The organism is Marinimicrobium alkaliphilum (assembly GCF_003259155.1).
Lineage (GTDB): Bacteria > Pseudomonadota > Gammaproteobacteria > Pseudomonadales > Cellvibrionaceae > Marinimicrobium_A > Marinimicrobium_A alkaliphilum.
Map to the genome: position 1 here is coordinate 1 of NZ_QGMQ01000012.1, position 56,308 is coordinate 56,308.

The window sequence follows — 56,308 nt, forward strand, 5'->3', positions numbered from 1 at the left end:
GCAGCGGCCTAAGCCTCCCACTGAACCCCTCTCTTCCGTTGAGCGAGGCGCGCATTATACGCCCTAAAGTCCGTTTGTAAACCCCTTAATGTGCAGAAGTTTTTCACCGCCAGAACAACCGCTCTGACCGCCCTGCCGTTCCGTGGAGGAGGCGCGCATTATACGTCTGATTCTCCGCCGCGCAAGCCCCTGCCAGCGAAAAACTGCAAGTTTTTGCGCACTTCGTTAAAGAGCGCTCAAACGGCAACCTAAGTGTTCAAATATCAAGCATCCTCATCGGCCTCGGCGGCGTTTTTACGGGCGCGCCAGCGCTGCCAACCCGCCTGAATGCTCTCGCGCCGACGCCAGGTCCAGACCGCAGGCCCTGACAAGCCATAGAGCACAAACCCGGTCAGCAGCACCAGCGGGGGGTGCAATGTGACGATGACAAAGACAAAGACCACCGCCAACATCACGACAAAGGGAACCCGACCACGCAGGTCCAACCCCTTGAAACTGCTGTAACGAAAGTTTGAGACCATCAGCAAACCTACCAGCGGAGTGATAATCGCCGCCGCCATCGCGGTCAACAGGTCGCTCTCGGCACTGCTGCCAATCCAGACAACCCCGGCAATAATGGCCGCGGCCGACGGGCTCGCCAGGCCAATAAAGTAGCGCTTGTCCACGGAGCCAATCTGGGTATTGAAGCGGGCCAGGCGCAGCGCGGCACAGGCCGTATAGATAAAGGCCGCCGCCCAGCCAATCTTGCCCAGATCCCCCAGCGCCCAGGAAAACATCACCAGCGCCGGCGCCAGGCCGAAGGACACCATATCGGCGAGACTGTCGTACTGTTCGCCAAATGCGCTCGAAGTATTGGTTAAACGAGCGACTCGGCCATCCAGGCCATCGAGCACCATGGCGATAAAGATAGCAATCGCCGCAGCGGCGTAGCTACCATCCATCGCGGCAATAATGGCGTAGAAGCCACCAAAAAGCGCCCCGGTGGTAAACAGGTTAGGCAGCAAGTAGACACCTCGATGGCGCACTTTTTTGCCGTTCTCGGACACTTCTTCCACATGTTCACCAAAGGGCAGCAGGCTCTCGGTGTTTTCGCCCGCCCCGGCTTGCTCCCGCTCTTCGTCAGTCATAGTCATCTCGGTATTCCCCTCTGCGCACACAATATAGGCGCTTAAGCTATTTCACCACAGCTGGAGCGCCTTGGCCAATAGCGCCGACCCAACAAAAAACGCGGCCGAAGCCGCGTTTTCGATCAACAGTTGAGCAATCTTACTCAGTTCTTGCTCTTGTCGATGATTTTGCTGGAGCCGATCCAGGGCATCATGGCGCGCAAACGGCCGCCCACCTGCTCGATCGGGTGCTCCGCGTTCAGGCGGCGACGAGCCGTCATGGACGGGTAGTTCAGGGCGCCTTCGCTGATGAACATCTTGGCATACTCGCCGCTCTGGATACGTTTGAGTGCATTGCGCATGGCTTCGCGAGATTGATCGTTGATTACCTCGGGGCCGGTCACATACTCACCGTACTCGGCGTTGTTGGAGATGGAGTAGTTCATATCCGCGATGCCGCCTTCGTACATCAGGTCGACAATCAGCTTGAGCTCGTGCAGACACTCGAAGTAGGCCATCTCGGGGGCGTAGCCGGCTTCCACCAGGGTCTCAAAACCGGCTTTGACCAACTCTACAGCGCCGCCGCAGAGTACCGCCTGCTCACCGAACAGATCGGTTTCGGTTTCATCTTTGAAGGTGGTTTCGATAATACCGGTACGGCCGCCACCGATGGCGCTGGCGTAGGACAGAGCCACGTCTTTGGCTTTGCCAGAGGCGTCCTGGTAGATGGCGATCAGGTCAGGGATGCCGCCGCCCTTGACGAACTCGGAGCGCACAGTGTGACCCGGCGCCTTGGGGGCAACCATAATCACGTCCAGGTCGGCGCGGGGCACGATCTGGTTGTAGTGGATCGCAAAACCGTGGGCAAAGGCCAGGGTAGCGCCCTGTTTCAGGTTGGGTTCGATGGTGTCCGCGTAGAGCTGGGACTGAAACTCGTCCGGCGTCAGCATCATCACCACGTCGGCGCCAGCAACAGCGGCGGCAACGTCCTGAACCTTCAGACCGGCACCTTCGGCCTTGGCCGCAGAGCCAGAGCCGGCGCGCAGGCCGACCACAACATCAACACCGGATTCTTTCAGGTTGTTGGCGTGAGCATGGCCCTGGGAGCCGTAACCGATGATCGCAACCTTCTTGCCCTTGATGATCGACAGGTCACAATCTTTATCGTAATAGACGTGCATGGAGAAATCCCCTCAAATGTAATGAATGCGGCCGTTAGCAGCCACTCAATGCAATAACGGCGCGCAGTGTAGATAATTTTGACCGGCAGGTAAAACCCCGCCCCGCCGGCCGGCGGAAATTACAGGCTCAATACTTTCTCGCCCCGGGAGATCCCGGAGACGCCAGTGCGCACCACTTCGAGGATGGCGGCATCGCCCACGGCCTGAACGAAGGCATCCAGCTTATCGGCCGCGCCGGTAATCTGGATGGTGTACAAGGTGCTGGTGACATCCACAATCTGACCGCGGAAGATGTCAACACAGCGTTTGACCTCGGCTCGCTGGGCGCCACTGGCCTTGACCTTGATCAGCATCAGTTCGCGCTCGATGTGCGCGCCTTCGCTCAGGTCCACCAGCTTGACCACATCAATCAGCTTGTTCAGGTGCTTGGTGATCTGCTCGATTTTGTGGTCGTCCCCGATGGTGGTCAGGGTCAGACGCGACAGGGTCGGGTCCTCGGTGGGAGCCACCGTCAGGGTCTCGATGTTGTAGCCACGCTGGGAGAACAGCCCCACAACCCGCGACAGCGCACCCGGCGCGTTCTCAACCAATACGGAAATAATTCGTCTCATATCAGGTGCGCTCCGTTTTGCTCAGCCACATATCGCGCATGGAGCCGTTAGGGGCCACATGCATGGGATAGACATGCTCGGTAGAGTCGACCGAAATATCCATAAACACCACTCGGTCAGTGAGCGCGAAACACTCCTCCATCTTGGCTTTGAGCTCTTCTTTCTTGGTCACCTTCATACCCACATGACCGTAAGCTTCCGCCAGTTTGACGAAATCCGGCAGAGAGTCCTCGTACAGGCTCTCGGAGTAACGGCTGTCATACTGCATGTCCTGCCACTGCTTGACCATACCGAGGGCCTGGTTGTTCAGGCAGATGATCTTGACCGGCAAGTGGTACTGCGCACAGGTGGACAGCTCCTGAATACACATCTGGATGCTGCCTTCCCCGGTCACACAGGCCACAACCGCATCCTTGTCGGCAACCTGGCAGCCCATGGCCGCCGGCAAACCGAAGCCCATGGTGCCCAGACCGCCGGAGTTGATCCAGCGCCGGGGCTTGTCGAACAGGTAGTACTGGGCCGCGAACATCTGGTGCTGACCCACGTCGGAGGTGACGTAGGCGTCACCTTTGGTGACCTCATACAGCGTTTTGATCACGTCCTGAGGCATGATCTTGTCACCGTCGGTACGGTAGCGTGACTTGGTGTAGATCCCGTGGCGCTCGCGCCACTCGTCAATCTGCTTCCACCAGGCTGCAATCGCCTCACCGTCGGGTTTCTCGCCAGACTCCTTGACCAGCGCCAGCATGTCGGTCAGGACACTGTCGACGGCCCCCACGATGGGCACGTCGGCGGCCACGGTTTTCGAGATGGAGGCCGGGTCGACGTCGATATGAATGATTTTGGCCGAGGGGCAGAACTTGCTCACCGTATTGGTCACCCGGTCGTCGAAACGGGCGCCCACCGCCAGAATCACGTCACTGTGGTGCATAGCCGTGTTGGCTTCAAAGGTCCCGTGCATACCGAGCATGCCCAGGAACTGGCGATCGGAACCAGGATAGGCGCCCAGGCCCATCAAGGTATTGGTCACCGGATAATTGAGCATCCGCGCCAGCTCTGTCAGCAGGTCGCAGCCATTGCCCAGAATGACGCCGCCACCGGCATAGATGACCGGGCGTTTGGCTTCCATCAGCAGCTGCACGGCCTTTTTGATCTGGCCTGAGTGACCTCGGGTTGCCGGGGTATAAGAACGGATCTTGACCCGCTCCGGGTACTCGTAAGGGAAAGTTTCGTTGGGCGCGGTAATATCCTTGGGCACGTCGATAACCACCGGGCCGGGGCGGCCAGTGGAGGCTATGTAATAGGCTTTTTTCACCAGATCCGGAATTTCACTCGCGTGCTTGACCATAAAGCTGTGCTTTACGATCGGGCGCGACACGCCGACCATGTCGGTTTCCTGAAAGGCGTCCTCGCCGATGCGTTCGGACACAACCTGACCGGAGATCACCACCATCGGGATGGAGTCCATATAGGCGGTAGCAATGCCGGTAATGGCGTTGGTGGCACCGGGGCCGGAAGTCACCAGCACCGTGCCCACGCGACCCGTGGCCCGAGAATAGGCGTCTGCGGCGTGGGTGGCGGCCTGTTCATGGCGCACCAGAATGTGTTTTACGTCTTGCTGACGGAAGATGGCGTCGTAAATATGCAGAGCGGCACCGCCGGGGTAACCGAAGATGCACTCAACACCCTCGTCCCGCAGGGAGCGGATCAGCATATCTCCACCTGAGAGCATTTCCACCTTGTATCACCTCTATAGGTACTGTCGGTACTGACTGGTTTTGGGCACACAAACGCAACAGGCCCAATCCGGGCATTATAGCCCGCGATCAGGTCGTACGTGGTGCATGATCGTCGTGAGTTTTCCCGACCCTCGCGCGCTCTTTTGCGTTGCGCGAGACCCCGGGGCAGGCGGCGTCGGTGGACGCGCCAGCGCACTAGTGAATGGTTCGGCAGGTGGGTGACCTGCCTGACGTAGACGTGTGACCGAGATTATCGGCGTTGCTACAAGCCATCTAGCGAGCTGCCAATTGTCGCAAGATTGCCGCCAAAGTCAAGGGAAAAGCGGCCAAGGGCGGCTTTTAGTCACCATTCTGCGGCTTTTCCGCGCTGCCATTTTCTGACGCCGGTCACACTTTTACCGGCCGACCCCTGCACACAGCGATCAAAGCCGCTATAGTAAACCATTGCACGGTTCACTTTTATGACACGGGTACTGCACATGAACAAGGCGTTACTGATTGGCGCTGCCCTCGCTGCGCTGGCGATTCTGCCCGCCCAAGCCGGCGAGATCTACCGCTGGGTGGACGACAGCGGCGTGACTCACTTTACCTCCCAACCGCCCCCGGGCCGTGAATCCACCCGCATTCGCACCCGCACGGGGCAATCCGAACCGGTGCAGCGCCCAGCGCAATCGGATCCGCGCGAACGCAGCGAGCCGATCACCCCCAGAGTTGAGGCACAGGAACAGGAACGCGACCGGGAGCGTTGCCGCATCGCCCAGCAGAATCTGGAACGGCTGATGAGCGGTGCCCGCATTCAGCTGGAAGACGCCGACGGTCAGCGCCGCTTTATCGATGACGACGAGCGCCAGGAGCGCGCCACCCAAGCCCAGCAGGTGATCGAAGAGCACTGCTAGCAGGCCCGCCGATCACCCGCCCATTCAGTGGCGCTTGCCGTGGGTAAACGCCAGGCGTTCGCCATCGACGGTTCCCACAATCAGATCACCCGCCACAAATTCGCCCTTGAGAATCGCCTGCGCCAGCGGGTTCTCGACGGACTGCTGAATCGCACGCTTGAGCGGACGCGCCCCGTACACCGGATCAAAGCCGGCCTCGGCAAGCTTGTCCATCGCATCCGCGTCCAGCTCAAGAGCCAGCTCGCGCTCGGCCAGACGTTTGCGCAGCTGATCCAGTTGAATGTCGGCAATACCGCGGATCTGGGCCCGCCCGAGGGGATGAAATACCACCACCTCATCAATCCGGTTGATAAACTCCGGCCGGAAGTGTTTGCCCACCACCTCCATCACCGCCGACTTCATCGCGCTATAGCGGTTCTCGTTGTTGAGTGAGCTGTCCTCTTCCACCGCACTCTGATCAAAACTCAGGGTATCAAACGAGCGGTCTTCAGCCAGCTCCTGAATCCGGTCCGAACCCAGGTTCGAGGTCATCACAATCACAGTATTGCGGAAGTCCACAGTGCGCCCCTGGCCATCGGTCAGGCGGCCGTCCTCGAGAACCTGCAACAGAATATTGAACACATCCGGGTGGGCCTTTTCCACCTCATCGAGCAGCAGCACCGAGTAGGGCTTGCGGCGCACCGCTTCAGTAAGATAGCCGCCCTCTTCGTAACCCACATACCCGGGCGGTGCCCCGATCAGGCGAGCCACTGAATGCTTCTCCATAAACTCGGACATGTCGATGCGCACCATGGCGTCCTGGGTATCAAACAGAAACTCCGCCAGGGATTTACACAGTTCGGTTTTACCGACCCCGGTCGGCCCCAGGAACAGGAAAGAGCCGTTCGGACGATTGGCGTCCGAGAGGCCAGCCCGCGACCGGCGCACGGCGTTGGCCACGGCGACCACCGCCTCGTGCTGACCGATCACCCGGTTGTGCAGCGCATCTTCCATTTTGAGCAGTTTTTCTCGCTCACCTTCGAGCATTTTCGACACCGGGATACCAGTCCACTTGGACACCACCTCGGCGATCTCTTCGTCGGTGACCCGGTTACGCAGCAGGCGCATATCCAGCATGTCCACATGGCTGGCCATATCCAACTGTTTTTCCAGCTCGGGAATAATGCCGTATTGGAGCTCCGACATACGCGCCAGATCGCCGGCGCGACGCGCCGACTCCAGATCCAGGCGCGCCTGCTCCAGGTTGCTTTTGATTTCCTGTGAGCCTTGCAACGAGGCTTTCTCGGAGCGCCAGATTTCATCCAGGTGCGCATACTCGCGCTCAAGCGCATCAATGTCTTTTTCGATTTTCTGCAGGTGTTTGCGGCTGGCTTCGTCTTCGTCTTTCTTCACCGCTTCGCGCTCAATCTTGAGCTGAATCAGACGGCGCTCAAGCTTGTCCATCTCCTCGGGCTTGGAGTCAATTTCCATACGGATGCGACTGGCCGCCTCGTCGATCAAATCAATGGCTTTATCCGGCAGTTGACGATCAGCAATGTAACGCTGAGATAATTTGGCCGCGGCGATGATGGCAGAATCGGTGATATCGACCCCGTGATGCACTTCGTAGCGCTCCTTAAGCCCGCGCAGAATGGCAATGGTGTCTGATTCACTCGGCTCATCCACCTGCACCTTCTGAAAGCGTCGCTCCAGGGCCGCGTCTTTTTCAATATACTTGCGGTACTCATCCAGGGTGGTGGCGCCGACGCAGTGCAGCTCGCCGCGCGCCAGAGCGGGCTTGAGCATATTGCCGGCGTCCATCGCGCCTTCCGCCTTACCCGCGCCCACCATGGTGTGCAACTCGTCGACAAAAAGAATGACTTTGCCCTCTTCCTTCGACAGCTCTTTGAGCACGGATTTGAGTCGCTCTTCAAACTCCCCGCGAAATTTGGCGCCAGCCAACAGGCTGCCCAGGTCGAGCGACAATAGCCGCTTGTTTTTCAGGCCTTCGGGCACCTCGCCGTTGATAATCCGCTGAGCCAGGCCCTCGACAATCGCGGTTTTACCCACGCCCGGCTCGCCAATCAGTACCGGGTTATTCTTGGTGCGGCGCTGCAGCACCTGAATCGTACGGCGGATCTCGTCGTCCCGCCCAATGACCGGGTCAAGCTTCCCCGCTTCGGCTCGGGCGGTCAGATCAACGGTGTACTTTTCCAACGCCTGACGGTTCCCTTCGGCGTCGGCATTGTCGACTGTTTCGCCGCCGCGAATTTTTTCCACGGCCTGCTCCAGACGCTTGGCATCGCCAAATTCTTTTAGCAGTTTGCCAAACGCGCTCTCGCCTTCGAGCATCGCAGAGAGCAACACGGATTCGCTGGAAACAAATTTATCGCCCTCTTTCTGCGCACGTCGATCTGCCAGGTTGAGCACACGCCCCAATTCCTGTGACATATTGACGTCGCCGGTGGGACTTTGAATGTGCGGCAGCTGATCGAGCGCCTTGCTCAGGGCATTGCGCAGGCCAGTAACATCAAAGCCCGCCTGAGACAGCAGCGGGCGCACAGTGCCACCCTGCTGGTCGAGCATGGCCTGAAGCAAGTGAAAGGGTTCCAACTGTGCATGATCCCGGCCCACTGCCAGAGACTGAGCGTCCGACAATGCCATTTGCAGCGAGTTGGTTAAACGGTCGATTCGCATGAAGTCTGCCTCCCAAAGGGAATAACTGAGTTGATTCAGTTATGGGGGCAGAGGGGCAATAAATCAAGCAAGCCAGATCAGGCTGGCCTGTCGACCCGTGGTCTTGTCCCGGCGGTAGGAATAAAAGCGGTCGCGCTCGGCATAGGTGCAAAAATTGCCACCGTAAACCGCCGTGACCCCAAGGGCCGCCAGCTCGGCGCGCGCCAGGGTGTAAATATCAGCATGGAATTTCAGTGGCCGGTCGCTCGGGGTGAAGGCACCGGCGATGGCGTCCACCTGGGCATCGCTGCGGGCACCCTCGAAAAACGCTTCCAGGACCTCAACACCCACTTCAAAGGCCGGCTGGCTGATGGCTGGGCCAAGGTAGGCCATCAGCGACTCCGAGGGCTCCTGAAACCGCCCCACCGCGACGCCAACAATACCGCCCGCCAGACCGCGCCAACCTGCATGCACGGCGGCAACTCGTGTGCCCTGACGGTTACACAGCAACACCGGCAGACAGTCAGCGGTGAGCACAGTACATGCCAGGCCCGGCGTCTCGGTGTCACACCCATCGGCGGTGCGCACCCAGCCGTCGGCGCGCGCATCCACCACTTGGGTGCCGTGAACCTGCTCCAGCCACTGAGGCTCCTGGGACAGACTCAGTTGCGCCCTCAGCCGCGCGCGATTAGCGCTTACCTTCGCAGCAGCATCACCCACATGGGTCGCCAGATTGAAACTGGCATAGGAACCTTCACTCACCCCGCCCTCGCGGGTGGTGATGCAGGCTCTGACGGAGGCCGGTGCCGGCCATTCGGGCGTTATCCAGTGGCTCATAGAGGAAACCTTAACATCAGCCGCGCCCCAGGGCATCCAGCAGACGCCGAAAATCCTCCGGCAGCGGGCTGTCCCACTGGCAGTAATCGCCAGTGACCGGGTGCTCCAGGCCGAGACTGGCGGCGTGTAGCGCCTGACGCGGGAAATGGCGCAAGTACTCCACCAACGCCTCACTGGCGCCTTTGGGAATACGGAACCGCCGCCCATAGGTCTGATCGCCCACCAGGGGGTGCTGGATATGGGCCATATGCACCCGGATCTGGTGGGTGCGGCCGGTCTCAAGCTTCACCCTCACATGAGTGTGATGCTCGAAACGCGACAGCAGCCGGTAGTGAGTGACAGCGGACTTGCCGCCCTCGGGCACCACCGCCATCTGCTTGCGCTGCTGACTGTGGCGGCCAATGGGCGCATCCACGGTACCGCCACCGGTGAGGGTTCCCACCAGCACCGCCTCGTACTCGCGGCTGACACTGCGCTGGGCCAACTGGGCCACCAGGTTGGCGTGCGCCTCCAGAGTCTTCGCAACCACCATCAGGCCTGTGGTGTCCTTGTCCAGGCGATGCACAATACCGCCTCGGGGCAGATTGATCAGGCTGGGAGCGTGGTGCAACAGCGCATTCAACAGCGTCCCGGAGCGGTTGCCCGCCGCCGGGTGCACCACCAGGCCGGCGGGCTTGTCGATCACCAGCAGGGCGTCATCTTCGTAGAGGATATTGAGCGCGATGGGCTCTGCCTCCCACTCTCCCTGAGCCTCGAGCTCGGCATTGAGCGCCAGAGCCTCACCGCCAATCAGACGTTCCTTCGGCTTGCCCGCGCGGCCATCGACCCGCAGCTGGCCGGTCTTGATCCATTCCTGCAGCTTGGCCCGGGAAAACGACGGGAACAACTCCGCCGCGACCTGGTCGAAGCGCATGCCGTTCATGGTGAAAGGCACAGTGGCGGCCTGTTCGACAACTTCTTTCATGGTTCTGGTGTGACCTCCGGGCCGGTTCTGGCCCACGCATTGCCCAATAATCGTGGCCCGCCCCTTTGGTAACGGCAGGCACTGTGTTTAAATAGCCGGCTGCGCCCGGCGGTATTGCAGGCGCCTTTGTACCCTAACACGCTATAAGAGTCCAAGATTACATGTTTGTGAGCCGAGTTCTGCCCTACCTGTTGATCGCCAGTTTGGCCCTGGTCAGCGCCTGTTCCAGCAAGGATCGGGAGCCGGATACCGTCAGTGAAACGGAAGTGTACGAGCGCGCCCAGAACCAGCTCAACCGCAACCAGTGGGAGCAGGCGATCCGCAGCCTGCAGCTGCTGGAAGAGCACTTCCCCTTTGGCGTCTATGCCGAGCAGGCCCAGTTGGAGCTGATTTACGCTTACTACCGCTCCAATATGATGGATTCAGTACACTCGGCCGCCAATCGCTTCATTCGCCTGCACCCCCAGCACCGCAATGCTGACTATGCCTACTACATGATGGGTATGGCGTCGTTTACCGAGGGCCGAGGGATGTTTGAGCGAGTGCTGCCCACCGACCTGAGCCTGCGCGATCCGGGTGCGGCACGCGAGTCACTGGCGCACTTTTCCCAGTTACTGGCACGTTACCCCGACAGCGTCTACGCCGCCGATGCCAAACAGCGCATGCTCCACCTGCGCAACCTGCTGGCACGCTCGGAAATTCACGTGGCCAACTACTACTTCAAGCGCGGCGCCTACATGGCGGCGACCAACCGCGGCCGCCACGTGTTGGAGAATTACAGCCAATCCCCCGCTGTACCCGACGCCCTCGCCGTCATGGTGCAGGGCTATCGCCTGATGGGCATGGAAGACCTGTCACAGCAGAGCCTGCGAGTCCTGCGGGAGAACTTCCCGGATCACCCGGCCTTGAATGCTGCTGGCGAGTTCGACTTCCAGTACGCCGGCGCGGGGGAGCGCTCCTGGATCAGCCGCCTGACCTTTGGCCTGTTCGACAAGCGCGAACCCGAAGGCTTTGACAGTCGCGAGCTGTACGACCCCGAGTATATGCGCGACGACCTGCGCCCCCGGCCCCAAAGCTGAGGGGGCCGACCGGGGGCTCAGTCCCCCGGTTTCCAACCTGATGTAATCGGGTAGCGCCGATCCCGCCCAAAACCCCGCTGGGTAATCCTGACCCCAATTGGCGCCTGCCGACGCTTGTATTCATTGATATCCACCAAGCGCACCACCCGCTGCACATCCTCGCGCGCGAAACCATGCGCAATAATGGCCTCGGCGCTGCAGTCCTGTTCGACGTAGAGCGCCAATATCTGATCCAGCACCTCATAGGGCGGCAGACTGTCTTCGTCCTTCTGATCCGGCGCCAGCTCCGCCGAGGGCGGCCGGGTAATCACGGTTTCCGGAATCACCTCGCCCAGGGTATTGCGGTAGCGCGCCAATGCGAACACCAGGGTTTTAGGCACGTCTTTAAGCGCATCAAAACCTCCCGCCATATCGCCGTAGAGGGTGGAGTAGCCCACCGCCAGCTCGCTTTTGTTACCCGTGGTCAGCACCAGGTAGCCTTTCTTGTTGGAGATCGCCATAAGCACGACACCCCGACAGCGGGCCTGCAGATTCTCTTCCGTGGTGTCGCGCTCGGTCCCGGCAAATTCGTCCGCCAACGCCGCCATAAAGGCATCGTACATGGGCTCGATACTGATTGAGCTGTAGCGCACGCCCTGGCGCTGCGCCTGATCGGCGGCATCGGTTTTGCTCAAGTCCGAGGTATAGCGAAACGGCATCATCACCGCCTCCACCCGCTCCGCGCCAAGGGCATCGACCGCAATCGCCAGGGTCAGGGCCGAGTCGATCCCCCCCGACAGACCCAGCACCACGCCTCTAAAGCCGTTCTTGTTGATGTAGTCGCGCATTCCCAGCACCAGCGCCTGATAGACAGCTTCCAGTCCGGTCTGCTGGGGAGCCACAGTCTGGCGAGCCAGATGCACACGCTGGTCCTGCCAAGTGAGATTGACCGGGAACAGGCCTTCGTCGCCGTTCCCGGCGCGGACGCACAACTCCCCGCCCGCATCGACCACGAACGAGCCACCGTCGAACACCAACTCATCCTGCCCGCCTACCTGATTGACGTAGACGATGGGCATCTGGCCCTCCCGGGCCCGGGCTGCCACTACGCGCTCGCGCTCGCGTTGCTTATCCTGATGAAAAGGCGAAGCGTTGAGGTTGATCATCAAGCGCGCCCCAGCCGCCTGGGCCTGCGCCATGGGATTGGGCTGCCAGATGTCCTCACATACGGTCAGCGCGGTGGGGATACCCTTAAGATCAAAAACGCAGGCACTGTCGCCGGGGACGAAATAACGCACCTCATCAAACACCTGATAGTTGGGCAAGCACTGTTTGGCGTACTCGGCTACCAGCTCGCCATCGGTGATAACCCCCGCCATATTGAAAACACGCCCGGCGACGACCTTGGGATAACCCAGAACCAGGGTGGTGCGCAGGTTTGCCTGTTGCAGCTCCACCAGCGCACGTTCAATGCGCCGCGCCAGGCTTGGGCGTAGCAACAGGTCCTCGGGGGGGTAGCCGGTAAGGGTCAGCTCCGGAAAAATCACCGCATCAGCGCCGTTTTCGGCCAGCGCGCGCTCGGCCGCGGCAATCACCCGGGCGGTGTTACCGGGGATATCCCCCACCCATGTATTGATTTGCGCCATTACAAGCGTCAGGCTTGGCATATACTATGTGCCTCTTGTGCTCAAGGTGTGGGTCAACGAATAGGTAGCGCATTGTCCGCGATTGCGCCGCATTTGGCAAAAACTGCCGATCAAGTTAGCAGGTGATAATGAACAGCCTACAAAAAACCCAGCTCGGCCCCTACAGCAACTACGACCTGCTCAGGGTTTACACATTTTATCGCGCCGTGCTCGGCACCGTGTTGCTGGCCATGTTCCAGATCAACGTTGCCCCTTCCATACTGGGAGACGACAACCCGGCCCTGTTTTTCTATACGTCGCTGATCTACACCGGATTAAACATTTTTACCGTGGTACTGCTCTGGCGCGCGCGCTTTCAGCCAAGCCAGGAGCAGTTGTTTGCGGTTCTGCTGATCGACGTCATTGCCCTGACGCTGCTCATGCATGCCAGTGGGGGCGCGCTCAGCGGCATGGGCTATCTGTTACTGGCCGCCACCGCGGCGGGCGGCATCTTGCTGACTGGCCGACTGGCTGTAGCCCTGGCGGCCGTGGCCAGTATTGCGGTTATCGCCGAAAGCCTGTCGCGCCTGATGCTGGTAGGCGTGGACAACCAGACCCTGTTTGCCGCGGGCTCACTCGGGGCGCTGATTTTTATCACCGCCATCGCCTTCCAGTACCTGAACCGGCGGCTGCGCACCACCCACGCCGAAGCTCAAGCCCAAGCCCGCCAGGCGGCACATCTGCAGCGCCTGGCGCAACAGGTGGTCGAGGAAATGCGCACCGGGCTGATCGCCATCAACGAGCACGGCGAGATCGAACTGATCAATCGTGCCGCCTGTCAGCTGCTCGGACTTGAAGGGCATACCCCGCCCGCTGATATCGAAGCGCTACCAGCCGTAGCGGATGCGCTGAAGCAGTGGCAAGCGTCCCAGGAACCCACCGCCCTGCTCTACCTGGACGGCGCCCCCAGCGCCGAGATCAAGCTCAGCTTCACAGCTCTTGAAGCACGTGAAGCGACAGGGACTCTGGCATTTGTTGAAGACAACCGGGAAATCACTCAACAAGCTCAGCGCCTTAAACTCGCCTCACTCGGGCGCCTCACTGCCAGCATTGCCCACGAGATCCGCAACCCGCTGGGCGCCATTAGCCACGCCAGCCAACTCCTGGGCGAGTCCGATAGCCTGGACACAGCCGACCGGCGGCTACTGACAATCATCGATAACCACAGTACCCGGGTAAACCATATCATCGAGAACGTGATGCAACTCTCCCGTCGACGTACTGCTCAACCGGCTCAGATCGATCTGAGCCAGTGGCTGGTAAAGTTCAAGGAAGACTACCAGAATGCCTGTGCGGCGGAACCCCTGCGGATCGCGGTCAACACCCCCGGCGAGCCGCTGCTGGCAAAATTCGACCCCAGCCAGCTCTACCAAGTGATGAGCAACCTGTGTGACAACGCTCTGCGTTACGGTGCCGATGCCCAAGGCCGCGTGCACATCGCGCTCATGGGTCGCTTCGACGTTCAGCGCCAGCGCCCCTCGATTGACGTCCTCGACGCGGGCCCCGGCATCGAGGCGGAGAAAGCCCGGCATATTTTCGAACCCTTTTTCACCACCGGCAACACGGGGTCGGGACTGGGGCTGTATATCTGCAAGGAACTTTGCGAAGCCAATCGCGCTTCTATAGACTACCAACGCAACCCACGCGGCGGCAGCCGCTTTCGCATTCTGCTGGCAACAACGGAAAACCAAAGGCACAGGTAAAGCGGCATGAGCACAGCACGCGCACTGGTTATCGACGACGAACCGGATATTCTCGAACTGCTGGAGATCACCCTTGGACGCATGGGGATCGCCACAGACCAGGCAGGCGATGTGCAGCAAGCCAAAGCGCTGCTAGCGGAGAACAACTACCAACTGTGCCTTACCGACATGCGCTTACCCGACGGCAACGGTTTGGAGGTCGTGCACTACATTCAGCACCAGTGCCCGCAAACACCGGTGGCCGTAATCACTGCACACGGCTGTATTGACACCGCCATTGAGTCAATGAAAGCAGGCGCTTTTGATTTCATCTCAAAACCGGTGGATTTGGCGACCCTGCGCAAAATCGTTACCACCGCAATTGAATCCAGCCAACTCAGCGCAGAAGAAGCGAGCGACAACCCGCTGATTATCGGCAATGCACCGGCGATTGAATCCCTTAACCAAAGCATCCGTAAACTGGCGCGCTCCCAGGCACCGGTGTATATCAGCGGCGAATCCGGCTCGGGCAAAGAGCTGGTGGCACGCTCCATTCACCAGTTTGGCCCTCGAGCGCACAAACCTTTTGTGGCGGTCAACTGCGGTGCGATTCCGCGCGAGCTGATGGAAAGCGAATTTTTTGGCCACAAAAAAGGCAGCTTTACCGGCGCTCATCAGGACAAGGCCGGGTTGTTTCAGCAGGCTGAGGGCGGCACACTGTTTTTTGACGAAGTGGCCGACCTGCCGCTGGATATGCAGGTCAAACTACTGCGCGCTATACAGGAAAAAGCGATACGTCCGATTGGGGCCCAGGAAGAAATCCGGACCGATGTGCGAGTGCTGTGTGCGACCCACAAGGCCCTGGAGAAGGAAGTCGACGCGGGACGTTTCCGGCAGGACCTGTTTTACCGGCTCAACGTGATTCAGATCAACGTCCCGCCTCTGCGTGACCGTCAGGACGACATTCCAATGCTTGCGCGGCACTTGCTTGAGCGTCTGGCCTCGGGCATCAATGTGCCGAGCCCCACCCTGTCAACACGTGCACTTGAGGTGCTGGCTCAATACCATTTTCCGGGCAATGTGCGAGAGCTGGAAAACATTCTGGAGCGGGCTTTTACGCTGTGCGACAGTCAGGAAATTGATGAGGCAGATTTGCACATCAACACCCGCCAGATGACGCCGCTGCAACCCTCAGAGCCTGCGAGCCAGAGTGCCGAGCACTGGCGCAACTACGCCTCACTCGACGACTACCTGGCTGACATTGAGCGCGATATCCTGTGCAAAACGCTGGATCAGACCCAGTGGAACAAAACCATGGCAGCCAAAGAGCTGGGCATCAGCTTTCGTTCCCTGCGCTACCGATTGCAAAAGCTGGGGCTCGATCAGGAGTAGTGTTTACCAGCAATCATCCGGCGCCGTTCCCGTGGCGCCACGGGTGCCCCGATGATCGAGGGTCAACGTGGTGCAGGCACTGTCGTTGGCCTGCATGGTGCCCGCTACCGGCGTTGCCGTCAGGGTATACGTTGTCGCCGTAAGCGTGGTCGCCGCGATGCTGTACAGGCCTTCGCGCGAGGTCAGGGTATCCCCACCGGAAATGCTATCTGCCACACCACAACTCGCACTGTTATAGGCGCTGTGTGCCGTGAAGCAGCGCTGCAGGCGCTGCGCCACATCATTCAACTCCGCCTTGGCATCCGCCCGATTACTGCGCATGACCGAGTTCATATAAGAGGGATAGGCGATCCCGGCAATAATACCGACGATCACCACCACAATCATCACCTCAATCAGCGTAAAGCCGCCATGTTTTGTTTTTTTACGAATGAGCATTGTTACCTCGCTTCTATATATGGAGCCTGTTAGCGCAGTTGACGCCAGGATTGTCGGCCCACCGCACCGGCGGGCATGGAGCCTTCCTGCACCGTGATGTCGCCGCTAATATCACTCAGGGGCAGGTAGCCGGATTCGCCACCGCGGATCAACGGAGGAAGGCCCATGACGGCATAATCAAGCGCCAGACCGTCGGCACCGAGAATACTGTGGCCAACATAGCGATCCCCTACCGCAATCAACTCCATCAGCCAACCAGAGCCACCATAGGAGCAGGGGTCGTCGTTGGTGATCAATGTGGGGAATATCAGCCGGTCGTACATCAACAAGGGACGACTCACGACCCGCTCGCCGGTCGGGACGGTCGTATCCGGTCCAATAAGGTCGAGGAACCAGCCACTTTTATTCTCCCACCAAGTATCATCATCGTTTTTGTCCACTTGTCGGGTCAAACGATCCAGGTCACCGTCCATCGATGGCAAGGGGTCGCCCTCATAGATAATGGATTTCTCCATCAACTGCGTACGTGCGGTAATACGATTGCCTGTATCCGCCAGCGCATAGAAGCTATGTATAACGTTACCCGGGGCGTTATCCGCGTCGGTCAAGTAACTGCCGGTGCCAAAGTACACCATTACCGCGTTGTTTTTCTGCGCGTTGACACCCAAAGTAGGTGACGCGGTGATCGGCTGACGGCGATTATTGCGATCGATTGCCGTGAACATGGGTAGTGGGTTCTGGCCCTGACTGTAGGCCGCCCCCCAGTTGCCTGTATTGCTGTGGGTAAAGCTGAACTTCCACAGGTTGCCGTGATAATCGCCCGCATAAGCATGGGTTACCTCGCCAACCCCATTTACCATCAACGCAGGGCCCGCCATACCGTTGGGGTCTGCATCGCTGCCATTTGTGCTCGACCCGTAGGTGCGCACCGTCGCACCGCCATTATCCACCTTCACCATCATCAATTTAGCTTGATGGTCGACCGAATTGTAGCCATTGCCAAAAAAGATATACCAACCATCCGACGTCGGCGCAACCAATGACTGACCGATAACTTGGCCCACGTCAGCATGAGTGGTCGGCGTGATCTCAAAAAGCACATCGTTCGCACTGAAGTTCTCGGGGTCGGTGACATCCAGCACAAACAGCCCCCGGCCGCCCGCACCCAAAGCACCCACCAACAGCGTTCGCCACTGATCATCAATATAGGCATCGCCTACAAAGATTTGCCCATCGACACTGTATTGGTGCGGATTGGAGGGCGCACCGTAGTTCGGCAGACTCATATTGTACAACTGTTCATAGACCGTCGAAGGTACATAGGCAAATAGCTCTTCGCCCGTTTGAGCGTCAAAAGCATGCAGCATGCCGCCGTTGGAGTTGACGAACACTACCTCCGGTCGTCCCTGCTTGGTGTCAACAAAGTCCCGGTACTCGGGGCCACCCAGATCCTCATCAAGACCGTAGAAACGGAAGCTGTTGGTACCGGAAAAAGCCGGATCGGAATTGATGATATCCCCTAAAATACCGGAGCGTTCGCGCATCCCGGGCACGGCTTGGCCGCGTGCCCAATTCAGACGGGCCTCTGCAAGAATGAGGTTATCCTCGCCACCCGCCAACAGAGTGCGCTGCTGGTCATTCAGGTTCTGTACCTGAAACTCAACCCCGCTGTCGCCATCATGGGTAAAGATACGACGGACATTGTGATTGATCGGCTGAAAGGTGTCACGAGTGCTCCATTTCACATCCCCCAGAGAACCGTCTTCGCGCAGCTCGATCGCCTGCAGCTCACCGGTCCAGTCAGAACTGTCAAACAACGCTTGATAGATTACGGTGTCTGTGCCCAGGCGTGTAGAGTTGGTGGCTACTGCCGAGGCAGAGCCCACCTCGTCCGCAACCTGGCGCAGCGCGTCATCAAGGTCCCTTTGGAGCTGCCGGGGCTCGGTAGCAAAAAAGTAGGTTTCAGGTTCACTCTCTGCAATATCGCTTTCTTCCATCGCATCATCAGAGAAACCTCCCCATTTGGCGGCATAATACAACGGCGACTGCAATTGATTTGCCAGCGAATCGCCAACAATGTACGTATTTGTGGTCTCGGTGTTGCCAACCGTACAATTGTTACATCCATTAATTACAGCACCGACCGGCGCGGTCGCAGCCGGCCGCGTAAAATTATTGATCCCAGAGTGGACTTGAAAGCCATCTGAGGTGGTACCGCTTATGACGTATCCAAAGCCTAATGGACGGCCCGACGACTGCTGCATCACGTTAGTCGTGACTTCTACCCTACCAGGTACTACTTCATACTCCAGAACGCCCCACATGTCAGAATCGTGGTCGCCACCCTGCTCAGCGGCCTCCCAATTGATATAGACTTTCCCGGAATTGACCAAAGCGCCCCGATTTTCTTCAATAATTCTAAAATCGACAATTGCGCAGTTCCCCTCTCTAACGCCACCAGACGTCTGCAGGTTCTGACACGCAGGCAGAATACTGATCGTCCGGCCTGCAGAGCCTGGCACAGGCACTGTAAGCGTGGGAGTCGCGGAGGACAAAGCCACCCCGTAGGTCCTGACGGTTTGCTCACCCTGACGATCTGTCCGAATGCTGTTGGTCCTCGCATAGTACGCCAAGCCGGCAATATTGTAGGTCCCCTCAAGTCTCGGCGCGTCCGGGCATATACCATGCACATCTCCCAGGTTTGAAATTAGTTTGGGGGTACACAATTGATCGTCCTGTGTGCCTGAGGAGCCCACAAAAAATTGATTGCCGTGAATAGACTCAGCACTTCCGATCCGGTTCACCCAGCCGCGGACGTCGGTCAACCCCAGATCGCCTACGCCACTGACATCGTCATCGAACGAACTTTTTGATGCATTGAACTGAATAACACTCAAAGGGGCGCAAAAATTTGCCGTACTGATTGGATCATTCCAGTCGGCGGTCACCAAGCCGGGAATATAATCGCTATCGTCTGTAACAAAGCCGGAGTTAGGGGCCTTTCCCGCCAAATATCTTAACGACTCAAGATATATCTCTGACTGGGGGTTACCCCAGTTGCTACAATCCCCATCATCAAACCCCGTGAGCCCGAACGGGCAGTTGTCGGAGGCAGTTCCACCACTGTATTCACCTGAGTTGTAATTGTACCCAAAGATCCTTAACCGATTGAGCGTATCGACGATACCGCCGGATTCTGGCGAAGCTTTAAAGCGGCCATCGGTTTCAGAATAGATCTCATCTTGCAGGTCGCCGATATTTTTTCTTAAAACACCACCACTCTTATTTCGACCGTAGGACCCGGTCATAAGACCAAACAGAATTCGGCCTCGCTCGCCGTACTCTTGCAGAAGCCCGGAGGGCTTAGTATTTCCGCTGGGGTAGGAGCGACAGTCTTCCTCTTCCAATCCGGGCACGCAGGCCTTGACCCGCACAATATAATCACCCTCGCCCAAGCTATCTTCACTGCGCTGCGGGCTATCTGAATAGGCATAAATACCTGTAATATCAGGGTCATTATCATTTACACCTTGCCCAGCGCTAGTCATATCTTCGCGCCAACGGCATTGCCAGCGCTCATTGCTATTCCAGAGGGAGAAGTTTCCCTCTGCTACTCGGAGCAACGGAGGATTGGTCACATTCTGGGAGAAGCCACTCCCCTCTGTTGTATTACAGATAGTAATCCCCGTTTCCTTGGTTTCAGTCAGTCCTGACGTAACGCTGCCAAACGGCGTAAGACGACCGATATCTGTACCGTTGTAGTACTTCGAAAAAGAATGAGCGTCATGCGGAATAAATGCCCTTTCCAACACCGTCTCTGTTGCCGTGTCCACATGGCGCAATCCGCCATACAGTATCTTCCGCACAGCATCCATGCGAGTCATCGTTGCCCAATTAAGAAAATTACCACTCCACTCATTCGCCGCTGTCCCATGATTACAGTAGCCATCTTCATCGACCACGCGCGACGGCACAAAACGATTACTCGTATGGGTGTAACACTTCCCGGAATCAAAGTATCCATAGTAATCGTAATCGTGCACATAGGTCGTATCGGGGCGTCCATCACCCGTCAGATCCGAGTAATCATCGTAGGCCTTAAAATACAGTTGGTGATCATTGGACATGTTGAGCATCACCAGCGGGCGGACTGGTTGAGCCAGAAACAGCGGTGACTGGGACAGCTCCAGAGCCAATACCGGCATCGCCGCTGCGGCGTAGAGCCCCACCACCGTGAGCGCCTTTAGCGCATTACTGTATATCTTCGTTGAGATCATGGCTTTACACTCTCACGGGTTAACGTTTGAACATCGTTTGCAAAATGACTTCGGTACTGGGGTTGGCGCCTACACCGCGCGCGGTAATGCGATAGTGAACCGCTTCTTCATAGGTCAGCAGGCTCTCAAAATCCACCGCGCTGCCATCCGTACCCGCTACACGGGTAGCGGTAATCTCTTCAACCACGTAGCGCGGGGTCTGGCTAACACCGTCGATTTCCAGCGCCGAGGAAAGGGATTGATTACCCCAGGAAAATTGACTCCAGGCCGCTGCTCGATTAATCGGCTCGTCAGCGTCCAGAAATCCGGTTACCGAGCCATCAAAAGCCGGCATGGTGGCGCGCGCCGCCAGATCCCGCTCAGCCACACGCAGGGCGGCCTCCGCCGCCTGAAAGGCAAGGTTGCGATCGCGCATATTCCCAGCCATCATTTCCTGCATGCTGGACCCGCGAATGGCGGCCAGACCAATAGTGGTCATCAATAGCACCATAATCAGTCCGACTATCAGCACGGCACCACGTTGGGAAGATCTCTGTCCAGATTTCATAACTGCTGCACCTTTTGGTGATCGTTCTTGAAAAATCACTGCAAGCGGTTACGCACCGCGATAGTATTGATAAACACATGGCGCAACCGACGATCGGTTGGAGTCACATCGGCACCATCAAAAACATAGGGTTGCGGCTCTTCCAGCACGCCGTCAGTTTCACTGCGCACCAGTAGCTCAATGCGTACGGCTCCCACCCGGCTCCAGTCACTCACCACATTGTGGCGCCGATAAGTATCGGGCACGCCATTACCGCTGGTGTCCTCGCCATAGCGCAGGCGCATGGTTTCGACGCCTTCAACAAGTTCAAAACTGTCACCAAACTGGCGCTTCCACAGGCTGGTTTGCCCAGGATTTACTGTGCTCGGCGCGACGTAGTAGGTGCTGGTCACCATCTTGACGATCTCCGCGCCCGAACCAAACTCCATAGGCAGCTGCGGGCTCATATTGCGCGGGCCACTGGGGAAGTTCGCATTGGAGTGAACGACATTGATAGGATTATTCGAGGCAATATTGGCGATGCGGAAAATCGCAGCCTGTGAACAATCCGACAGCATCACCACATCACCCTCACAAATGTCCTGACCGGTGATACACTCGTTATTCGACGCACCAGGAACATCAAAATTGGCATTGTTAGGGACCTTATTGATAATACTGACGCTATCCTCACCGGAGGAGCGAATGACAAGAATATCTGACCCGGCGACAGGTGTAACGCCCGCACCCAACGGATGAGTTTCCGTCCCTCCCGCCGAGAAACCTTCAATTTCATTGCCGAAACCAAAATCGTAGTTGTAATCGGTCGACGCCTCAAGATTACTCACGGGCTCCACATTCTGGGAGCAGCCGCGATAACCCGCCATACGAATATCCTGAGCCATAAATTCAATGGCCATACGCCCAGTTTCCTGAACCCGGGAAACTGCCTGTTGCGTTTCGAAAGTCACCCGACTGCCGAGGAACAACTGGACCACACCGGTCATCAAAACCAGGCCCACGGCGATGGAGATCATCAGTTCGATCAGCGATAAACCTTTTTGCCGAAACATAACGCCTGCCTTAGAGTTGAGTGGTATAGGAGAAATCGGTGAGGTCATCATCACCGGCGCTGTCCTGTTCGCTCCAGCGAATACTGACGGTGCACAGACGGTTGGTACAGGTGATGGCGCCCTCCCCGCCCGGCAATGTCCGCTCGATCACGGCCAGCCACTCGCCCACGTCCGTGGCCGCCAGCGAGGTACCGGCAGGCTCATCGCCAAAATCAAGGCCGCTGTAGGCATTGAGGTTGCCCTGATTGATGCGCATCCGGTCGAGGATGTCATACGCCAGAATATTGGCCTGGGAGCGCAGATAGGCACTGTGGTTGTATTGCAGTGAACGGGTCTGCAGGGCCGCGATAGTCAGCAGCGATACCGCCAAAATCAGTACGGTGACCAGCACCTCGATCAAACCGACGCCGCCCTGGCGCTTACGTGAATGCTTCACAGGTGTTCCTCCTAACAATCAGCGCGCGAGCGGTTGACGGCTCCGCCCTGGCGAATATCAATACGGTGCGCGCGGTCGCTCGCACAATTGGCAATGCTGGTTTGCAGGCGGGCATTGCCCGTGCGCGCCAGGGTGCCCGTGCGGGTATAGCGAATAAAGCTTCGATCGGTACCCGCCGGCTGCTCCACGGTGATGGCGGCATTGAGCCCGGGCCCCTCCCAATGGCGCAACACCGCATCTATGTTGGCGACCACCGGCGCATTGGCGGTATCGGTGGTCGCGGTGTCAACCACAACAATCCACCCGTCAACCCAGTCGCCGGTACAGCTGGTACCGTTGTCACTGGCGCACAGACTCACCCGTTGACCCCGGCGCACCGCTTCACTGCGGGCGTAGTTCACCGCAGACAACAGATCCTCTGCCAGGGCCACCGAGCGGTTGCTCTGAATCAGGCTGTTAAACCCCGGAATCGCGAAGCCCGCAACGATGGCGAGCACGGCGAGGGTGACGATCAGCTCTATCAGGGTGAATCCCCGTTCTTTACGCATAAGCTTTGGCACCTTGTTCATTGTTATCGCAGCGTACCGTTACTGAGTTTTTTGTTTCGTGAGGCAGTTCACATCTTTATGCGCCAGAGCCAAACAGCGGGTCTGGACGGACACGCAGGCGCAATTTAGTATTTTTGACACTACCACAAGGACGTCCGTCAGGCAGGCCGGTGGCGACCATCGGCGCGCAAGACGGGATAAACGGTTATCAAGGAGGATAGCTATGCGCCAGCGCGGCATCACACTCTATGAACTTGTCATTTCTCTGGCCGTCCTGGCCATCCTGATGGGTGCCGGTTTACCGGCCATGACCCAACAACTGCACAATACCCAGTCCCGAGCAGCCGCCTTCGAACTTCGCCAGGCACTGCAGCAAGCCCGCACGCTGGCCGTGAGTCGGAACCAGCGGGTAACGCTGCGTGCGCAGGAGGACTGGCATCAGGGTTGGCTGTTGTTTGTCGATACAGCGAATTCGGGTAAACCCGACGATAGCGATGAATGGGTGAGCCGCACGGACGCGTTGAGCGGCGTGGTCATACGGGGCAACCACTGGGTCGAGGACTATGTGTCCTTTATCGGCACCGGCGAGGCGAGGCGCGCCCACGGCGGGGGCGGCGGCATGCTGCAAATGGGTACGTTCGAGATTTGCCCCAGCGCCGGCGGTGAGGGCTATCGCCTGGTGCTCGCCCGGGGTGGGCGCGTGCGCATGCAGCGCATCGGGGGTGAGGACTGCGCCCCGGCTTAGGAGCTACGCAAGGCTTTGGGCAGCGTAAAGCGGATATTTTCCGGAATACCGGGCAATTCGGCGGGCAAGTCAGCCCCCAGAGCCTGGAGATGCGCGACCACCTGTTCGACCAATATTTCCGGCGCAGACGCTCCCGCGGTGATACCGATAGAGGTTTTGCCGCGCAGCCAGTTGACGTCGATACACCCGGGGTTGTCGATCAGGTAGGCTTCGGTGCCACAGCGCTCAGCCAGCTCACACAGGCGATTGGAGTTGGAGCTGTTGTGGGATCCGACCACCAGCACCAGATCGCACTCCAGGGCCAGCTGACGCACAGCGTCCTGGCGGTTGGTGGTGGCGTAGCAGATATCGTCCTTGCGTGGCCCTTCGATACCCGGGAAACGCTGGCGCAATGCATCGATGACCTTGGCGGTGTCATCCATCGACAAGGTGGTCTGGGTAACGTAAGCCAACCGACCGGGGTCACGTACCGCGAGGCGGGCAACGTCAGCTTCGTCCTCGACCAGATAGATACTGCCCCCGTTGCGACTGTCGTACTGGCCCATGGTGCCCTCCACTTCCGGGTGACCCTCGTGACCGATCAGCACACACTCGCGCCCTTCGCGACTGTAACGAATGACCTCGATATGGACTTTGGTGACCAGTGGGCAGGTAGCATCGAACACTTGCAGCTGGCGACGCTCGGCCTCGTCGCGCACGGCCTGCGAAACACCGTGAGCACTGAAAATCACGATTACATCGTCAGGCACTTCGTCGAGCTCGTCGACAAAGACGGCGCCGCGCTCGCGCAAGGCATCCACCACGAATTTGTTATGCACCACCTCATGGCGCACATAGATGGGTGCGCCGAACACGTCCAGCGCCCGATTGACGATATCGATGGCGCGATCGACGCCGGCGCAAAAGCCGCGGGGATTGGCGAGTTTGATGTGCATAGTGGGTCACCCTATTGGGTCGTGCATTGGAAAATTTGAATCAATGTACCTGAGCGGGTTCAATCTTGAGAATCGCAACGTCAAACACTATATCGTGCCCGGCGAGAGGGTGGTTGAAATCCACCAGCACCACCTCGTCATCAAACTCTCTGATCACACCGGGCAGCTCGGTTTTTTGGGCATCGGCAAAGGACAGCATCAAGCCCTCACTCAATTCAATGTCCGGACCAAAATCATCCCGCGGGATTTCCTGAATATTACTCGGGTTGTGCTGACCAAAGCCATCTTCCGGCTTGATCAGCAGCTCCTTGCGGTCGCCCTCGCGTAAGCCAAAGAGCGCTTTCTCGAAACCCGGCAACAGATTGCCGTCGCCGACGGTAAAAGTCGCGGGCTCGGTCTCAAAATTGGAGTCCACCACCTCACCGTCTTTCAACTGAAGTGAAAAATGCAGGGTCACAGTCGTGCCCGGACCGACGATCAAATCACGCATGGCGCGCAGACTCCTTGGTCATCAACATATCGATAATCAACAGACCGGCGCCCACGGTGATCGCCGAATCGGCGATATTGAACGCAGGCCAGTAGTAATCCTGGTAGTGCACCACGATAAAGTCTACGACATAACCGTGCACCACGCGATCCCACAGGTTACCCACGGCGCCGCCGAGAATCAGGCTCAACCCCAGGGACTCACGCCAGCGCCACTGAGGCACCCGGGATATCCAGACCACCAGGACAATACTGACCACAAAGGCAATGACGGTGAAAAACCACCGCTGCCAGCCCCCGGCTTCACTCAAAAAACTGAACGCCGCGCCCGGATTGTGCAACAGGGTAAAATTAAAGAACGGGGTAAACACCACCGGCTCGCCATAATCAAGCGCCGCCGAGGCCCAGTACTTGGTCAGCAGGTCCACGGCGACGACAACGGCGGCAATCAGATACCAGTGCCACGCGGCTTTCACATCCGGAATTTTCATCATCGTCTGACTATTCCTATTAGGCAAACTGGCGAATTTCGCCAGCGCCATCAATATTGTCGACACAGCGCCCGCAGATTCCCTCGTGGCCCGCATGGGTGCCAACATCGGGACGCAAGTGCCAGCAGCGTTCGCATTTTTTGTGGGCAGACTTACGCACCACGAGCTTGAGCCCTTCAAGATCAGTGCTTTCCGCGTCACCGGCGTCAGCCATGGGCTCGACCTGCGCACTGGAGGTAATCAGTACAAAGCGCAGTTCGTCACCCAGCGTCTGCAGTTGGGCCTTCAGCGCCTCATCACAATAGAGCGTCACCTCAGCGGTGAGCGAGCCACCAATGTCACCGGTGTTGCGCTTATCTTCCAACACTTTGTTGACGGCATTTTTAACCTCAACCACCAGCCCCCAGAAGTCGGGGTCAACCGCGCAGGCATCCAGAGCTGGCAGTTGGTACCATTCGGCAATAAACACATTGGCCTCGCGCTTACCCGGAATCAGCGGCCACATTTCGTCAGCGGTAAAGCTCAAAATGGGCGCGATCCAGCGGGAGAACGCCTCGATCACATGGTAGAGCGCGGTCTGCGCTGAGCGCCGGGGCAGGCTGTCCGCTTTGGTGGTGTACTGGCGATCCTTGATAATATCCAGGTAGAAGCCGCCCAGTTCCAGGACACAGAAATTGTGTACTTTCTGGTAAATCGAATGGAACTGGTAGTTATCGTAAGCGCTGATAATTTCCTGCTGCAGGCGCGCGGCGCGCTGTACGATCCAGCGGTCAAGCTGAACCATCTGGTCAGTGCTGACCGCGTCGGTCTCCGGGTTGAATCCGTTCAGGTTGGAAAGCATAAAGCGCGCCGTGTTGCGGATGCGCCGATAGGAGTCGGCGGTACGCTTGAGAATTTCGTCGGAAACGCTCATCTCGCCGCTGAAGTCGGTAGCTGCCACCCACAGGCGCAGCACATCCGCACCCAGGTCATTCATCACTTTTTGCGGCGGGATCACATTGCCCAGGGACTTGGACATTTTGTGACCCTTGGCGTCGACCGTAAAGCCGTGGGTGAGCACGGTCTTGTAGGGCGGTTCGCCGCTGATGGCAACGGCGGTTTTCAGGGACGACTGGAACCAGCCCCGATGCTGGTCCGACCCCTCAAGGTACAGATCCGCCGGGTAGCGTAATCCCTGGCGCTGTTGCAGCACCGCATAGTGGGTCACGCCCGAGTCAAACCAGACGTCGAGGGTATCGGTGACTTTGTCGTAGTCTTTCGACTCCTCGCCCAGCAAGTCATCGGCGCTCAAGTCGAACCAGGCATCAATACCGGCTTTTTCGACCCGCTGGGCCACCTCTTCGATCAATTCGTCAGTGCGCGGGTGCAGTTCACCCGTCTCTTTGTGAACAAACAGGGTGATAGGCACGCCCCAGGTTCGTTGACGCGAAATACACCAGTCGGGCGAGCTTTCGAGCATGCTGTCGATGCGCGCACGGCCCCAGTCGGGCACCCACTGGACCTTGTCCACGGCCGCCGATACCTGACCGCGCAGGTCTTTTTTCTCCATGCTCACGAACCACTGGGGCGTGGCACGGAAGATCAGCGGCGTCTTGGTGCGCCAGCAGTGCGGAAAACTGTGGGTGATTTTACTCTGGGCCAGCAGCGCACCCTGCTCCTCGAGCAACGCCACCACTTTGTCATCCACCTTGTAAACGTGCTCGCCCGCAAACAACTCGACGTGATCGCGGTACACGCCGTTATCGTCGATATAGTTGAGGGTGCCGATGCCGTACTGCTGGCCCACCACAAAGTCATCCATACCGTGATCCGGTGCGGTGTGCACACAGCCGGTACCCGCCTCAGTGGTCACGTGATCGCCGAGAATCACCGGCACCTGGCGGTCGTAAAAGGGGTGCTGGACGTCAAGCTTTTCCAGGGCCGCGCCTTTGCAGCGCCCAACAACGGAAAAACTGTCGATACCGGCGCGCGCCATGACGTTTTCCGCCAGGGCTTCAGCCACCAGCAAACGCTGACCGTCGGCCTGCAACCAGACATAATCCAGCTCCGGATGAACACTTACAGCCTGGTTGGCTGGCAGGGTCCAGGGGGTGGTGGTCCAGATCACCAGAGCCAATGCACCCTCGCCCCCAGGATTACCGAGGGCCTTGGCGGCGGCAGCCTGATCGGCAAAGGCAAACTTTACATCAATGGAGTAGGACACCTTGTCCTGGTACTCCACTTCCGCTTCCGCCAGGGCCGAGCCGCCCACCACACTCCAGTACACCGGCTTAAAGCCTTTGTGCAGATGACCGTTGCGCGCGATTTCACCCAGGGCCCGAATGATATCGGCCTCAAAAGCGTAGTCCATGGTCAGGTAGGGATTGTCCCAGTCGCCCAGCACCCCCAAACGAATAAAATCCTTTGTCTGCCCTTCGACTTGACGCGCGGCATACTCACGGCACTTCTGCCTGAAGGCTTTAGCATCGAGCTTGGTGCCTGCCTTGCCGTGCTTCTTCTCGACGTTATGCTCAATGGGCAGACCGTGGCAGTCCCAGCCGGGCACGTAGGGCGCATCAAAACCACTCAAGGTTTTACTCTTGACAATGATGTCCTTGAGAATTTTGTTGACCGAGTGACCAATATGAATGTCGCCGTTGGCATAGGGTGGGCCGTCGTGCAGGATAAAACGCTCGCGCCCGGCACGGGCGGTGCGAATTTGTTCGTACAATTTGTTGGCGTACCACTGCTCGAGCATTTTGGGCTCGCGCTGAGCCAAATTGGCGCGCATCGCAAATTCGGTGTGAGGCAAATTCAGGGTGGCTTTGTAGTCGGTCATAGTCAACGGCTTCGCCTAGTGATCACGGTTTAAAGTCAGGTTGTTAGGTTCGCTTGTTCGAAATACCGGCGCGCCTCGGCAATATCCCGATGCAACTGCGCCTGCAAGTCCGCCACAGAGGCGAAACGCTGCTCGGCGCGCTGCTTGCGGTGAAATACCACGGTCATTCGCTGGCCGTATAAATGTTCATCAACATCCAGGAGGTGCACCTCCAACAGGGGCTTGGTTCCGCCCTGGACGGTCGGGCGCACGCCCACATTGGCCACGCCGGGCAGCGATCGCCCGTCCTCCAGCGTAGCGCTGACCGCATACACCCCGTGCAGTGGTGAGCGGTGGCGCCGCAGCTGGATGTTGGCGGTGGGTACACCCAACTGGCGCCCCAGACGCTGTCCATGGCCCACGCGGCCACTGATACTGTAGGGCCGTCCGAGGAGCTGCGCGGCCAGGTCAAAGTCGGCCGCCTCAAGCGCCTCGCGAATACGGGTGCTGCTAATGCGCTCACCCGCATAGGCCAGCGTAAAGGTGTCGGTCACGCTGAAACCGTGCTCGGCACCGGCCGCCTTGAGCAAAGCAAAATCCCCGCGCCGGTCGCAGCCGAAACGAAAATCATCGCCCACCACCAAGTGACGGACCCCCAGCCCCTCGACCAACACCTGATCGATAAAGGCCTGGGCCGATAGGCTGCGCAACTTGGCGTTGAACTGCAGGCAGAACACCCGGTCAACGCCCGCCGCAAACAGCGCCTGGATTTTTTCGCGCAGGCGCATCAGCCGCGCCGGCGCCTGCTCCCGACCGAAAAATTCGTGCGGCTGGGGCTCAAAAATCATCACCACCGAAGGCTGTTGGTGCTCCCGGGCCGCCTCAGTGAGCTGGCGCAGAATCGCCTGGTGCCCCAAGTGCACACCATCGAAAGACCCAATAGTGGCGACGCAGCCCCGGTGTGCGGGCCGCAAGTTGTGTAAACCACGAATAAACGCTGGTGCCGACAAATCCACAGAGCTGCGCGCAGGCCTCGACGGGTGAATGTGAACAAAGGCGCGAGTATACCGGTTAAAGCGGTGCTATCGCCAGCGCTGGGGCCGGTTAACGGGGGGATTAAGCGATCGATGGAACGGGCGCGAATCAGCCCTGCGGGACAATCTCATCGCCAGCGCGAATCAGGCAGCAGGGGCCGTGATCCCGGCGAAAACTGTGACTGCAACCACTGATGGTCACACTCACGTTGGTGTGCAGGCTGCGTTTGACTTCCACAGCCGGCGGTTTATCGGACTCAGCGGCCCAGGCACCGGTGACTTCCACCCGGGTGGCCACATCGGCGTTGCTGCCCAGGGTGTTGACGGCTATAGAGTGACCGGCACACGTGCGCCCGCCCAGGATGCTGCCCCGGCCTCCCTGCTGCCCCACCAAGACCCGCTCACCGGCATTCAGGTGGCTCTGCATCACGTATTCGCGAATCTCGATTGTGCCCCCGGCCACCAGCTCTGTCTGGTTAACGAACTTGGCACTGATATCACCCCCCGCTTCAATGCGCGTCCGTAACACCAGTTCTTTGTGCTTATCGTGGCCTTTGTCCTCGCCCATAATACCGCCAAGCACGCGAATACTGCCTCCGGCGCTCACCTGCGCCTTCTCAATGGCACCGCGCACAAGGATATCGCCAGTCGCCTTGACGCTGTAATCACTGGGGATATCGCCGGCGATTTCTACCGAGCCGTCAAAATCGATATTGCCGGTACTCAGGTCCACCTTGCGCACTCGGAGCACCGGATCGACACGCACCCCCTGCCCGACCTGCACCGGATGGCCCTTGATGGCGGCACACAACAGTTCCGGGTCCTTATCATCAAAGTAAGTACCCTCAAGGCCGCTGTCATAGTTGCGCGTATGCCCTGGCTCGGGCTCAATCAGTTTGCCCGTGACGGTATGCCCCGGGCTTCCGGACGTCGGCGGGTGGCGGCGCATCAACGCCGTCCCTTCGTCCACCACCACAAAATCCTGCAGCTCGTGCATATCGACCTTACCCAGGTCGTCCTCACGCGGGCGCAGGTCGCCGTCCAGGTCGACCAGCAGCTCAAACCGGCTGTCCTCACCCGGCTCGGGCATACGCGCACGGGCCACACGCAAGGTGACCGGCTCGGCCGCCTGGGCCGCTTTGCTCAGTGCTTTCATGGAAATACAATCGGGGACAATAGAGCGGGCTTCAAGCTCCTCGAGCCAGGTTTCTACGGACGGCACAGCACCGCCGCCCCGCGCTGGTTCCAGCTGCAGGTAGAGGGCCAGCTCGTCATCCGGCAGCCGCCATTGCCAACGGGCATCCTGCGCAGGCGTATCGGATGGCGACGGATTATCAAGGCTTTTATCGTCGCTCATGGCCTCAGCATAGCACATGTTGAAAAAAGCGCCAGATTACATCTGGTGGCGAAAATCCCTGAATCGCGCCCCTAACAGCCACAGGCTACCCAAATAGATCAGGGCACCCACCAAACATACGCCCCCAAGCACGAAACCGCGCTGGAGACCGCGCCAGGCGACCCAGTCATTCCACAGCACCAGACACACGATCAGGCTAAACACCATGGCGACATTCGCCAACAGGTAACGCAAAGCCAACTTGCGCCCCCCGGGCTGCCAATGGAAGCCGCGCCGACGCAAGCCGCGGTAGAGCAAGCCCGCGTTAATAAAGGCCGACGCTGAGGTTGCCAACGCCAAGCCCACATGACCGATATTGAAGTAATAGTACAAAGGCACCACAAATAACAGGTTGAGCACCATATTGGCGGCCATGGCGATAATGCCGATACGCACCGGGGTCTTCATATCCTGGCGGGCAAAATAACCCGGCGCTAACACCTTGATCAGCATAAAGGCCAGCAACCCCACCGCGTAGGCTTGCAGGCTCAGGGTCGACATCTGGATATCGCGCAGCCCGGTCTCCCCATAGTGGAATAATGTCAGCAAAATCGGTTGCGCCAACAGCAGTAGCGCCAGAGTAGCCGGAAGGGCTATCAGAAAAATCAGGCGCAGTGCCCAATCGAGGGTGCGGTTAAAAGCCTCTTCGCTCTGGGCCGTGTGCTGACGCGACAGACTGGGCATGATCACCGTAGCGATAGCGACCCCGAACACCCCCAGCGGCAACTCCACCAAACGATCCGAGTAGTAGAGCCAGGAGACACTGCCGGTAGGCAGGAAAGACGCCAGAACGGTGTCGAACATCAGGTTGATCTGGCTCACGGAGACGCCGAACAACGCCGGCGCCATCAGCCACAAAATGCGCTTGACCCCCGGATCGCGCCAATCCACCACCGGACGCGGCAAAAGATGAATCCGGCGCAAAAAGGGTAACTGAAACAGCAACTGGCAGACCCCGGCAACCAATACGCCCCAAGCCAGGGCCAGAGCCGGCGGATCAAACCAGGGCGCCGCCACCAACGCGGCGGTAATGAGCGCGACATTGAGCAATACCGGGGTAAAAGCCGGGATGGCGAAGCGGTCGTAACTGTTGAGAATGGCACCGGCAAAACCGCTGAGTGAGATCAACAGGAGGTAGGGAAAGGTTATCCGGATCATATCGCTGGTAAGCGCATAGCGATCCGGATCATCAAGCCAAAAGCCCGGCGCGAACAGCGCCGCCACCACCGGCGCCCCGGCGACCGCGAGCACGGTAAACAGAATCAGCACCGATCCCAGGCAACCCGCCACCCGGTCCACCAACGCCTGCACTGCCGCCAGCGAGCCGCGCTCGCGATATTCGGACAACACCGGCACAAAGGCCTGGGCAAAGGCACCCTCCGCAAACAGACGGCGGAAGAAATTGGGGATTTTGAAGGCCACAAAGAAGGCATCGGCGCCCGAACCCGCACCGATCACCCGCGCAAAGACCATATCCCGAAGCAGCCCCAGCACGCGCGAGAACATTGTCATCGCGCTGACGAGGGTGCCCGAACGCAGCAACCCGGGTGGCGCTGGCGGTTGGGGTGACGGTTGTTGCGGCGCGGGGCCGGGCTGATTGGACACAGGCTATCCTGTCACTGAATCACGGGTGCGGGCATTATCGCCAGTCTGCTGCCGGAATAACAGCCCCGGCAGGGGTTGACAGTGACGCCCCACAGGACTACTGTATAAAAAAACAGTATCGCAACCGATAATGAGGGTAGCACCATGGCAGTAATCGCCGTATGGCAATGTGACCGGGATGGCAGTATGTTCAACGACAAAAAACAGGCCGAAGAGCACGACAAGTATCTGGAGCTGGCCGCCAACATCACCGATTTGATTGAAACTCAGGTACCGGGGCTAAGCGAAGCCCAGAGCGAGGCCATCGGCCTGCTGCTGGCCGAGCGCCGGGAAGTGCTCGCCAAGGCCTGCAAAGGCAAGCCCGAGCTGTTGCTCGAGCCCTTTGAGTCGAGCGACCAACCGCAGCCTATGGGCAAACTGGCATCAGGCAGCCGTGACGACGCCAAGGACAGGGACTCTCAGGTAACGTCACTGGCCGCTCACCAGTAGCCGCGCCCGCGGCTACACCACCCAGACCCGGCAGCCCCTTGCCGGGCCCGACTTGCCGCCGCACTGGCACCTCAACGGGTGCGGCGGCCTTTTTTGTACCCGAGCCAACGGCCCAGTGCTTTACTTCCCCGCGCTTTTTCTCTAGCTTGAGCCTCCACAACCGCTGTGATTGGTAGAGGAACTCCATCCATGAACAAAATTCGCTGGGGCATCTTGAGCACCGCCAATATTGCCCAGAAACGTTTGATCCCGGCCATCCAGGCCTCCGTCGACGGCGAGGTCGTTGCCTTGGCCTCCCGCAACGCCGAACAGGCAGCCCTCGCGGCCAGCGCTCTGGGGATAGCCCGCTCCCACGGCAGTTACGAGGCACTGCTGGCGGACCCGGAGATCGACGCCATCTACAACCCGCTACCCAACCACCTCCATGTGGACTGGTCACTTAAAGCCCTCGCCGCTGGCAAACATGTCCTCTGTGAAAAGCCCCTGGGCCTGGACTGTGCGGATGCCGAGCGCCTGGCGCGCGCGGCCAAGGCCGAGCCCCGGCTCAAGGTGATGGAAGCTTTTATGTACCGCTTTCACCCCCAGTGGCTGTTGGCGCAAAAACACCTGCGCGCTGGGGATCTGGGGCAAGTACGCCACATCCATTCGCGTTTTGCCTATAACAACCCGGACCCGGACAATATCCGCAACCGCGCCGATATTCCCGGCGGCGGCGGTCTGATGGATATCGGCTGCTACAGCATCTCTTCAGCCCGCTGGGTGTACGGCAGCGAGCCCCTGCGCGTGGTCGGCCACATGAGCGCCCTGCCCGGCTTTGATGTGGACTGCATCACCTCGGGCCTGCTCGAATTCCCCGACGGTACCGCGTCATTCACCTGCTCCACCAAAACCGAACCCGGCCAGTGGCTGGATATCCAGGCGGAGCAAGGCAGCCTGCAAATGGCCTGGCCCTTCAACCCGGAACCGGGCCGGGACAACCTGATGTGGGTTCAGCGCCAGGGCGCACGCGAGGAGTTCTGCCACACCGGCATCGATCAGTACCGCCTGATGATCGACGCCCTGCAACGCAGCATGCTCGACAACACCCCGGTGCCCACCCCGCTCTCCGACGCCCTGGCCAATATGCGCGTGATTGATGCGCTGGTAGCCAGTGCGCGTGAGGGGCGATGGATCACGCTTGACTGAGCCCTCTGTGCGGGGCGCGGGCTTGACAGCTCTTACCCCGCTCCCTAGCATTCAAAACCCGAAAAAACCCGAGACCGCCGTAGATGTTGCCATTTCACCAGATTGTTGCCGAGGACTTTGAGGCCGTAAACCGCCTGATCATCGACCAGTTACACTCCGACGTCGAGCTGGTGGAAAACATTGGCCACTATCTGATTGAGGCGGGCGGCAAACGCCTGCGCCCCCTGCTGGTGGTGCTGGCTGCCAAGGGCCTGGGTTATTCCGGCAGCCAGCACCTGAACCTGGCAGCGATCATCGAGTTTATTCACACCGCAACCCTGCTCCACGACGACGTGGTGGATATGTCCCACCTGCGCCGGGGCCGCCCGACGGCCAACGCCGAGTGGGGCAACGCGCCAAGCGTGCTGGTGGGGGACTTTCTGTATTCGCGCGCCTTTCAGATGATGGTGGCCATTGGCGATATGGACATCATGCGCATCCTGTCCGAGACCACCAACACCATTGCCGAGGGCGAGGTCCAACAACTGGTCAACGCCGGTGACCCGGACATCACCGAGGCCAACTACCTGCAGGTCATTGAGAAAAAGACCGCCATTCTTTTTGCTGCCGCCTGCGAAACCGCCGGGGTGCTGTGCGCTGCAAGCCCGGCACAGCGCCAACATTTGCACGCCTTTGGCAACCACCTGGGCACCGCCTTTCAATTGGTCGACGATGCCCTGGACTACACCGGCGATGCCGAGGCCCTCGGCAAGAACGTTGGGGACGACTTGGCCGAAGGCAAGCCTACCCTGCCGCTACTGCGCGCCATGGCTGTAGGCACCCGCGACGAACGCGAACGGATCGCCGCCGCCCTGCGCCACAAGGATGCCAGCGCCCTGGAAGACGTGGTGGCCATTGTCGAGCGCACCGGTGCCATGACCTACACCCTGGAGGCCGGTCGCGAACAAGTGCGCCTGGCGCGCGCATCTCTCAGTCAACTGCCCGATAACCGCTACACTCAGGCTATGGCCGAGGTGGCTGAGTTCGCCCTCGCCCGCACCTATTAACCCCAAAACACCGGCAGAGAACACCCACAACGCTAGACAAGCGCCCCCCACAGGGTAGAATGGCGACTTTTGCCGGAACTGACACGAGTCTTACCCCTATGAACGCTTTCGTACAAAAAAATAGTTACGCCCGCGACGAACTGCTGGAGTGTGGCCACGGCCGCATGTTCGGCCCCGGAAACGCCCAGCTGCCCGTGCCCAACATGCTGATGCTCGACCGTATCGCTCACATCAGCGAAACCGGCGGCGAGTTCAGCAAAGGGGAAATTATCGCCGAACTGGATATCACCCCGGACCTGTGGTTTTTCGAGTGCCACTTCCCGGGCGATCCGGTGATGCCCGGCTGTCTGGGTCTGGACGCCATGTGGCAGCTGGTGGGCTTCTTCCTGGGCTGGAAGGGCAACCCCGGCCGAGGTCGCGCCTTGGGCTGCGGCGAAGTCAAGTTCACGGGCCAGATCCTGCCCAGCGCCAGCAAGGTGACCTATCACATCAACCTCAAGCGAGTCATCGAGCGCAAGCTGGTCATGGGTATCGCCGACGGCCGGGTGTCGGTGGACGGGAAGGATATCTACTTTGCCAAAGACCTGCGTGTTGGGCTGTTTCAAAACACTGACGCGTTTTAACACAAAGGGCACTCACGGCCCCCGCCGGGGTCAAAGCCCCTCACTGGGGCTGCGCCCTGCGCCCTTTAGTGGCATAATTGCGTCAGTTCTTGCTTTAACCATACCTTTACAGGCTCTGTAACGAAATAAGAGGTAGCCTATGAGACGTGTCGTAGTGACCGGGATGGGAATTGTGTCCTGTCTGGGCAATGACATCGCCACCGTACTGGACGCCCTGCGCACGGGCCGCTCTGGTATCAAATACCAGGAAGCCTACGCCGAGCAAGGCTTTCGCAGCCTGGTCGCCGGGTCAGTCGATATTGACCTGAAAGACCTGATTGATCGCAAAGTTCTGCGCTTTATGGGCGATGCTGCAGCCTATGCCTACGTATCCATGGATCAGGCGATCAAAGATTCAGGGCTTGAAGAGTCGCAGGTTTCCAACCCGCGCACCGGTATCATCATGGGCTCGGGCGGCGCTTCCTCCAAGAACCTGGTGGAATCCGCCGATGTTCTGCGCGAAAAAGGCCTCAAGCGTGTAGGCCCCTACCGGGTCACACAAACCATGGGCAGCACCACGTCCGCCTGCCTGGCCACCCCGTTCAAAATCAAGGGCCTCAACTACTCCATCTCTTCAGCCTGTGCCACCAGCGCACACTGCGTTGGCAGCGCCATGGAGCAGATTCAGCTGGGCAAACAGGATGTCGTTTTTGCCGGTGGCGGCGAAGAGGAGCATTGGACCCTGACGTGCCTGTTCGACGCCATGGGCGCCCTGTCTACCAAGTACAACGACACGCCCGAGCGCGCATCGCGGGCCTATGACGCCGAACGCGATGGTTTCGTGATCGCCGGTGGCGGCGGCTGTCTGGTACTTGAAGAGTACGAGCACGCCAAGGCGCGCGGCGCCAAAATCTACGCCGAACTGGTGGGTTACGGTGCCAACTCCGACGGCTACGATATGGTTGCACCCTCCGGTGAAGGCGCGGTGCGCTGTATGCAGCAAGCGCTGGCCACCACCGACGGCGATATCGACTACATCAATGCGCACGGCACCAGCACACCGGTGGGTGATCTGGCCGAACTCAAAGCCATTCGCAACACCTTTGGCGACAAAGTACCGGCGATCAGCTCCACCAAGTCACTGACCGGTCACTCCCTGGGCGCTACCGGTGTGCAGGAGGCGATCTACAGCCTGCTGATGATGGAACACAACTTTATTGCCGCTTCGGCCAATATCGACACGCTCGACCCGGAAGCCGACGGCCTGCCGATCGTGCGCGAGCGCCAGGACAATGTCACCCTCAATCGGGTCCTGTCCAACAGCTTCGGGTTTGGCGGCACCAATGCCAGCCTGGTATTTGAGCGCATGAAGTAAGTCTTGGGCCGCGCCTGGCGCACCTAAGCCACAACGAAAAAGCCCCGCATTCATGCGGGGCTTTTTCGTTGTGGGCGTAACCTGGTTTGCAATAGTTACTGGGCACTGACCCAGAGTTTGACCATCGGTAATAGCGTCGGGCGCCAACTGCGCGCCTGAACCCCATAGTGATCCTTCGCACGCCGGCATCCGAGTACCGCGCTCACCGGCTCTCCGTCGGGCAGCTCATCAGTCTCTTCAACATGCGCGGGCTGCGATAACAAGCCCTGCTGCTCAAGGAGCTGCACCAGTTCAGCCACAAACTCCGCCTCACTGACCGCATCCCCGGTGCAGTAGTGCATCACGCCCCAATTCTCTGCCCCGCACACCACCTGCTTGGCCAGCGCTATGGCTACCCGCGACGCATCCGAAAGCGCGGTGGGAGCGCCTCGCCAACGTCGGCTGACCGTCACGGGCTCCCCCGCCGCAAACGCCCGCAGGTGCCGGGTCAGCAGGTTGTCCCCGTATCCGGCCACCAGCCAGCTGTAGCGCAGTACAACCGCGCGCTCGTGAGCCTTCAGGACCGCGAGCTCGGCGGCGCGCCAGGCATGCCCCTGGGCACTGGCCGGCTCTGGTTCATCACGCTCGTGATGAACGCTTCGCTTGCGATCGCCAAAAACCCGATAACTGGACAACTGAATCAGGGGAATGCCCGCAGCAGCACAGGCCCGCGCCAGGTTTGCGGCCGCTTGCGCCAAGGCGCCATCCGCTTGCACTGAGTCTTCGCCCACACCCAGGGTATTCAGCACGACAGCAGGCTGCTGCTCAGCAATATAGTGGGTTATCGCGGGTTCATCCAACCAGTCGAGCACCTGAGCCGAAGGACTCAGAAGCGCAAAAGACTCACGCTCCAGATCGTGCTGGAGCGCCTGGCCCAAATCATTGGTAGCGTCAGTGAGAAGTAGCTTCAAGGTGGTCGTCAGAAGGGGATGTCATCATCAAAGCTATCGAAGCCACCGGCGGGTTGCTGCGCCGGTTGAGCTGCGCCGCCACCTTGGCCGCCAGCACTCGCTGCCCCCGGATTGCCGCCGCGCTGCTGCTGGGGTGCCTGCTGCTGAGGTTCGGACTGGTCGTAGCTGCCGTAGTCTCCGCCTTGACCACCCTGACCGCCCCGGCTGTCGAGCATTTGCATCTCATTGGCGACAATTTCAGTGGTGTAGCGATCCTGCCCGTCCTGGCCCTGCCATTTGCGCGTGCGCAAGGAGCCTTCGATATACACTTTGCTGCCTTTTTTCAGGTATTCACCGGCAATTTCAGCCAAACGGTTAAAAAATACCACTCGGTGCCATTCAGTGCGTTCCTGTTGCTGACCGGTGTTTTTATCTTTCCAGGTCTCGCTGGTTGCAAGACTGACGTTGGTAACAGCGCCGCCGGACGGCATGTAGCGGGTTTCCGGATCTTGCCCACAATTGCCAATCAAAATAACTTTGTTAATACCCCTGGCCATAGATTTCTCCTGAATTGTCTGCGCTCGGTCAGCGTCGATGTTAGAGGTTTCGCGGGCGCGTCAAAGGGCGCCCGACATTCAAAATACAAGAATCGTCAGCATACAACAGCCAACCGGCACGGGCCAGTGACTCACGCCGGGATTGTGTCCTGTTCGGCAATTTCGATCAGACGCTGGCGGTCGGCGACCTTCGGGTCCACTTTGAGGTAGATGCTGCCCTCGGACTCCACCACCAGTACATCCGCGACCCCCGGCTGTGCCTGTAAGGTCCCGGCCAGCTCGGCGCTTACCGGTCCCGCCAAAGGGATAATGACACTTGCCAGATAGCGCGGCGGACGCATGGGCAGCGCCAGCAACAACCACAGCAACACAGCGGCGGCGCACACGCCCAACACCCAACTCGGCCCCCCCCACTGCCAGAGTGCGCCACCCAAGGCACCACCGGCAAAGGCACCGAAAAATTGGCAGCTGGCATAAATGCTGGTGGCGGTCCCTTTACCCCCGGCAGGTGCGATTTTACTCACCATGGAGGGAAGGCTGGCCTCCAGCAGGTTGAACGCCATAAAAAACAGGAAGAATAACCCCAATGTCCAGGCCCGCTGCACCGGCGAAACCGCCATGACCACCAACACGAACAACAACAGTGCAATCGCACCCAGAAAAACCGGCTTCATCTGCCGGCGGCGCTCGGCGATGATGATAAACGGCAGCATGGCCACAAAGGCACCAATCAGTAAGGGCAGGTAGACCGCCCAGTGCCAGTCCCGCGCGATGGCCAAATCCTCGGCCAACCAGGGCGGCAACACCAGGAACGCCGCCATGAGCACCAGGTGCAGGACAAAGATACCCAGGTTCAGGCGCAGCAACTCGCGGTTGCGCACCACCTGACGCACCAGTGCGGGCACGGTACCCACATCCTGGCGCGGCGTCGGAGCGCGAGTCGCCGTGGGTACGATTTGCCACACGATGTAAATACCCACTAACCCCAGACCCGCCGTGAGCCAGAAGATGGCGGCCATTCCCCCCCAGGAAGCCAACAAAGGACCGAGCACCAGCGCGAGCGAAAAGGATGCACCGATAGAGGCACCAACGACAGCCATGGCCTTGGTGCGATTCTCCTCAGCGGTCAGGTCGGCCAGGAGAGCCATCACCGCACCGGCGATCGCCCCCCCGCCCTGCAGCAGCCGCCCGAGTATCAGGGTATAAGCATCCTCGGCCTGCGCCGCAACCACGCTGCCGATCGTAAACACTAACAAACCCGCAATGATCACCGGCTTGCGGCCGATACGGTCCGAGAGGATCCCAAAGGGGATCTGCAGCAAGCCCTGGCTGAAGCCGTAGGCCCCCAGGGCCAGGCCCAGCAACAGCGGACTGGCGTGAGCGTAATCGCTGCCGTACAGCGCCAGCACCGGCAATACCATAAACAGCCCGAGCATGCGAAAGGCATACAGCAAGGCCAGAGACACCACAACACGGCGCTCGAAAGGGGCACTAGCAAATTGCACGGGCAGGATGGCTCCAGATCGATCGGTTAACAGAACAGGCGCGGATTCTATCACATCCTGCAGACACAACCTTAGCCGCTCGATTCGCGTATAATGGCGGGTTTTGGTTTCGAGCAAGTGGAGAATGAATGGACAAGATTCTGGTCCGGGGTGCACGCACCCACAACCTCAAAAATATTGACCTGACTATTCCCCGCGATCAATTGGTCGTGGTCACCGGTCTGTCCGGTTCAGGTAAGTCCTCACTCGCCTTCGACACCCTCTACGCCGAGGGCCAGCGGCGCTATGTCGAATCCCTGTCCACCTACGCCCGGCAGTTTCTGTCGATGATGGACAAACCCGATGTCGACCATGTGGAGGGCCTCAGCCCGGCAATCTCCATTGAGCAGAAATCCACCTCGCACAACCCGCGCTCGACCGTTGGCACCATCACCGAAATCTACGATTATCTGCGTCTTCTCTACGCACGAGTGGGCGAGCCGCGCTGTCCCCGCCACGGCGAGCCGCTCTCCGCCCAAACCATTTCGGAGATGGTCGATACCGTCCTCGCACTGCCGGAAGGCACCAAGCTGATGCTCATTGCGCCGGTCGTACGCGACCGCAAAGGTGAGCACTTACATACCCTGGAACAGCTGAAACGCGACGGTTTTATCCGCGCCCGAATCGATGGGCTACTGGTCGATCTGGATGACGCCCCCAAGCTCGACAAGAAGAAAAAGCACACCATCGACGTAGTGGTGGATCGCTTTAAAGTCCGCGACGACCTGCAGGTACGCCTCGCGGAATCCTTCGAAACCGCCCTGAACCTCGCCGAGGGGCTCGCGGGCATCAGCTATATGGACGGCGAGGCCCCGGACCGGTTGTTCTCAGCCAAGCACGCCTGTCCGGTCTGCGATTACAGCCTGAGCGAACTGGAACCACGGCTTTTCTCCTTCAACAACCCCGCTGGCGCCTGCCCCACCTGTGACGGGCTGGGCGTGAAACAATTTTTTGACGAAGCACGGGTGGTGCAGTTCCCCGAAGCGTCACTGGGAGAGGGTGCGATCCGAGGCTGGGATCGACGTAACATCTACTACTTCCACATGCTCGACTCCCTGGCTCAGCATTACGGCTTTGACGTCGATACCCCCTGGGAGGCGTTGACTCCAAACCAGCGGCAGGTAATCCTGCACGGCTCCGGCGATGACGAAATCGACTTCAGCTATATTAACGAGCGCGGAGACCTTTACCGCCGACGCCACCGCTTCGAGGGCGTGATTCCCAATATGGAGCGCCGTTACCGGGATACCGAGTCGGCAAGCGTGCGCGAGGAGCTCTCCAAGTTTCTTGCCACCCAGCCCTGCCCTACCTGTGGCGGCGCACGCTTGCGGGAAGAGGCGCGCAATGTGTTTGTCGACGAGCGCCCGTTAAGCCAGATTACCGACTTGCCCGTGGGCGAGGCCTATGACTACTACGACAGTCTGACGTTTACCGGCGCCAAAGCCGAAATCGCCGATAAAATCCTGAAAGAGCTGCGCGAGCGCCTGCAATTTTTGGTGGATGTCGGCCTGAACTACCTTACCCTGAGCCGCAGTGCAGACACACTGTCAGGCGGCGAGGCACAACGCATACGCCTGGCCAGCCAAATAGGCGCGGGCCTGGTGGGCGTGATGTACATCCTCGACGAACCGTCCATCGGCCTGCACCAGCGGGATAATGAGCGCTTACTGCGCACCCTGGTGCATTTGCGCGATCTGGGCAATACCGTGATTGTCGTCGAGCACGACGAAGATGCCATTCGCCAGGCAGACCACGTCATCGACATCGGCCCCGGCGCAGGCGTCCATGGCGGCGAGGTCATCGCCCAGGGCAGTGTCGAAGACATAATGGCCAGCGAACGCTCAATTACCGGACAGTACCTCAAGGGTACACGGGCCATCGCTATCCCGAGCGAACGTCGCGCTTACGACCCCAGCCGGGTTCTGCACCTGAAAGGCGCCTCTGGCAACAACCTCCAGGGCGTCGACCTGGCGCTGCCAGTAGGGCTGATGACCTGTGTCACCGGGGTCTCCGGTTCAGGAAAATCCACCCTGATCAACAACACGCTGTACCCAATTGCCGCGACCGAACTCAACGGTGCCACAACGCTCAAAGCCGCGGCGTACGACCGCGTTGAAGGCATGGGACTGTTCGACAAGTGCGTCGACATTGATCAGAGCCCGATTGGCCGGACTCCGCGCTCTAACCCTGCGACCTATACAGGTATCTTTACCCCCATTCGCGAATTGTTCGCAGGCACACAGGAAGCCCGCTCTCGCGGCTATAAAACCGGTCGCTTCAGCTTCAACGTCAAAGGCGGCCGCTGCGAAGCGTGTCAGGGCGACGGCGTAACCAAAGTCGAAATGCATTTTTTGCCTGACGTCTACGTTCCTTGCGACGTCTGCAAAGGCAAGCGCTACAACCGGGAAACGCTTGAAATCAAGTACAAAGGCAAGAATATCCACGAAGTGCTTGAACTCACCGTCGAAGACGCAAGAGAGTTCTTCGATGCGATCCCAGCCATTGCCAAACGCTTGCAGACCCTTATCGACGTGGGCCTCGCCTATATTCGCCTTGGCCAGGCCGCAACCACGCTCTCAGGCGGCGAGGCGCAGCGGGTTAAGCTCGCACGCGAGCTTTCCAAGCGCGATACCGGACAGACGCTGTATATTCTCGATGAGCCCACCACCGGCTTGCACTTCTACGATATTGAGCAACTGCTGGTCGTGTTGCACCGCCTACGCGACCACGGCAATACCGTGGTTGTGATTGAGCACAATCTCGACGTCATCAAGACGGCGGATTGGGTTATCGATCTCGGGCCGGAGGGTGGCAGTGGCGGCGGACAGATCATCGCGACGGGCACGCCCGAAGCGGTAGCCCAACAATCGCAATCTCACACCGGTCGGTTCCTTAAGTCGCTCCTTGAGCGCTAGGCTGGCCAGCCAACGCCCGAAGGCACCCAAACTACGGACATAAAAAAACCAGGCCGAGGCCTGGTTTTTTACGGATGCCGCTCAACTTACTCGTCGTCAGTCTCGACGACGGCTTCAGCTTCTACTTCCGGAATCGGACGGTCCACCAGCTCAACATAGGCCATCGGGGCCTTGTCGCCAGCACGGAAACCGCACTTCATGATACGAATATAACCACCCGGACGCTCTTGATAGCGCGGACCCAGTTCGGCAAACAGCTTACCAACCGCTTCTTTACTGCGCAGGCGATCGAACGCCAGACGACGGTTAGCTACGCTATCTTTCTTGGCCAAAGTGATCAGAGGCTCCGCAACGCGGCGCAGCTCTTTAGCCTTGGGCAAGGTGGTTTTAATCAGCTCATGCTCAACCAGAGACGCAGTCATGTTGCGAAACATGGCTTTGCGATGAGAAGCATTACGATTCAGTTGACGGCCACTATGACGATGACGCATGACGCTAAACCCTTCACAAACGATCGCTTCACAGCGATCTCGTTAACCGGGAGGAGCCGAAGCACCCACCGGCGAAAAATAATGATTAGTCTTCGTTTTTCAAGCTGGCCGGTGGCCAGTTTTCCAAACGCATACCCAAGGACAAACCACGCGAAGCCAAAACATCCTTAATCTCGGTAAGAGATTTCTTACCCAGGTTCGGCGTCTTCAGCAGCTCTACTTCTGTACGCTGAATCAAATCACCGATGTAATAGATGTTCTCTGCCTTCAGGCAGTTAGCCGAGCGCACGGTCAGCTCCAAGTCATCGACCGGACGCAAGAGGATAGGATCGATAGCTTCTTCCTTCTCCTCCGGCGTGTCCTGACTCTCGCTTTCCAGATCCACAAACACCGCCAGCTGCTGCTGAAGGATAGTGGCGGCTCGACGAATGGCCTCTTCCGGATCAATGGTACCGTTGGTTTCCAGGTCCAGAATCAGTTTGTCCAGGTCAGTACGCTGCTCAACACGGGCGCTTTCGACGCTGTATGCCAGACGACGTACCGGACTGTAAGACGCATCCAGCTGCAGGCGACCGATTGCACGACTTTCGTCTTCTTCATGACGACGGGCATCAGCTGGCTGATAACCACGACCGCGGGTGATGGTAAGACGCATGTTCAGTTGCGTATCCGCAGTGATATTGGCGATCACCAACTCCGGGTTTTTGATCTCGATGTCGTGATCAACCTGGATATCACCGGCAGTAACAACACCTGGGCCCTTTTTGCTCAGGGTCAGGACCGCCTGATCTTTACCGTGCATTACGACAGCGACGTTCTTCAGGTTGAGCAGGATTTCGATAACGTCTTCCTGTACACCCTCAATGTCGCTGTACTCGTGCAAAACACCTTCGATTTCAGCTTCGGTAATGGCAGCCCCGGCCATGGAAGACAGCAAAATGCGGCGCAGCGCATTGCCGAGAGTGTGTCCGAAGCCGCGCTCCAGAGGCTCAAGTACGACCCGCGCGCGGGTCTCACTCAGCTCTGTCACGTCGATATGACGCGGAGTCAAAAATTCGTTTACTGCAGTCTGCATAGCCACACCTGTTAGCGGTTAGTCCCTTTACTTGGAGTAAAGCTCGACGATGAGGTTTTCGTTGATGTCGGAAGACAGGTCGCCACGATCCGGAACGCGCTTGAAAACGCCTTCTTTCTTATCGCCACTCACATCTACCCACTCAACGTCGCTGCGCTGGCCAGCAAGCGTCAGTGCGTTTTGAATACGCAGCTGATTGCGAGCCTTTTCACGAATTCCTACCACGTCACCCTCGGCCACCTGATAAGAGGCCACATTGACGGTTTTACCGTTAACGGTGATTGCCTTATGCGATACCAGCTGACGCGATTCAGCGCGTGTGGCGCCGAAACCCATGCGATAAACCACGTTGTCCAGACGGCACTCAAGCAACTTCAACAGGTTTTCACCGGTCGAGCCCTTACGTCGAGCTGCTTCTTTGTAGTAACCGCGGAATTGTTTCTCAAGCACACCGTACATACGACGCACTTTTTGCTTTTCACGCAGCTGAACACCATAGTCAGACAGACGACCGCGACGCTGACCATGCTGGCCGGGGGCGGTTTCTGCTTTACACTTGGAATCCAGAGCGCGAGCGCCGCTCTTCAGGAACAGATCTGTTCCTTCGCGACGCGACAGTTTACAAGTCGGTCCAATATAACGAGCCATAATCTTTTCCCCTTACACGCGACGTTTCTTCGGTGGACGACAGCCGTTATGAGGAATCGGCGTAACATCAGTAATGTTGGTGACTTTGAAGCCAACATTGTTCAGGGCGCGAACAGCTGATTCACGACCCGGGCCAGGACCTTTGACTTCTACGTCAATGTTCTTAAGGCCATACTCTTTAGCCGCCTCACCGGCACGCTCTGCTGCTACCTGCGCAGCAAAAGGGGTGCTCTTGCGAGAACCGCGAAAACCGGAGCCACCTGAGGTAGCCCAAGTCAGGGTATTACCCTGGCGGTCTGTAATTGTGACAATTGTGTTGTTAAAAGACGCGTGTACATGGGCTACCCCATCAACGACTGTCTTTTTAACTTTTTTCTTTGCTGCGGTTTTATTACCTGGCTTAGCCATAGCAATTCTTCCTAACCTGTTGTTACCGTACTTTGAATGACAAACGCGAGCGACTCACTTACTTACGAATCGGCTTGCGAGGACCTTTGCGTGTACGAGCGTTGGTTTTGGTGCGCTGACCACGCAGGGGCAAACTGCGACGGTGGCGTAAACCACGGAAGCAGCCCAGGTCCATCAGGCGTTTGATATTCATTGAGATAACACGGCGCAGATCACCTTCAACAGTGAACTTCGCGACCTCATTGCGGATCTTATCAATCTCTTCCTCGGACAGACTGCCCATTTTCACGTCTTCAGCGATACCAACATTAGCCAGAATCTGTTTGGCTGATGTACGGCCGACACCGTAAACGTATGTCAGAGAGATAACCGCGTGCTTGTTATCTGGTATGTTTACACCAGCAATACGGGCCATTCAAAATACTCCAGTAACACAATAAGTTGCAGCGTTGACGGCAAATTTAGCCACCCCAACACCGTAAAAGGCGCGCAAGGATAGCGGACAACTCACCAAAATGCAATAGCCGGGCGATTTCTCGCCCGACGACAGTCAACGCCCCCAGTTGTTCTTCGTTCTACGTCGGTAAGCCGAACTTGAGGCCACCTAATAGTCTGAAGAACTATTAGCCTTGACGCTGCTTGTGACGCGGCTCGGCGCTGCAGATAACCCGCAGAACACCATTGCGACGCACCATTTTGCAGTTGCGGCAAATCTTTTTAACAGAAGCACGAACTTTCATGATCTAACCCCAAATTTCTCTACAGGCTCAGCGCGCGTTGCCGCTGCCGAAGCCCTGCAAGTTTGATTTCTTCATCAGTGACTCATACTGATGGGACATCAGGTGAGCCTGAACCTGTGACATAAAGTCCATAACCACCACTACCACGATCAGCAGCGACGTACCGCCCAGATAGAACGGAACGTTGGCGGCGACCACCAGGAATTGGGGCATCAGACAAACCACCGACATATAAATAGCACCCACCACTGTCAACTTGGTCAGGACACTATCAATATACTTCGCCGACTGCTCGCCCGGGCGGATGCCAGGGATATAAGCACCGGATTTTTTCAGGTTATCTGCTACTTCTTTCGGGTTAAACATCAACGCCGTGTAGAAGAAGCAAAAGAACGAAATCAGGCCGGCAAACAGAATCACGTTCAACGGCTGACCTGGGCCAATCGCCAACGCGAGCTCCTGCAAGAAGTTACTCCACATGCCTTCACCGCCCTGACCAAACCATTGGGCGATAGACGCGGGGAAAAGCAGAATACTGCTGGCAAAAATCGCCGGAATAACGCCTGCCATATTGATCTTCAACGGCAAGTGGCTGGTCTGCGCGCTGTAACCGTGACGGCCTTGCTGACGCTTGGCATAGTTCACAGTGATGCGACGCTGAGCACGCTCGATACGCACCACGACCCAAACAACCCCGAGTGCGATCACACCAATCACCAGCAGAGCCAGAATATGCAGATCACCTTGACGCGAACTCTCTGCTGCCTGGCCAATAGCCCCGGGGAAACCCGCGACAATACCTGCAAAGATCAGCATTGAGATACCGTTGCCGATACCGCGCTCAGTCACCTGTTCACCCAGCCACATCATAAAGACGGCACCGGTTACCAGCGAAATTACCGCAATAAAGAAGAAGCTAAGACCGGCTTCGCCGCCATAGGCAAACCCGGAGAAGCTGACTGCCATTGCCATCGCCTGAACAGTGGCCAGAAACACCGTGCCGTAGCGGGTGTACTGGTTGATCTTGCGCCGACCGGCATCGCCTTCTTTCTTGAGCTGTTCCAGCGAGGGCGTCACGGCGGTCATCAACTGCATAATAATAGAGGCAGAGATGTACGGCATGATGCCCAGTGCCAGGATGCTCATCCGCTCCAGCGCGCCACCCGAGAACATGTTAAACAGGCCCAGGATAGTATCCTGATTCTGGTTGAACAGGTTGGCGACCCGCTCCGGATCCAATCCAGGAACAGGAATATGCGTACCGATCCGGTAAACCACAATCGCCAACAGCAAAAAGCGCAGGCGAGCCCAAAGCTCGCCTAACCCTTTCTGATTCGCTAACGGTATATTGCCGGGAGTTGCCATTGGCACCTCTTTTATTCTTCGACTTTTCCGCCCGCCGCTTCAATAGCAGCCTTGGCACCTTTAGTTACCGCCAAACCGCGGACAGTAACAGCCTTCTTGAGCTCGCCGGAAGCGAAAATCTTGGCTCGCTTGATGACAGAGCCGAGCACGTCGGCTTGCTTCAAGGTTTCCAGATCAATCACTTCACCTTCCACCTTGTTCAGCTCACTCAGACGTACCTGGGCGCTAACACGACCGATACGAGAGGTGAAGCCGTACTTGGGCAGACGTTTCTGCAGCGGCATCTGACCGCCTTCAAAACCCGGCTTAACGGTACCGCCTGAGCGGGCTTTCAAACCTTTGTGGCCGCGACCTGCGGTTTTACCCAGGCCACTACCAATACCACGGCCGACGCGCTTTTTACTGTGCGTGCTGCCGGGAGCGGGACTCAGCGTATTAAGACGCATCTTACTCTCCCTCTACCTTAACCAGATAGTTCACTTTGTTAATCATGCCACGTACTGAGGGGGTGTCTTCCACCTCGACAGTGTGACCGATACGGCGCAGGCCCAAACCAGCTACGCTAGCCTTGTGACTCTGCAGTCGGCCGGCAGTGCTCTTGACCTGAGTCACTTTGATCATCTTCTTCGCCATGGTCGTATTCCGCTATCTAGTAATTGGCCAGAGCCAATTAATTCAGAATGTCTTCTACACTTTTACCGCGCTTGGCAGCAACAGACTCCGGAGAGGTCATTGTCTGCAAGGCTTTAAAAGTGGCTCGAACAACGTTAACCGGGTTGGTGGAGCCATAGCACTTGGCCAACACGTTCTGAACGCCGGCAATCTCCAGCACTGAACGCATTGCACCACCCGCGATAACACCGGTACCGTCAGAAGCCGGCTGCATGTATACCTTAGAGGCGCCGTGGCTACCTTTTGTCGGATACTGAATGGTGTCACCATTAAGCTCTACGTCGATCATGTTACGACGGGCCGCTTCCATAGCTTTCTGAATCGCCAGAGGTACTTCACGTGCCTTACCGCGACCGAAGCCTACCTTACCATTACCATCGCCAACTACAGTCAGCGCAGTGAAGGCAAAGATACGACCACCCTTAACAGTCTTGGCAACACGGTTAACCTGAACCAGCTTTTCCTGGAGGCCCTCGTTATTGCCGTCATCTTTCTTAGTGTAAGCCATATCTCAACCCTTAGAATTCCAAACCAGCTTCACGCGCGGCGTCGGCCAGAGCCTTAACACGACCGTGGTAGCGGAAACCACTACGGTCAAAGGCAACCTGGGTTACACCAGCTGCTTTCGCGCGCTCGGCGATCAGCGTACCGACCGACTTGGCTGCGTCAACATTACCGGTTTTACCACCACGCAGATCTTTATCGAGAGTCGACGCACTCGCAAGCACCTTGGCGCCATCTTCGGCAATAATCTGGGCGTAAATGTGGCGCGGGGTACGGTGTACCGCCAGACGCTTGACGCTCAGTTCACGAATCTTGGCACGGGCACGGCGCGCACGGCGAAGACGAGATAACTTCTTATCGCTCATAACCTAGCCCTTACTTTTTCTTGGCTTCTTTACGATGTACTCGCTCATCGGCATACCGGATACCTTTGCCTTTATAGGGCTCTGGTTCGCGGAACGCGCGGATTTCCGCGGCTACCTGGCCGAGCTGCTGCTTATCAGCGCTCTTAAGTACAAGTTCAGTCTGACTGGTGGTCTCGGCAGTTACACCTTCGGGCAACGTATAGTTGACCGGGTGAGACAGACCCACAGACAGGTTTACAGTTTTGCCCTCGACTTTCACACGATAACCAACGCCGACCAACTGCAGCTTCTTCTCGAAGCCCTTCTCGACGCCGTTTACCATGTTACTGACCAGAGCACGTGTGGTGCCCGCCAGTGCGCGGGTCTGCTTGGCACTGTTACGCGTGTTAAAGCTCAGAACACTATCATTCTGGACAACTTCAACATCAGCGTGAATCTGCAGTGCCAACGTACCTTTGCCGCCTTTAACGCTCAGTTCCTGACCCTTGAGGGTAACAGTCACCGCGGCAGGTACTTCAACCGGACTATTTGCAACTCGTGACATGACGACTTCCCGTTAAAAAACTGTGCAGAGGACTTCTCCGCCCACGCCAGCAGCGCGCGCGGCACGATCAGTCATAACACCTTGACTGGTAGAGACAATAGCAATTCCCAAACCGCCACGAACGCTCGGCAGGGCTTCTTTACCAGCATAGTTACGCAAGCCTGGACGGCTTACACGGTCAAGCTCGGCGATTACCGGCTTGCCCTCAAAGTATTTCAGTTCGACAGTAAGCTCAGGCTTTTCAGCCTCGGCCACTGCAAAACCGTTGATGTAGCCCTCGTCCGCGAGGACTTTGGCAACACTTGCCTTCAACTTTGAAGAAGGCATAGAAACTGACTCTTTACCGACACGCTGGGCGTTGCGGATGCGGGTCAGCATATCAGCCAAAGGATCTTGCATGCTCATCTGATTCTGCTCCTAAAATTAGTCTCTGGCTTACCAGCTGGACTTAACCAGACCAGGGACATCACCGCGCATCGCTGCTTCACGCAGTTTGTGACGGCACAGACCGAATTTACGATAAACGCCGTGCGGACGACCGGTCACGCGGCAGCGATTACGCGCTCGAGCGGGGCTGGCATCGCGCGGCAGCTTTTGAAGCTTGACCTGCGCTTCCCATACCTGCTCTTCAGCGGATTCGGGGTTAGCAATAATCGCCTTCAGTTCAGCACGCTTAGCAGCATACTTCTGAACGGTCCGAGCACGCTTAACTTCGCGAGCAATCATCGATTTCTTAGCCATGGTATTACCCCTTATCCTTTGAACGGAAAGTCAAACGCCTTCAACAGGGCGCGACCTTCTTCGTCGTTGCGTGCACTGGTAGTGATACAAATATCCATACCACGCAGCTTGTCGATCTTGTCGTAGTCAATCTCGGGGAAAATGATCTGCTCATTAACACCCATAGAGAAGTTGCCGCGACCGTCGAACTGCTTCGGGCTAATACCACGGAAATCACGCTCACGCGGGATCGCGATGGAGACCAGGCGATCGAGGAACTCGTACATACGATCCTGACGCAGAGTCACCTTGGCACCGATGGGCCAACCATCGCGAATCTTGAAGCCAGCGATCGACTTTCGGGCCTTGGTAACAATTGCTTTCTGACCTGCGATTTTCTCGAGGTCCGCAACTGCGTTTTCCAAGACTTTCTTGTCGCCCACTGCTTCACCAACACCCATATTCAGGGTGATCTTGGTGATGCGCGGCACTTCCATCACGTTCGCCAAGCCCAGCTCTTCTTTCAGCTTGGGGGCGAGTTCTTTTCTGTAAATTTCTTTAAGCCTAGCCATGTCTACTTACGCCTCTACGGCTTCGCCATTGGATTTGAAAACACGAACCTTGTCGCCGTTCTCAAGGATCTTGAAGCCCACGCGATCAGCTTTGCTGGTTGCCGGGTTGAAAATGGCAACATTGGAAGCCTGAATCGCCGCTTCTTTTTCAACGATTCCGCCGGGGACGCCCAGTTGCGGATTCGGTTTCTGGTGCTTCTTCACCATGTTGACGCCGGAAACAATCAGGCGCTCGTCGTCGAGCACGCGGACAACTTTCCCGCGCTTACCTTTGTCACGCCCAGCGATAACAATCACTTCGTCATCACGTTTAATCTTACGCATTTGCCTGCCCTCGAATCTCTGCTTCGTCAGTGCTTAGAGCACTTCCGGCGCCAGAGAAATGATTTTCATGAATTTCTCGCCGCGCAGTTCGCGGGTAACGGGCCCGAAAATACGGGTACCCACCGGGGCATCCTGGTTGTTCAGCAGCACGGCCGCGTTATCGTCGAACTTGATCAAAGAACCGTCCTGACGACGCACACCTTTTTTGGTGCGCACTACTACCGCTTTCATCACCTGGCCTTTCTTGACCTTGCCGCGCGGAATCGCTTCCTTCACGGTCACCTTGATGATGTCACCAACGGCTGCGTAACGACGGTGGGAGCCGCCAAGAACCTTGATGCATTGGACCCGGCGCGCGCCGCTATTGTCAGCTACATCTAAGTAGGTTTCTGTTTGAATCATCGTCCGTCTCCGAAACTTTCAATGCCGCTGAATCGATTAGATTTCAGCCGCGCGCTCATCAATATTAACTAAAGCCCAGGACTTGGTCTTGGCCAGAGGGCGTGATTCCGCGATGGTTACGCGATCGCCAATCCGGCACTCATTGTTCTCGTCATGAGCCTTCAACTTGGTAGACTTGCTGAGATACTTGCCGTACAACGGGTGTTTCACCCGGCGCTCGATCAGCACAGTAATGGTTTTATCCATTTTGTCGCTAACGACTTTACCAGTCAGCGTACGAGCCTGATTTTCTGCCTGAGACATCTTAGTTACCTGCCTTTTGGTTAAGCACCGTTTTGATGCGAGCTATGTTCTTGCGAGCCGCCTTCAACAGATGCGTCTGACCCAGCTGGCCGGTGGACGCCTGCATACGCAGTTTAAACTGGTCTTTGAGTTGCTCGACCAGCTCGCTGTTCAGCTCTTCAACGGACTTTTCCCGGAGTTCTGAAGCTTTCATCACATCACCGAACGTTTTACAAAAGTTGTATTAATAGGCAACTTGGCCGCGGCCAGCTCAAAAGCTTCACGCGCCAGTTCCTCGCTCACGCCGTCCATTTCATACAGGACTCTGCCCGGACGAATCTGAGCTACCCAATATTCGACGTTGCCCTTACCTTTACCCTGACGCACTTCCAGGGGCTTCTCGGTAATCGGCTTGTCCGGAAAAACGCGAATCCAAATTTTACCGCCCCGCTTGATATGGCGAGTCATTGCACGACGCGCCGCCTCAATTTGACGAGCAGTAAGGCGTCCACGTCCAGTCGCCTTCAGGCCGAAATCGCCGAAGCTAACTTTGGAGCCGCGGTGAGCCAAGCCGCGATTGCGACCTTTCTGTTGCTTACGAAACTTCGTACGCTTTGGTTGCAGCATCTTGCGTACCCCTTATTTAGACTTTGAGCCTTTTTTCTTGGATGCCGCTTCGGTCTCTTCTACCTGACCGATAACCTCACCCTTGAAAATCCAAACTTTAACACCAATGATGCCGTATGTTGTTGCTGCTTCTGCGGTTGAATAATCAATATCAGCGCGCAAAGTGTGCAGCGGCACACGACCTTCACGGTACCACTCGGTGCGAGCAATCTCAGCACCACCCAGGCGGCCACCCACCTGGATCTTGATGCCTTCAGCGCCTTGGCGCATGGCATTTTGAACAGCGCGCTTCATGGCACGACGGAACATCACTCGACGCTCCAACTGCTGAGCAACGCTCTGCGCCACCAAAGAAGCATCCAGATCAGGCTTGCGAATCTCTTCAATATTGATATGAACAGGCACGCCCATCTGCTTGCTGACTTCGGAGCGCAGCCGATCAACATCTTCGCCTTTCTTACCAATCACGATACCCGGACGGGCCGTATGAATGGTAATTCGCGCGGTGTTGGCCGGACGCTCAATTTCTACCCGGCTGACAGATGCACTTGCCAGTTTCTTCTGAATGTACTCGCGCACTTCCAGATCATTATTGAGTTTGTCTGCGTAGTTTTCGCGGTCCGCATACCAAACTGAAGTATGCTTTTTAACGATACCCAGACGAATACCTGTCGGATGTACTTTCTGACCCATAACGCCTGCTCTCTTACTGGTCGGCTACTTTAACGGTGATATGACAAGTTTGCTTGACAATGCGATCGGCACGGCCTTTGGCGCGCGGCTTGATACGCTTAAGTCGAACACCTTCGTCTACAAAAATCGTAGACACTTTCAACTCGTCAACATCGGCACCTTCGTTGTGCTCGGCATTCGCAATTGCAGATTCGAGCACCTTCTTGACAATCACTGCACCTTTCTTATTGCTGAAAGCCAGGATATCAAGTGCGTCTTCAACGCCTTTTCCGCGAATTTGATCGGCCACCAAACGCGCTTTTTGCGCCGACAGACGAGCACCGCTTAACTTTGCTGCTACTTCCATCGTATTACCTCGTAGGCACTAGCGCTTAGCGCTTTTTCGCTTTCTTGTCTGCAGCGTGACCACGATAAGTACGGGTAGCTGCAAACTCGCCAAATTTATGTCCAACCATCTCTTCGTTTACCAGAACGGGAACGTGCTGACGACCGTTGTGTACGGCGATAGTCAGACCCACCATTTCCGGCATAACCATAGAGCGGCGAGACCAAGTTTTAATCGGACGACGATCGTTTTTCTCGATCGCTGCCTCGACCTTCTTAATCAGGTGAAGGTCGATAAACGGACCTTTCTTCAGTGAACGTGGCACTGTTGCTTCCTCTAATTAGTTGCTGGGTCGCTTACTTTTTACCGCGACGGCGAACAATCATATTGTTGGTGCGCTTGTTCTTGCGGGTCTTGTAGCCTTTAGTCGGCACACCCCAAGGACTCACAGGATGACGCCCACCAGAGGTACGACCTTCACCACCACCGTGCGGGTGATCGACCGGGTTCATCGCAACACCGCGAACGGTAGGACGAACACCGCGCCAACGCTTGGCACCAGCCTTACCCAGAGAGCGCAGGCTGTGCTCACTGTTTGACACTTCGCCCAGGGTAGCACGACACTCGGCCAAAACCTTACGGGTCTCGCCACTGCGCAGGCGCAGGGTGGCGTAAACGCTGTCCCGAGCGACCAACTGACAAGAAGCACCCGCTGAGCGCGCCAACTGAGCACCTTTACCCGGCTTGAGTTCAACCGCGTGAACAACACTACCCACCGGAATGTTACGCATCGGCAGGGCATTGCCCGGCTTGATCGGCGCCGCATCACCCGAATAAACAACATCACCAGCCTTCAGGCCTTTGGGTGCAATAATGTAGCGACGCTCGCCATCGGCATAGCACACCAGAGCAATAAACGCGGTGCGATTCGGATCATACTCCAAACGCTCCACTTTTGCGGGGATTCCATCTTTATTGCGACGGAAATCCACAACGCGATAGTGTTGCTTGTGGCCACCACCAACGTGGCGGGTGGTAATCCGGCCGTTGTTGTTACGACCACCGGTTTTGCTCTTCTTTTCCAGCAACGGCGCGTAGGGCGCACCTTTGTGCAAGTCCGGACTAACGACACTTACAACAAAGCGGCGACCGGGCGAGGTTGGTTTACGTTTTACAATAGGCATTGCAACAATCCTCTTACTCAGCTACCGCAAAGTCGATATCTTGACCTTGCTCGAGACGGACGTAGGCTTTCTTCCAGTCGCTGCGTTTGCCAACACCATAGCGCGTACGCTTGGTCTTACCTTTGACATTCAGCACGCGCACAGCTTCGACCTTAACGTCGAAAAGCTCCTGAACAGCCGTTTTGATTTCGAGCTTGGTAGCACTCGGCAATACTTTAAAGACGACCTGGTTACCGGCATCACCCGCGGTAGCGGACTTCTCGGAAACCACCGGGCCGAGTAGCACCTTATAGACGCGTTCTTGGTTCATCCCAGGATCTCCTCGATTTTCTTGAGCGCGGGCACGGTAACGACCACTTTATCGAAGCGAATCAAGCTGACGGGATCGATGGCCTGAACATCACAAACATCCACTTTATGGAGGTTGCGTGAAGCCAGGTACAAGTTCTCGTCAATCGACTCGGTAACGATCAGCGCTTCTTTCAGGTCAAACTGTGCCAATTGCTGGACCAATGACTTGGTCTTGGGCGCATCCACCTCGAACTGCTCAACCACAACCAGACGATCCTGGCGATTCAGCTCGGACAGAATGCAGCGCAGCGCGGCACGATACATCTTCTTGTTCAGTTTCTGCTCGAAATTACGCGGCTGGGCAGCAAAGGTAACACCACCTGAACGCCACAGCGGGCTGCGAATTGTGCCCGCACGTGCGCGACCGGTGCCCTTTTGGCGCCAGGGCTTCTTGCCACCACCAGAAACGGCTGCGCGGTTCTTCTGAGCTTTAGTGCCCTGACGGGCGCCGGCCATATAGGCCATAACAGCCTGATGAACCAGATCTTGATTAAACTCTTTCCCGAAAGCGACTTCGGATACGTTCAACGTACCGTTAGCACCGCCGGGAGTTACAATATTTAATTCCATGGTCGATTCCCCTCGGATACTTAACCGTTACTGCGTGCTTTGACAGCAGGACGCACAATAACGTCGCCGCCTGGCGCACCAGGGATGGCACCCTTCACAAGCAGCAAGTTGCGCTCGGCATCAACGCGAACCACCTCAAGATTCTGAACGGTTACACGCTCAGAGCCCATATGGCCTGACATTTTTTTGCCTTTGAATACGCGACCGG

Annotated in this window: 62 protein-coding genes (1 of these 62 cut by a window edge); 11 read left to right on the forward strand and 51 right to left on the reverse strand. The window is 57.8% G+C overall.

The genetic code is table 11. The annotated features are described in order from the left end of the window. Positions 1-263 precede the first annotated feature (263 nt). The 4 genes from pssA to DKW72_RS15575 all read right to left on the reverse strand — a co-directional run bounded on the left by pssA (position 264) and on the right by DKW72_RS15575 (position 4,636). Positions 264-1,133, reverse strand: coding sequence for a CDP-diacylglycerol--serine O-phosphatidyltransferase (gene pssA / locus DKW72_RS15560; protein ID WP_111643317.1), 870 nt, complete (start codon positions 1,131-1,133; stop codon positions 264-266). A gap of 137 nt (positions 1,134-1,270) precedes the next feature. Then, positions 1,271-2,287 carry a ketol-acid reductoisomerase gene (gene ilvC, locus DKW72_RS15565; RefSeq protein WP_111643318.1) on the reverse strand — a complete coding sequence of 339 codons (1,017 nt, stop codon included), beginning with the start codon at positions 2,285-2,287 and terminating at the stop codon, positions 1,271-1,273. A 119-nt stretch (positions 2,288-2,406) separates the two neighbouring features. Further along, positions 2,407-2,898 carry an acetolactate synthase small subunit gene (gene ilvN / locus DKW72_RS15570; protein WP_111643319.1) on the reverse strand — a complete coding sequence of 164 codons (492 nt, stop codon included), beginning with the start codon at positions 2,896-2,898 and terminating at the stop codon, positions 2,407-2,409. A gap of 1 nt (position 2,899) precedes the next feature. Then, positions 2,900-4,636, reverse strand: a complete 1,737-nt coding sequence (locus tag DKW72_RS15575) for an acetolactate synthase 3 large subunit (protein ID WP_111643320.1) — start codon at positions 4,634-4,636, stop codon at positions 2,900-2,902. Between the two features lie 462 nt (positions 4,637-5,098). Between DKW72_RS15575 and DKW72_RS15580 the strand changes: the two genes are divergently transcribed. Further along, positions 5,099-5,533 (forward strand): DUF4124 domain-containing protein, encoded by a 435-nt coding sequence (locus DKW72_RS15580; RefSeq protein WP_111643321.1) that lies wholly within the window; start codon positions 5,099-5,101, stop codon positions 5,531-5,533. A 24-nt stretch (positions 5,534-5,557) separates the two neighbouring features. On the opposite strand, the gene clpB is transcribed toward DKW72_RS15580, so the two are convergent. The 3 genes from clpB to rluD all read right to left on the reverse strand — a co-directional run bounded on the left by clpB (position 5,558) and on the right by rluD (position 9,989). Beyond that, positions 5,558-8,209, reverse strand: a complete 2,652-nt coding sequence (clpB, locus tag DKW72_RS15585; protein WP_111643322.1) for an ATP-dependent chaperone ClpB — start codon at positions 8,207-8,209, stop codon at positions 5,558-5,560. A gap of 63 nt (positions 8,210-8,272) precedes the next feature. Next, the gene (gene pgeF / locus DKW72_RS15590) at positions 8,273-9,025 is read right to left on the reverse strand and encodes a peptidoglycan editing factor PgeF (RefSeq protein WP_111643323.1); all 753 of its coding nucleotides are present in this window, start codon (positions 9,023-9,025) and stop codon (positions 8,273-8,275) included. A 16-nt stretch (positions 9,026-9,041) separates the two neighbouring features. Then, entirely contained in the window at positions 9,042-9,989 is a 948-nt protein-coding gene (gene rluD, locus DKW72_RS15595) for a 23S rRNA pseudouridine(1911/1915/1917) synthase RluD (RefSeq protein WP_111643324.1), read from the reverse strand. 161 nt (positions 9,990-10,150) lie between these two features. Here rluD and DKW72_RS15600 point away from each other — a divergent pair, with 161 nt between their 5' ends. Then, on the forward strand, positions 10,151-11,068 hold the full coding sequence (locus tag DKW72_RS15600) for an outer membrane protein assembly factor BamD (RefSeq protein WP_111643325.1): 918 nt from the start codon (positions 10,151-10,153) through the stop codon (positions 11,066-11,068). Positions 11,069-11,085: 17 nt separating this feature from the next. Here DKW72_RS15600 and DKW72_RS15605 read toward each other — a convergent pair whose 3' ends face one another. Further along, positions 11,086-12,714, reverse strand: coding sequence for an NAD+ synthase (locus DKW72_RS15605; protein ID WP_111643326.1), 1,629 nt, complete (start codon positions 12,712-12,714; stop codon positions 11,086-11,088). A gap of 107 nt (positions 12,715-12,821) precedes the next feature. On the opposite strand from DKW72_RS15605, the gene DKW72_RS15610 reads away from it, so the two are divergent. Together DKW72_RS15610 and DKW72_RS15615 are read left to right on the forward strand one after the other, a co-directional pair. Further along, positions 12,822-14,435 carry a sensor histidine kinase gene (locus tag DKW72_RS15610; RefSeq protein ID WP_111643327.1) on the forward strand — a complete coding sequence of 538 codons (1,614 nt, stop codon included), beginning with the start codon at positions 12,822-12,824 and terminating at the stop codon, positions 14,433-14,435. A gap of 6 nt (positions 14,436-14,441) precedes the next feature. Beyond that, positions 14,442-15,806 carry a sigma-54-dependent transcriptional regulator gene (locus DKW72_RS15615; protein ID WP_111643328.1) on the forward strand — a complete coding sequence of 455 codons (1,365 nt, stop codon included), beginning with the start codon at positions 14,442-14,444 and terminating at the stop codon, positions 15,804-15,806. Between the two features lie 3 nt (positions 15,807-15,809). Here the strand turns inward: DKW72_RS15615 and DKW72_RS15620 are convergent, their stop codons facing one another. The 6 genes from DKW72_RS15620 to DKW72_RS15645 are packed head-to-tail and all read right to left on the reverse strand — an operon-like array spanning position 15,810 to position 23,104. Further along, complete coding sequence (locus DKW72_RS15620) at positions 15,810-16,244, reverse strand: type IV pilin protein (RefSeq protein ID WP_111643329.1); 435 nt, start codon at positions 16,242-16,244, stop codon at positions 15,810-15,812. Positions 16,245-16,273: 29 nt separating this feature from the next. Continuing rightward, positions 16,274-20,521, reverse strand: coding sequence for a pilus assembly protein (locus tag DKW72_RS15625; protein WP_111643330.1), 4,248 nt, complete (start codon positions 20,519-20,521; stop codon positions 16,274-16,276). 19 nt (positions 20,522-20,540) lie between these two features. Next, the gene (locus tag DKW72_RS15630) at positions 20,541-21,068 is read right to left on the reverse strand and encodes a pilus assembly PilX family protein (protein ID WP_111643331.1); all 528 of its coding nucleotides are present in this window, start codon (positions 21,066-21,068) and stop codon (positions 20,541-20,543) included. A gap of 35 nt (positions 21,069-21,103) precedes the next feature. After that, positions 21,104-22,120: a PilW family protein gene (locus tag DKW72_RS15635; RefSeq protein WP_198411400.1), complete on the reverse strand. Its 1,017-nt coding sequence runs from the start codon at positions 22,118-22,120 to the stop codon at positions 21,104-21,106. 10 nt (positions 22,121-22,130) lie between these two features. Further along, positions 22,131-22,556 carry a type IV pilus modification protein PilV gene (pilV, locus tag DKW72_RS15640; protein ID WP_198411396.1) on the reverse strand — a complete coding sequence of 142 codons (426 nt, stop codon included), beginning with the start codon at positions 22,554-22,556 and terminating at the stop codon, positions 22,131-22,133. An 11-nt stretch (positions 22,557-22,567) separates the two neighbouring features. Next, a complete protein-coding gene (locus DKW72_RS15645) occupies positions 22,568-23,104 on the reverse strand; it encodes a GspH/FimT family pseudopilin (RefSeq protein WP_198411398.1) in 537 nt (178 codons plus the stop codon). 223 nt (positions 23,105-23,327) lie between these two features. On the opposite strand from DKW72_RS15645, the gene DKW72_RS15650 reads away from it, so the two are divergent. Continuing rightward, on the forward strand, positions 23,328-23,849 hold the full coding sequence (locus DKW72_RS15650) for a GspH/FimT family pseudopilin (RefSeq protein ID WP_111643392.1): 522 nt from the start codon (positions 23,328-23,330) through the stop codon (positions 23,847-23,849). Here DKW72_RS15650 and ispH read toward each other — a convergent pair. The 7 genes from ispH to murJ form a co-directional block, all read right to left on the reverse strand. Beyond that, entirely contained in the window at positions 23,846-24,784 is a 939-nt protein-coding gene (ispH, locus tag DKW72_RS15655; RefSeq protein ID WP_111643335.1) for a 4-hydroxy-3-methylbut-2-enyl diphosphate reductase, read from the reverse strand. The two genes, DKW72_RS15650 and ispH, sit on opposite strands and share 4 nt — an antisense overlap. Before the next feature lie 40 nt (positions 24,785-24,824). After that, the gene (locus tag DKW72_RS15660) at positions 24,825-25,274 is read right to left on the reverse strand and encodes an FKBP-type peptidyl-prolyl cis-trans isomerase (RefSeq protein ID WP_111643336.1); all 450 of its coding nucleotides are present in this window, start codon (positions 25,272-25,274) and stop codon (positions 24,825-24,827) included. Continuing rightward, a complete protein-coding gene (gene lspA, locus DKW72_RS15665) occupies positions 25,267-25,764 on the reverse strand; it encodes a signal peptidase II (RefSeq protein ID WP_408631119.1) in 498 nt (165 codons plus the stop codon). Before lspA ends, DKW72_RS15660 begins: the two co-directional genes overlap by 8 nt. Before the next feature lie 19 nt (positions 25,765-25,783). Beyond that, positions 25,784-28,582, reverse strand: a complete 2,799-nt coding sequence (ileS, locus tag DKW72_RS15670) for an isoleucine--tRNA ligase (RefSeq protein WP_111643338.1) — start codon at positions 28,580-28,582, stop codon at positions 25,784-25,786. 35 nt (positions 28,583-28,617) lie between these two features. Then, complete coding sequence (gene ribF, locus DKW72_RS15675; RefSeq protein ID WP_111643393.1) at positions 28,618-29,571, reverse strand: bifunctional riboflavin kinase/FAD synthetase; 954 nt, start codon at positions 29,569-29,571, stop codon at positions 28,618-28,620. A gap of 133 nt (positions 29,572-29,704) precedes the next feature. Beyond that, entirely contained in the window at positions 29,705-30,952 is a 1,248-nt protein-coding gene (locus tag DKW72_RS15680; protein ID WP_157960516.1) for a DUF342 domain-containing protein, read from the reverse strand. 36 nt (positions 30,953-30,988) lie between these two features. Next, positions 30,989-32,596 (reverse strand): murein biosynthesis integral membrane protein MurJ, encoded by a 1,608-nt coding sequence (murJ, locus tag DKW72_RS15685; RefSeq protein WP_269777903.1) that lies wholly within the window; start codon positions 32,594-32,596, stop codon positions 30,989-30,991. A 144-nt stretch (positions 32,597-32,740) separates the two neighbouring features. Here murJ and DKW72_RS15690 point away from each other — a divergent pair, with 144 nt between their 5' ends. The 5 genes from DKW72_RS15690 (at position 32,741) to fabB (ending at position 37,293) form a co-directional block, all read left to right on the forward strand. Beyond that, complete coding sequence (locus tag DKW72_RS15690) at positions 32,741-33,085, forward strand: YebG family protein (RefSeq protein WP_111643340.1); 345 nt, start codon at positions 32,741-32,743, stop codon at positions 33,083-33,085. A gap of 189 nt (positions 33,086-33,274) precedes the next feature. Then, positions 33,275-34,270 (forward strand): Gfo/Idh/MocA family protein, encoded by a 996-nt coding sequence (locus tag DKW72_RS15695; RefSeq protein ID WP_111643341.1) that lies wholly within the window; start codon positions 33,275-33,277, stop codon positions 34,268-34,270. A gap of 83 nt (positions 34,271-34,353) precedes the next feature. Next, the gene (locus DKW72_RS15700; protein WP_111643342.1) at positions 34,354-35,316 is read left to right on the forward strand and encodes a polyprenyl synthetase family protein; all 963 of its coding nucleotides are present in this window, start codon (positions 34,354-34,356) and stop codon (positions 35,314-35,316) included. A 98-nt stretch (positions 35,317-35,414) separates the two neighbouring features. Then, positions 35,415-35,939, forward strand: coding sequence for a 3-hydroxyacyl-[acyl-carrier-protein] dehydratase FabA (gene fabA, locus DKW72_RS15705; protein ID WP_111643343.1), 525 nt, complete (start codon positions 35,415-35,417; stop codon positions 35,937-35,939). Between the two features lie 139 nt (positions 35,940-36,078). Then, positions 36,079-37,293, forward strand: coding sequence for a beta-ketoacyl-ACP synthase I (gene fabB / locus DKW72_RS15710; protein WP_111643344.1), 1,215 nt, complete (start codon positions 36,079-36,081; stop codon positions 37,291-37,293). A gap of 95 nt (positions 37,294-37,388) precedes the next feature. Here the strand turns inward: fabB and DKW72_RS15715 are convergent, their stop codons facing one another. The 3 genes from DKW72_RS15715 to DKW72_RS15725 all read right to left on the reverse strand — a co-directional run bounded on the left by DKW72_RS15715 (position 37,389) and on the right by DKW72_RS15725 (position 40,284). Then, complete coding sequence (locus DKW72_RS15715) at positions 37,389-38,243, reverse strand: sugar nucleotide-binding protein (protein ID WP_157960517.1); 855 nt, start codon at positions 38,241-38,243, stop codon at positions 37,389-37,391. Between the two features lie 8 nt (positions 38,244-38,251). Further along, positions 38,252-38,779 (reverse strand): single-stranded DNA-binding protein, encoded by a 528-nt coding sequence (gene ssb / locus DKW72_RS15720; RefSeq protein ID WP_111643346.1) that lies wholly within the window; start codon positions 38,777-38,779, stop codon positions 38,252-38,254. Positions 38,780-38,910: 131 nt separating this feature from the next. After that, the gene (locus tag DKW72_RS15725; RefSeq protein WP_111643347.1) at positions 38,911-40,284 is read right to left on the reverse strand and encodes an MFS transporter; all 1,374 of its coding nucleotides are present in this window, start codon (positions 40,282-40,284) and stop codon (positions 38,911-38,913) included. 128 nt (positions 40,285-40,412) lie between these two features. On the opposite strand from DKW72_RS15725, the gene uvrA reads away from it, so the two are divergent. Then, positions 40,413-43,238: an excinuclease ABC subunit UvrA gene (gene uvrA / locus DKW72_RS15730; RefSeq protein ID WP_111643348.1), complete on the forward strand. Its 2,826-nt coding sequence runs from the start codon at positions 40,413-40,415 to the stop codon at positions 43,236-43,238. Between the two features lie 86 nt (positions 43,239-43,324). Here uvrA and rplQ read toward each other — a convergent pair whose 3' ends face one another. The 27 genes from rplQ to rplC all read right to left on the reverse strand — a co-directional run. Then, positions 43,325-43,729 (reverse strand): 50S ribosomal protein L17, encoded by a 405-nt coding sequence (gene rplQ / locus DKW72_RS15735; RefSeq protein WP_111643349.1) that lies wholly within the window; start codon positions 43,727-43,729, stop codon positions 43,325-43,327. Positions 43,730-43,814: 85 nt separating this feature from the next. Then, on the reverse strand, positions 43,815-44,804 hold the full coding sequence (locus tag DKW72_RS15740; RefSeq protein ID WP_111643350.1) for a DNA-directed RNA polymerase subunit alpha: 990 nt from the start codon (positions 44,802-44,804) through the stop codon (positions 43,815-43,817). A 27-nt stretch (positions 44,805-44,831) separates the two neighbouring features. Further along, a complete protein-coding gene (gene rpsD, locus DKW72_RS15745; protein WP_111643351.1) occupies positions 44,832-45,452 on the reverse strand; it encodes a 30S ribosomal protein S4 in 621 nt (206 codons plus the stop codon). A gap of 12 nt (positions 45,453-45,464) precedes the next feature. Further along, a complete protein-coding gene (gene rpsK / locus DKW72_RS15750) occupies positions 45,465-45,860 on the reverse strand; it encodes a 30S ribosomal protein S11 (protein ID WP_111643352.1) in 396 nt (131 codons plus the stop codon). Positions 45,861-45,918: 58 nt separating this feature from the next. Further along, on the reverse strand, positions 45,919-46,275 hold the full coding sequence (gene rpsM / locus DKW72_RS15755; RefSeq protein WP_111643353.1) for a 30S ribosomal protein S13: 357 nt from the start codon (positions 46,273-46,275) through the stop codon (positions 45,919-45,921). Positions 46,276-46,483: 208 nt separating this feature from the next. After that, on the reverse strand, positions 46,484-46,600 hold the full coding sequence (rpmJ, locus tag DKW72_RS15760; RefSeq protein ID WP_111643354.1) for a 50S ribosomal protein L36: 117 nt from the start codon (positions 46,598-46,600) through the stop codon (positions 46,484-46,486). A gap of 27 nt (positions 46,601-46,627) precedes the next feature. Next, a complete protein-coding gene (gene secY / locus DKW72_RS15765) occupies positions 46,628-47,965 on the reverse strand; it encodes a preprotein translocase subunit SecY (RefSeq protein WP_111643355.1) in 1,338 nt (445 codons plus the stop codon). Between the two features lie 11 nt (positions 47,966-47,976). Further along, the gene (rplO, locus tag DKW72_RS15770; RefSeq protein WP_111643356.1) at positions 47,977-48,411 is read right to left on the reverse strand and encodes a 50S ribosomal protein L15; all 435 of its coding nucleotides are present in this window, start codon (positions 48,409-48,411) and stop codon (positions 47,977-47,979) included. 1 nt (position 48,412) lies between these two features. Then, a complete protein-coding gene (gene rpmD, locus DKW72_RS15775) occupies positions 48,413-48,598 on the reverse strand; it encodes a 50S ribosomal protein L30 (protein ID WP_111643357.1) in 186 nt (61 codons plus the stop codon). Between the two features lie 37 nt (positions 48,599-48,635). Next, positions 48,636-49,145 carry a 30S ribosomal protein S5 gene (gene rpsE, locus DKW72_RS15780; RefSeq protein WP_111643358.1) on the reverse strand — a complete coding sequence of 170 codons (510 nt, stop codon included), beginning with the start codon at positions 49,143-49,145 and terminating at the stop codon, positions 48,636-48,638. 10 nt (positions 49,146-49,155) lie between these two features. Beyond that, on the reverse strand, positions 49,156-49,506 hold the full coding sequence (rplR, locus tag DKW72_RS15785; protein ID WP_111643359.1) for a 50S ribosomal protein L18: 351 nt from the start codon (positions 49,504-49,506) through the stop codon (positions 49,156-49,158). Positions 49,507-49,516: 10 nt separating this feature from the next. Then, a complete protein-coding gene (gene rplF, locus DKW72_RS15790; RefSeq protein WP_111643360.1) occupies positions 49,517-50,050 on the reverse strand; it encodes a 50S ribosomal protein L6 in 534 nt (177 codons plus the stop codon). A gap of 12 nt (positions 50,051-50,062) precedes the next feature. After that, on the reverse strand, positions 50,063-50,455 hold the full coding sequence (gene rpsH, locus DKW72_RS15795) for a 30S ribosomal protein S8 (protein ID WP_111643361.1): 393 nt from the start codon (positions 50,453-50,455) through the stop codon (positions 50,063-50,065). Between the two features lie 30 nt (positions 50,456-50,485). Beyond that, on the reverse strand, positions 50,486-50,791 hold the full coding sequence (gene rpsN / locus DKW72_RS15800; RefSeq protein ID WP_111643362.1) for a 30S ribosomal protein S14: 306 nt from the start codon (positions 50,789-50,791) through the stop codon (positions 50,486-50,488). 11 nt (positions 50,792-50,802) lie between these two features. Continuing rightward, a complete protein-coding gene (gene rplE, locus DKW72_RS15805) occupies positions 50,803-51,342 on the reverse strand; it encodes a 50S ribosomal protein L5 (RefSeq protein WP_111643363.1) in 540 nt (179 codons plus the stop codon). 6 nt (positions 51,343-51,348) lie between these two features. Then, a complete protein-coding gene (rplX, locus tag DKW72_RS15810; RefSeq protein WP_111643364.1) occupies positions 51,349-51,666 on the reverse strand; it encodes a 50S ribosomal protein L24 in 318 nt (105 codons plus the stop codon). A 33-nt stretch (positions 51,667-51,699) separates the two neighbouring features. Further along, positions 51,700-52,068, reverse strand: a complete 369-nt coding sequence (gene rplN / locus DKW72_RS15815) for a 50S ribosomal protein L14 (protein WP_024462484.1) — start codon at positions 52,066-52,068, stop codon at positions 51,700-51,702. Positions 52,069-52,104: 36 nt separating this feature from the next. Further along, a complete protein-coding gene (gene rpsQ, locus DKW72_RS15820; protein WP_111643365.1) occupies positions 52,105-52,371 on the reverse strand; it encodes a 30S ribosomal protein S17 in 267 nt (88 codons plus the stop codon). A gap of 1 nt (position 52,372) precedes the next feature. Further along, positions 52,373-52,564, reverse strand: a complete 192-nt coding sequence (rpmC, locus tag DKW72_RS15825) for a 50S ribosomal protein L29 (protein ID WP_111643366.1) — start codon at positions 52,562-52,564, stop codon at positions 52,373-52,375. Then, positions 52,564-52,977, reverse strand: a complete 414-nt coding sequence (rplP, locus tag DKW72_RS15830; RefSeq protein WP_111643367.1) for a 50S ribosomal protein L16 — start codon at positions 52,975-52,977, stop codon at positions 52,564-52,566. The genes rpmC and rplP overlap by 1 nt, the downstream gene beginning before the upstream one ends. Before the next feature lie 12 nt (positions 52,978-52,989). After that, a complete protein-coding gene (gene rpsC / locus DKW72_RS15835; RefSeq protein ID WP_111643368.1) occupies positions 52,990-53,670 on the reverse strand; it encodes a 30S ribosomal protein S3 in 681 nt (226 codons plus the stop codon). 13 nt (positions 53,671-53,683) lie between these two features. Then, positions 53,684-54,016 carry a 50S ribosomal protein L22 gene (gene rplV / locus DKW72_RS15840; protein WP_111643369.1) on the reverse strand — a complete coding sequence of 111 codons (333 nt, stop codon included), beginning with the start codon at positions 54,014-54,016 and terminating at the stop codon, positions 53,684-53,686. Positions 54,017-54,041: 25 nt separating this feature from the next. Next, positions 54,042-54,320 (reverse strand): 30S ribosomal protein S19, encoded by a 279-nt coding sequence (gene rpsS / locus DKW72_RS15845; RefSeq protein ID WP_111643370.1) that lies wholly within the window; start codon positions 54,318-54,320, stop codon positions 54,042-54,044. Positions 54,321-54,351: 31 nt separating this feature from the next. Then, positions 54,352-55,179: a 50S ribosomal protein L2 gene (gene rplB / locus DKW72_RS15850; RefSeq protein ID WP_111643371.1), complete on the reverse strand. Its 828-nt coding sequence runs from the start codon at positions 55,177-55,179 to the stop codon at positions 54,352-54,354. A 13-nt stretch (positions 55,180-55,192) separates the two neighbouring features. Further along, positions 55,193-55,489 carry a 50S ribosomal protein L23 gene (rplW, locus tag DKW72_RS15855; protein ID WP_111643372.1) on the reverse strand — a complete coding sequence of 99 codons (297 nt, stop codon included), beginning with the start codon at positions 55,487-55,489 and terminating at the stop codon, positions 55,193-55,195. Next, entirely contained in the window at positions 55,486-56,100 is a 615-nt protein-coding gene (gene rplD, locus DKW72_RS15860) for a 50S ribosomal protein L4 (protein WP_111643373.1), read from the reverse strand. The genes rplW and rplD overlap by 4 nt, the downstream gene beginning before the upstream one ends. A gap of 20 nt (positions 56,101-56,120) precedes the next feature. Beyond that, a protein-coding gene (rplC, locus tag DKW72_RS15865) for a 50S ribosomal protein L3 (protein ID WP_111643374.1) crosses the window boundary here: on the reverse strand, positions 56,121-56,308 show its final stretch. It continues 457 nt past the right edge of the window; the window shows 188 of its 645 coding nt (coding positions 458-645); the start codon falls outside the window, past its right edge — the gene reads right to left on this strand; its stop codon occupies positions 56,121-56,123.

Bases quoted from the DNA above. Each gene is read 5' to 3' on its own strand.
- secY (WP_111643355.1), bottom strand. From the start codon at position 47,965: ATGGCAACTCCCGGCAATATACCGTTAGCGAATCAGAAAGGGTTAGGC.
- pgeF (WP_111643323.1), bottom strand. From the start codon at position 9,025: ATGAGCCACTGGATAACGCCCGAATGGCCGGCACCGGCCTCCGTCAGA.
- ilvN (WP_111643319.1), bottom strand. From the start codon at position 2,898: ATGAGACGAATTATTTCCGTATTGGTTGAGAACGCGCCGGGTGCGCTG.
- rpsC (WP_111643368.1), bottom strand. From the start codon at position 53,670: ATGGGTCAGAAAGTACATCCGACAGGTATTCGTCTGGGTATCGTTAAA.
- rpsM (WP_111643353.1), bottom strand. From the start codon at position 46,275: ATGGCCCGTATTGCTGGTGTAAACATACCAGATAACAAGCACGCGGTT.
- rpsK (WP_111643352.1), bottom strand. From the start codon at position 45,860: ATGGCTAAGCCAGGTAATAAAACCGCAGCAAAGAAAAAAGTTAAAAAG.
- DKW72_RS15630 (WP_111643331.1), bottom strand. From the start codon at position 21,068: ATGAAATCTGGACAGAGATCTTCCCAACGTGGTGCCGTGCTGATAGTC.
- rpsN (WP_111643362.1), bottom strand. From the start codon at position 50,791: ATGGCTAAGAAATCGATGATTGCTCGCGAAGTTAAGCGTGCTCGGACC.
- rpsH (WP_111643361.1), bottom strand. From the start codon at position 50,455: ATGAGCATGCAAGATCCTTTGGCTGATATGCTGACCCGCATCCGCAAC.
- ilvC (WP_111643318.1), bottom strand. From the start codon at position 2,287: ATGCACGTCTATTACGATAAAGATTGTGACCTGTCGATCATCAAGGGC.
- DKW72_RS15625 (WP_111643330.1), bottom strand. From the start codon at position 20,521: ATGATCTCAACGAAGATATACAGTAATGCGCTAAAGGCGCTCACGGTG.
- rplN (WP_024462484.1), bottom strand. From the start codon at position 52,068: ATGATTCAAACAGAAACCTACTTAGATGTAGCTGACAATAGCGGCGCG.
- rplF (WP_111643360.1), bottom strand. From the start codon at position 50,050: ATGTCACGAGTTGCAAATAGTCCGGTTGAAGTACCTGCCGCGGTGACT.
- DKW72_RS15650 (WP_111643392.1), top strand. From the start codon at position 23,328: ATGCGCCAGCGCGGCATCACACTCTATGAACTTGTCATTTCTCTGGCC.
- DKW72_RS15600 (WP_111643325.1), top strand. From the start codon at position 10,151: ATGTTTGTGAGCCGAGTTCTGCCCTACCTGTTGATCGCCAGTTTGGCC.
- DKW72_RS15645 (WP_198411398.1), bottom strand. From the start codon at position 23,104: ATGCGTAAAGAACGGGGATTCACCCTGATAGAGCTGATCGTCACCCTC.
- rplE (WP_111643363.1), bottom strand. From the start codon at position 51,342: ATGGCTAGGCTTAAAGAAATTTACAGAAAAGAACTCGCCCCCAAGCTG.
- rpmJ (WP_111643354.1), bottom strand. From the start codon at position 46,600: ATGAAAGTTCGTGCTTCTGTTAAAAAGATTTGCCGCAACTGCAAAATG.
- fabB (WP_111643344.1), top strand. From the start codon at position 36,079: ATGAGACGTGTCGTAGTGACCGGGATGGGAATTGTGTCCTGTCTGGGC.
- DKW72_RS15690 (WP_111643340.1), top strand. From the start codon at position 32,741: ATGGCAGTAATCGCCGTATGGCAATGTGACCGGGATGGCAGTATGTTC.
- rplP (WP_111643367.1), bottom strand. From the start codon at position 52,977: ATGCTGCAACCAAAGCGTACGAAGTTTCGTAAGCAACAGAAAGGTCGC.
- rplW (WP_111643372.1), bottom strand. From the start codon at position 55,489: ATGAACCAAGAACGCGTCTATAAGGTGCTACTCGGCCCGGTGGTTTCC.
- fabA (WP_111643343.1), top strand. From the start codon at position 35,415: ATGAACGCTTTCGTACAAAAAAATAGTTACGCCCGCGACGAACTGCTG.
- DKW72_RS15660 (WP_111643336.1), bottom strand. From the start codon at position 25,274: ATGCGTGATTTGATCGTCGGTCCGGGCACGACTGTGACCCTGCATTTT.
- rplQ (WP_111643349.1), bottom strand. From the start codon at position 43,729: ATGCGTCATCGTCATAGTGGCCGTCAACTGAATCGTAATGCTTCTCAT.
- ispH (WP_111643335.1), bottom strand. From the start codon at position 24,784: ATGCACATCAAACTCGCCAATCCCCGCGGCTTTTGCGCCGGCGTCGAT.
- rpsE (WP_111643358.1), bottom strand. From the start codon at position 49,145: ATGGCTTACACTAAGAAAGATGACGGCAATAACGAGGGCCTCCAGGAA.
- DKW72_RS15695 (WP_111643341.1), top strand. From the start codon at position 33,275: ATGAACAAAATTCGCTGGGGCATCTTGAGCACCGCCAATATTGCCCAG.
- DKW72_RS15620 (WP_111643329.1), bottom strand. From the start codon at position 16,244: ATGCTCATTCGTAAAAAAACAAAACATGGCGGCTTTACGCTGATTGAG.
- DKW72_RS15680 (WP_157960516.1), bottom strand. From the start codon at position 30,952: ATGAGCGACGATAAAAGCCTTGATAATCCGTCGCCATCCGATACGCCT.
- lspA (WP_408631119.1), bottom strand. From the start codon at position 25,764: ATGAAAATTCCGGATGTGAAAGCCGCGTGGCACTGGTATCTGATTGCC.
- DKW72_RS15610 (WP_111643327.1), top strand. From the start codon at position 12,822: ATGAACAGCCTACAAAAAACCCAGCTCGGCCCCTACAGCAACTACGAC.
- rplO (WP_111643356.1), bottom strand. From the start codon at position 48,411: ATGCGTCTTAATACGCTGAGTCCCGCTCCCGGCAGCACGCACAGTAAA.
- DKW72_RS15580 (WP_111643321.1), top strand. From the start codon at position 5,099: ATGACACGGGTACTGCACATGAACAAGGCGTTACTGATTGGCGCTGCC.
- DKW72_RS15635 (WP_198411400.1), bottom strand. From the start codon at position 22,120: ATGTTTCGGCAAAAAGGTTTATCGCTGATCGAACTGATGATCTCCATC.
- clpB (WP_111643322.1), bottom strand. From the start codon at position 8,209: ATGCGAATCGACCGTTTAACCAACTCGCTGCAAATGGCATTGTCGGAC.
- rpmD (WP_111643357.1), bottom strand. From the start codon at position 48,598: ATGGCGAAGAAGATGATCAAAGTGACTCAGGTCAAGAGCACTGCCGGC.
- uvrA (WP_111643348.1), top strand. From the start codon at position 40,413: ATGGACAAGATTCTGGTCCGGGGTGCACGCACCCACAACCTCAAAAAT.
- rpsD (WP_111643351.1), bottom strand. From the start codon at position 45,452: ATGGCTCGTTATATTGGACCGACTTGTAAACTGTCGCGTCGCGAAGGA.
- ileS (WP_111643338.1), bottom strand. From the start codon at position 28,582: ATGACCGACTACAAAGCCACCCTGAATTTGCCTCACACCGAATTTGCG.
- pssA (WP_111643317.1), bottom strand. From the start codon at position 1,133: ATGACTATGACTGACGAAGAGCGGGAGCAAGCCGGGGCGGGCGAAAAC.
- DKW72_RS15700 (WP_111643342.1), top strand. From the start codon at position 34,354: ATGTTGCCATTTCACCAGATTGTTGCCGAGGACTTTGAGGCCGTAAAC.
- ssb (WP_111643346.1), bottom strand. From the start codon at position 38,779: ATGGCCAGGGGTATTAACAAAGTTATTTTGATTGGCAATTGTGGGCAA.
- rplD (WP_111643373.1), bottom strand. From the start codon at position 56,100: ATGGAATTAAATATTGTAACTCCCGGCGGTGCTAACGGTACGTTGAAC.
- rplX (WP_111643364.1), bottom strand. From the start codon at position 51,666: ATGCGTAAGATTAAACGTGATGACGAAGTGATTGTTATCGCTGGGCGT.
- DKW72_RS15615 (WP_111643328.1), top strand. From the start codon at position 14,442: ATGAGCACAGCACGCGCACTGGTTATCGACGACGAACCGGATATTCTC.
- DKW72_RS15605 (WP_111643326.1), bottom strand. From the start codon at position 12,714: ATGCCAAGCCTGACGCTTGTAATGGCGCAAATCAATACATGGGTGGGG.
- rpsQ (WP_111643365.1), bottom strand. From the start codon at position 52,371: ATGTCTCAGGCAGAAAATCAGGCTCGTACGCTGACTGGTAAAGTCGTT.
- DKW72_RS15740 (WP_111643350.1), bottom strand. From the start codon at position 44,804: ATGCAGACTGCAGTAAACGAATTTTTGACTCCGCGTCATATCGACGTG.
- rplV (WP_111643369.1), bottom strand. From the start codon at position 54,016: ATGGAAGTAGCAGCAAAGTTAAGCGGTGCTCGTCTGTCGGCGCAAAAA.
- rplR (WP_111643359.1), bottom strand. From the start codon at position 49,506: ATGAGCGATAAGAAGTTATCTCGTCTTCGCCGTGCGCGCCGTGCCCGT.
- rplB (WP_111643371.1), bottom strand. From the start codon at position 55,179: ATGCCTATTGTAAAACGTAAACCAACCTCGCCCGGTCGCCGCTTTGTT.
- rluD (WP_111643324.1), bottom strand. From the start codon at position 9,989: ATGAAAGAAGTTGTCGAACAGGCCGCCACTGTGCCTTTCACCATGAAC.
- rpmC (WP_111643366.1), bottom strand. From the start codon at position 52,564: ATGAAAGCTTCAGAACTCCGGGAAAAGTCCGTTGAAGAGCTGAACAGC.